The 57,671-nt window shown below is 48.9% G+C and carries 42 protein-coding genes and 1 tRNA gene (1 of these 43 running past the window's edge); 33 read left to right on the forward strand and 10 right to left on the reverse strand.

Annotated features, from left to right (window positions below):
* Nucleotides 1–99 precede the first annotated feature (99 nt).
* Nucleotides 100–1,068 (forward strand): IS30 family transposase, encoded by a 969-nt coding sequence (locus tag H2508_RS01240; protein WP_182168589.1) that lies wholly within the window; start codon nucleotides 100–102, stop codon nucleotides 1,066–1,068.
* Here the strand turns inward: H2508_RS01240 and H2508_RS01245 are convergent.
* From H2508_RS01245 to H2508_RS01265, 5 genes are read right to left on the reverse strand one after another with little or no spacing between them, the layout of a single operon-like run.
* The gene (locus tag H2508_RS01245; protein WP_182168599.1) at nucleotides 1,040–3,262 is read right to left on the reverse strand and encodes a TonB-dependent receptor; all 2,223 of its coding nucleotides are present in this window, start codon (nucleotides 3,260–3,262) and stop codon (nucleotides 1,040–1,042) included. The genes H2508_RS01240 and H2508_RS01245 overlap by 29 nt on opposite strands.
* 18 nt (nucleotides 3,263–3,280) lie before the next feature.
* Nucleotides 3,281–4,111 (reverse strand): energy transducer TonB, encoded by an 831-nt coding sequence (locus H2508_RS01250; RefSeq protein WP_182168600.1) that lies wholly within the window; start codon nucleotides 4,109–4,111, stop codon nucleotides 3,281–3,283.
* A complete protein-coding gene (locus H2508_RS01255; RefSeq protein WP_182168601.1) occupies nucleotides 4,111–4,530 on the reverse strand; it encodes an ExbD/TolR family protein in 420 nt (139 codons plus the stop codon). The genes H2508_RS01250 and H2508_RS01255 overlap by 1 nt, the downstream gene beginning before the upstream one ends.
* A gap of 2 nt (nucleotides 4,531–4,532) precedes the next feature.
* Nucleotides 4,533–4,952 (reverse strand): ExbD/TolR family protein, encoded by a 420-nt coding sequence (locus H2508_RS01260; RefSeq protein ID WP_182168602.1) that lies wholly within the window; start codon nucleotides 4,950–4,952, stop codon nucleotides 4,533–4,535.
* On the reverse strand, nucleotides 4,952–5,620 hold the full coding sequence (locus H2508_RS01265) for a MotA/TolQ/ExbB proton channel family protein (protein WP_182168603.1): 669 nt from the start codon (nucleotides 5,618–5,620) through the stop codon (nucleotides 4,952–4,954). Before H2508_RS01265 ends, H2508_RS01260 begins: the two co-directional genes overlap by 1 nt.
* 462 nt (nucleotides 5,621–6,082) lie before the next feature.
* Here H2508_RS01265 and H2508_RS01270 point away from each other — a divergent pair, with 462 nt between their 5' ends.
* Nucleotides 6,083–6,349, forward strand: a complete 267-nt coding sequence (locus H2508_RS01270) for a hypothetical protein (RefSeq protein ID WP_182168604.1) — start codon at nucleotides 6,083–6,085, stop codon at nucleotides 6,347–6,349.
* 70 nt (nucleotides 6,350–6,419) lie between these two features.
* Here the strand turns inward: H2508_RS01270 and gcvP are convergent, their stop codons facing one another.
* On the reverse strand, nucleotides 6,420–9,320 hold the full coding sequence (gene gcvP / locus H2508_RS01275) for an aminomethyl-transferring glycine dehydrogenase (RefSeq protein ID WP_182168605.1): 2,901 nt from the start codon (nucleotides 9,318–9,320) through the stop codon (nucleotides 6,420–6,422).
* Between the two features lie 148 nt (nucleotides 9,321–9,468).
* Here gcvP and H2508_RS01280 point away from each other — a divergent pair, with 148 nt between their 5' ends.
* From H2508_RS01280 to H2508_RS01290, 3 genes are all read left to right on the forward strand, one after another.
* Nucleotides 9,469–10,053, forward strand: a complete 585-nt coding sequence (locus H2508_RS01280; RefSeq protein WP_182168606.1) for a uracil-DNA glycosylase family protein — start codon at nucleotides 9,469–9,471, stop codon at nucleotides 10,051–10,053.
* A gap of 99 nt (nucleotides 10,054–10,152) precedes the next feature.
* A complete protein-coding gene (locus H2508_RS01285; protein WP_235964671.1) occupies nucleotides 10,153–11,370 on the forward strand; it encodes a serine hydrolase domain-containing protein in 1,218 nt (405 codons plus the stop codon).
* A gap of 129 nt (nucleotides 11,371–11,499) precedes the next feature.
* Complete coding sequence (locus tag H2508_RS01290) at nucleotides 11,500–13,617, forward strand: TonB-dependent receptor family protein (protein ID WP_182168608.1); 2,118 nt, start codon at nucleotides 11,500–11,502, stop codon at nucleotides 13,615–13,617.
* Nucleotides 13,618–13,685: 68 nt separating this feature from the next.
* Here H2508_RS01290 and greB read toward each other — a convergent pair whose 3' ends face one another.
* Nucleotides 13,686–14,186 (reverse strand): transcription elongation factor GreB, encoded by a 501-nt coding sequence (gene greB / locus H2508_RS01295; RefSeq protein ID WP_182168609.1) that lies wholly within the window; start codon nucleotides 14,184–14,186, stop codon nucleotides 13,686–13,688.
* A gap of 254 nt (nucleotides 14,187–14,440) precedes the next feature.
* Between greB and H2508_RS01300 the strand changes: the two genes are divergently transcribed.
* The 7 genes from H2508_RS01300 to H2508_RS01330 all read left to right on the forward strand — a co-directional run bounded on the left by H2508_RS01300 (nucleotide 14,441) and on the right by H2508_RS01330 (nucleotide 20,475).
* Nucleotides 14,441–15,298, forward strand: a complete 858-nt coding sequence (locus tag H2508_RS01300) for a M23 family metallopeptidase (protein ID WP_182168610.1) — start codon at nucleotides 14,441–14,443, stop codon at nucleotides 15,296–15,298.
* 76 nt (nucleotides 15,299–15,374) lie between these two features.
* On the forward strand, nucleotides 15,375–15,560 hold the full coding sequence (locus H2508_RS01305; RefSeq protein WP_182170614.1) for a Trm112 family protein: 186 nt from the start codon (nucleotides 15,375–15,377) through the stop codon (nucleotides 15,558–15,560).
* 91 nt (nucleotides 15,561–15,651) lie between these two features.
* Nucleotides 15,652–15,999, forward strand: coding sequence for a histidine triad nucleotide-binding protein (locus tag H2508_RS01310; RefSeq protein WP_182168611.1), 348 nt, complete (start codon nucleotides 15,652–15,654; stop codon nucleotides 15,997–15,999).
* Between the two features lie 32 nt (nucleotides 16,000–16,031).
* The gene (gene alaS / locus H2508_RS01315; RefSeq protein ID WP_182168612.1) at nucleotides 16,032–18,632 is read left to right on the forward strand and encodes an alanine--tRNA ligase; all 2,601 of its coding nucleotides are present in this window, start codon (nucleotides 16,032–16,034) and stop codon (nucleotides 18,630–18,632) included.
* 85 nt (nucleotides 18,633–18,717) lie between these two features.
* On the forward strand, nucleotides 18,718–19,959 hold the full coding sequence (locus H2508_RS01320; RefSeq protein ID WP_182168613.1) for an aspartate kinase: 1,242 nt from the start codon (nucleotides 18,718–18,720) through the stop codon (nucleotides 19,957–19,959).
* Between the two features lie 142 nt (nucleotides 19,960–20,101).
* The gene (csrA, locus tag H2508_RS01325; protein ID WP_182168614.1) at nucleotides 20,102–20,302 is read left to right on the forward strand and encodes a carbon storage regulator CsrA; all 201 of its coding nucleotides are present in this window, start codon (nucleotides 20,102–20,104) and stop codon (nucleotides 20,300–20,302) included.
* Between the two features lie 83 nt (nucleotides 20,303–20,385).
* A tRNA-Ser gene (locus H2508_RS01330) sits at nucleotides 20,386–20,475 on the forward strand.
* Nucleotides 20,476–20,926: 451 nt separating this feature from the next.
* On the opposite strand, the gene H2508_RS01335 is transcribed toward H2508_RS01330, so the two are convergent.
* Nucleotides 20,927–21,088, reverse strand: a complete 162-nt coding sequence (locus H2508_RS01335; RefSeq protein WP_182168615.1) for a hypothetical protein — start codon at nucleotides 21,086–21,088, stop codon at nucleotides 20,927–20,929.
* 926 nt (nucleotides 21,089–22,014) lie between these two features.
* On the opposite strand from H2508_RS01335, the gene H2508_RS14850 reads away from it, so the two are divergent.
* From H2508_RS14850 to H2508_RS01425, 20 genes are all read left to right on the forward strand, one after another.
* Nucleotides 22,015–22,248, forward strand: a complete 234-nt coding sequence (locus tag H2508_RS14850; protein WP_220463547.1) for a type I restriction-modification system subunit M N-terminal domain-containing protein — start codon at nucleotides 22,015–22,017, stop codon at nucleotides 22,246–22,248.
* A 4-nt stretch (nucleotides 22,249–22,252) separates the two neighbouring features.
* Entirely contained in the window at nucleotides 22,253–24,451 is a 2,199-nt protein-coding gene (locus tag H2508_RS01340) for a type I restriction-modification system subunit M (protein WP_328799331.1), read from the forward strand.
* Entirely contained in the window at nucleotides 24,448–24,585 is a 138-nt protein-coding gene (locus H2508_RS14945; protein ID WP_235964672.1) for a hypothetical protein, read from the forward strand. Before H2508_RS01340 ends, H2508_RS14945 begins: the two co-directional genes overlap by 4 nt.
* Nucleotides 24,582–25,508: a PDDEXK nuclease domain-containing protein gene (locus H2508_RS01345; RefSeq protein WP_235964675.1), complete on the forward strand. Its 927-nt coding sequence runs from the start codon at nucleotides 24,582–24,584 to the stop codon at nucleotides 25,506–25,508. Before H2508_RS14945 ends, H2508_RS01345 begins: the two co-directional genes overlap by 4 nt.
* On the forward strand, nucleotides 25,501–26,886 hold the full coding sequence (locus H2508_RS01350) for a restriction endonuclease subunit S (protein ID WP_182168616.1): 1,386 nt from the start codon (nucleotides 25,501–25,503) through the stop codon (nucleotides 26,884–26,886). The genes H2508_RS01345 and H2508_RS01350 overlap by 8 nt, the downstream gene beginning before the upstream one ends.
* The gene (locus H2508_RS01355) at nucleotides 26,883–28,325 is read left to right on the forward strand and encodes a DUF262 domain-containing protein (protein ID WP_182168617.1); all 1,443 of its coding nucleotides are present in this window, start codon (nucleotides 26,883–26,885) and stop codon (nucleotides 28,323–28,325) included. Before H2508_RS01350 ends, H2508_RS01355 begins: the two co-directional genes overlap by 4 nt.
* Nucleotides 28,318–30,330 (forward strand): GmrSD restriction endonuclease domain-containing protein, encoded by a 2,013-nt coding sequence (locus H2508_RS01360; RefSeq protein ID WP_182168618.1) that lies wholly within the window; start codon nucleotides 28,318–28,320, stop codon nucleotides 30,328–30,330. The genes H2508_RS01355 and H2508_RS01360 overlap by 8 nt, the downstream gene beginning before the upstream one ends.
* Before the next feature lie 161 nt (nucleotides 30,331–30,491).
* Nucleotides 30,492–32,222, forward strand: a complete 1,731-nt coding sequence (locus tag H2508_RS01365) for a nuclease-related domain-containing protein (protein ID WP_182168619.1) — start codon at nucleotides 30,492–30,494, stop codon at nucleotides 32,220–32,222.
* Between the two features lie 69 nt (nucleotides 32,223–32,291).
* Nucleotides 32,292–35,390 (forward strand): type I restriction endonuclease subunit R, encoded by a 3,099-nt coding sequence (locus H2508_RS01370; RefSeq protein WP_182168620.1) that lies wholly within the window; start codon nucleotides 32,292–32,294, stop codon nucleotides 35,388–35,390.
* A gap of 1 nt (nucleotide 35,391) precedes the next feature.
* Nucleotides 35,392–36,090, forward strand: a complete 699-nt coding sequence (locus H2508_RS01375; RefSeq protein ID WP_182168621.1) for a M48 family metallopeptidase — start codon at nucleotides 35,392–35,394, stop codon at nucleotides 36,088–36,090.
* A 549-nt stretch (nucleotides 36,091–36,639) separates the two neighbouring features.
* Nucleotides 36,640–36,777, forward strand: a complete 138-nt coding sequence (locus H2508_RS01380; protein ID WP_182168622.1) for a hypothetical protein — start codon at nucleotides 36,640–36,642, stop codon at nucleotides 36,775–36,777.
* On the forward strand, nucleotides 36,774–36,941 hold the full coding sequence (locus H2508_RS01385; protein WP_182168623.1) for a hypothetical protein: 168 nt from the start codon (nucleotides 36,774–36,776) through the stop codon (nucleotides 36,939–36,941). The genes H2508_RS01380 and H2508_RS01385 overlap by 4 nt, the downstream gene beginning before the upstream one ends.
* 135 nt (nucleotides 36,942–37,076) lie before the next feature.
* Nucleotides 37,077–37,805: a hypothetical protein gene (locus H2508_RS01390; protein WP_182168624.1), complete on the forward strand. Its 729-nt coding sequence runs from the start codon at nucleotides 37,077–37,079 to the stop codon at nucleotides 37,803–37,805.
* Between the two features lie 1,153 nt (nucleotides 37,806–38,958).
* Nucleotides 38,959–39,714 (forward strand): HEPN domain-containing protein, encoded by a 756-nt coding sequence (locus H2508_RS01395; RefSeq protein WP_235964676.1) that lies wholly within the window; start codon nucleotides 38,959–38,961, stop codon nucleotides 39,712–39,714.
* Nucleotides 39,711–40,145 (forward strand): hypothetical protein, encoded by a 435-nt coding sequence (locus H2508_RS01400; RefSeq protein WP_235964679.1) that lies wholly within the window; start codon nucleotides 39,711–39,713, stop codon nucleotides 40,143–40,145. The genes H2508_RS01395 and H2508_RS01400 overlap by 4 nt, the downstream gene beginning before the upstream one ends.
* A gap of 29 nt (nucleotides 40,146–40,174) precedes the next feature.
* The gene (locus H2508_RS01405; RefSeq protein WP_182168625.1) at nucleotides 40,175–43,600 is read left to right on the forward strand and encodes a TM0106 family RecB-like putative nuclease; all 3,426 of its coding nucleotides are present in this window, start codon (nucleotides 40,175–40,177) and stop codon (nucleotides 43,598–43,600) included.
* Between the two features lie 210 nt (nucleotides 43,601–43,810).
* Nucleotides 43,811–46,483, forward strand: a complete 2,673-nt coding sequence (locus tag H2508_RS01410) for an ATP-binding domain-containing protein (RefSeq protein WP_182168626.1) — start codon at nucleotides 43,811–43,813, stop codon at nucleotides 46,481–46,483.
* A 142-nt stretch (nucleotides 46,484–46,625) separates the two neighbouring features.
* A complete protein-coding gene (locus H2508_RS01415; RefSeq protein WP_182168627.1) occupies nucleotides 46,626–47,495 on the forward strand; it encodes an HNH endonuclease in 870 nt (289 codons plus the stop codon).
* A 1-nt stretch (nucleotide 47,496) separates the two neighbouring features.
* Nucleotides 47,497–48,570, forward strand: coding sequence for a hypothetical protein (locus tag H2508_RS01420; protein WP_182168628.1), 1,074 nt, complete (start codon nucleotides 47,497–47,499; stop codon nucleotides 48,568–48,570).
* Nucleotides 48,571–48,639: 69 nt separating this feature from the next.
* Nucleotides 48,640–50,421, forward strand: a complete 1,782-nt coding sequence (locus H2508_RS01425; RefSeq protein WP_182168629.1) for a hypothetical protein — start codon at nucleotides 48,640–48,642, stop codon at nucleotides 50,419–50,421.
* A gap of 617 nt (nucleotides 50,422–51,038) precedes the next feature.
* Here H2508_RS01425 and H2508_RS01430 read toward each other — a convergent pair.
* Nucleotides 51,039–51,422: a hypothetical protein gene (locus H2508_RS01430; protein ID WP_182168630.1), complete on the reverse strand. Its 384-nt coding sequence runs from the start codon at nucleotides 51,420–51,422 to the stop codon at nucleotides 51,039–51,041.
* A 1,237-nt stretch (nucleotides 51,423–52,659) separates the two neighbouring features.
* On the opposite strand from H2508_RS01430, the gene H2508_RS01435 reads away from it, so the two are divergent.
* The gene (locus H2508_RS01435) at nucleotides 52,660–55,674 is read left to right on the forward strand and encodes an Ig-like domain-containing protein (protein ID WP_182168631.1); all 3,015 of its coding nucleotides are present in this window, start codon (nucleotides 52,660–52,662) and stop codon (nucleotides 55,672–55,674) included.
* A 283-nt stretch (nucleotides 55,675–55,957) separates the two neighbouring features.
* Here the strand turns inward: H2508_RS01435 and H2508_RS01440 are convergent, their stop codons facing one another.
* On the reverse strand, nucleotides 55,958–57,671 hold the 3' portion of the coding sequence (locus H2508_RS01440) for a TonB-dependent receptor (protein ID WP_182168632.1). It continues 485 nt past the right edge of the window; only the last 1,714 of its 2,199 coding nucleotides appear in the window; its start codon lies beyond the right edge, outside the window; its stop codon occupies nucleotides 55,958–55,960.

Raw genomic sequence — 57,671 nt, forward strand, 5'->3', positions numbered from 1 at the left:
TCCCGGATTCAACTCGTAAGTGCAACTCAATAAGTCGGAATGGAGGGCGAGCTGCGGTAGCATCTCGGCTCATCGTTCCGGCAAGAATGAGAAGCACAGATGAGACACTACGCACAGCTAACCCAAGAGCAACGATATCAAATTTACGCCCTGATGAAAGCAGGCCATAGCCAGACAGAGATCGCCAGCATCGTCGGCGTTCACAAGTCCACCGTGAGTCGGGAGATGCGGCGCAATCGCGGCCTGAAGGGCTATCGGCCCAAACAGGCTCAACAGTTAGCTCTACAGCGCCGTCAGTGCAAGGTACAGCCTCGTATTGCCCCAGGCCATTGGAGCCGGGTTGAGGAGCTGCTGTGCGAGGATTGGAGCCCTGAGCAGGTCAGTCTCTGGTTGGCACAGGAAGAGCAGATATCCATCAGCCACGAGTGGATCTACCAGTACATTCTGGAGGACAAGCGCCGGGGCGGTCAGCTACACCTCCGTCTGCGCTGCCAGAAGCCGCGGAGAAAGCGCTACGGTAGTTATGATCGCCGCGGTCAAATTCCCAATCGAGTCTCTATCGAGAAGCGACCTAGCATTGTGAGCGAACGAGCCCGCCTGGGTGATTGGGAGCTCGACACTATCATAGGCAAACATCACAAGCAGGCGATCGTTTCACTGACTGAGCGAAAATCACGGCTGGCACTTATTTCCAAGGTTTCCAGCAAAGAGGCCGAGGGTGTCAAGGACGCGGTAATTGAGCTGCTCGGGCCGCTGTCAGCTCACGTCCATACCATTACCTCGGACAATGGCAAAGAGTTCGCCTGCCATCAGATCATAGCCGAAGCGCTCGCCGCAGACTTCTACTTTGCTCATCCCTACGCTTCGTGGGAGCGCGGACTGAACGAAAACACCAACGGCTTAATCCGCCAATACTTCCCAAAGGGCAGCGACTTCACTGACATTACTGAACAGGATATTGAGCACGTCATGGAAAAACTAAACAATCGTCCGAGGAAGTGCCTTGGCATGAAAACACCGAATCAGGTATTTTTCGGCATTAACCCGCCCGTTGCACTAGCCAGTTGAATCCGGGGTTTAAGCGCAGCGCTAGTTGCTTATTAAACTGATAATTTGCAAAGGCATCGAACACCGTATAAGAGGGCACATGACGATCCCCAGCGGCAGCATCAGGTTGGCCCGAATATACCTCACTGCGATAAGTCCCTGCACCACCAATGGCGAGCTCAGGCGTCAGCTGATAACGCATCTGTAAATAAAGACTTTTATCAGCAAATTGGGCGAGTGTGCCGCCCTCAGCGCTTTTGTTGACGCTATCCAGAATTTCAGCATTCATCACCGTTGCGCCAAATACCGTGCTTAAGTTATCACTAATGTTACCTGCGGCGCTTAGCTCAATACCGTGAACACGATTCCTTCCTGTGTTAAGTGTGCCGGTGGTTTCATAATCGGCGCCTTCCATTACATCATCTTTAGTGATGTGGAATGCAGCAGCAGTCAGCAATAATTTCTCATCCATTAAGTTCCACTTGCTGCCAATTTCGTAGTTGACAGACTGTTCTGGTTTGCTCTTGCCAATCAGTTCAGCGCTACCACATAGACCGCCGTAGCCACAGTTTCCACCAACATCTGACTCACCGCCGTTAATTTCAGCTGAAGTACTGTAGGTGACATAAATATTGCCGTACTGATTGATCTTGTAAGTAGATCCAATATGACCATTCCACAGTGTGTCAGAGTAATCGTACGCCGTGGCGACGCCGTCTCGACCAGTAACTAGATTATTGTAATCAAAGCGGTCTGCTCGGATACCGGCCGCTAGTGACCAGCGCTCTGATAGATCAATAGTATTCATCAATGACACAGAAATCGTCTCAATGGAGTAGTCACTTTTTTCGCTGCCCTTATGGTAGCTTCGCTGCAAGAGCTTGCGGATATTTGGTACTTGTTTGCCGTTTGGATCTATTATGCAGTAACCTGGTGAGGAGCCGTATCTTCCAGCTAGTACGCAGTTGCTGGCACCGTTATTGTCAATATCATAGCTGCCATTCAGTACATCTTGCTTGCTGAATTCAGTGCTAAAAACGAACTGATTGCGCTTGCCGGCTAAATCAGTATCAAGATAGAAATTAGTGATATTGGCGAAGTAGTCTACTTCCTGCCAGCCATTGTGTGTGCTTAAGCCGATCGTCGGGGTGGCGGTTATTTGATCGGTATTGCCACGGGCCCCGGTGACAATGTATCCGTTTTCGGTTGTGCCATAACGCATAGCATTTTCAACTCGAAGATTATCGTTGAACGCATAAGCGATACGGAAAGTGAGAGTCTCTACATCCGACTCAAGGAAATCATTATTTTGGGTATAAACCGGTATGTGTTTATTAGGCTTGTTGGCCGCATCTAGATACGAACCTAAATCAGGCTTATCTTTTGCTTCCAGATAATAGTAATCGCCCTTGAATTCCAACTTTTCTGTTGCTTCCCAGGCGCCTGCTATAGCAATCCCGTTGCGTTCTCTATCAGCAGGACTACGGTCTGGAACTTCTTCGTAGGCGTGTAAAAGATTAACTCGCACTGCGCTATCCTTGTTAATTGTTAGATTGCTATCGAGCGTGATCCGGCGGTAGTTGTCAGTACCGATGCCTCCATTTATCTGGTGAAAGTCATATTCGTTGCTGGCCTGCTTGGTTACACCGTTGATGGCACCGCCAGTCGAGCCTCTGCCAGCAAAAGTGGAACTTGGCCCCTTGGTAATCTCTACTTGCTCCAAAGCAAAACTTTCGCGAGTTGTCATACCTGGGTCGCGCAGTCCATCGACAAACACATCACTGCGCGCTTCATGACCTCGAATGACGTAGCGATCACCAAAGGCATTGCCATTCTCGCCGGTGCCCAGTGTGATACCAGGCTGGGCTGCAAGAATATCCTTGAGGTCATCTTTGCCCGAGTCTTGTATTTGGCTTTGGGTGAGTACTGTGATGGTTTGAGCTGTCTCAGCTAATGGCTTAACTTTACGTTTATCGCCAGAAAACTTGGCCTTATAGGGAGCCCCGGGTTCAGCGTAGGGATTAGTATCGAGAGTTCGCTCTTCAATCTGCAGCGTGTCCAGCTCGAAAGTGTCGCTGTCTTGGGCCATCACCAGTGGGCTGCAAGCCGCAGCGGCAATGTTAATGGCCAATACACTGTGCAAGCTAAAGTTAGCTTTTGTTTGACGCAGGTTGATCGGACGTAGAGTAGTAGGTTGATCTGTCGGTGCTTTCATATCGGTCCTTGTCAAAGGTTATTGGGTGATCAGTGTGTATTCAATGGGAATAGCAATTGAGATTTGCTCACGCTTCATTGATCTCGGTATGGGTGGCAAAGGGTTTGCCTTGGCCAGCATCTCCAGCGCTGCATGGTCTAATTCAGCGTGGCCAGAGCTTTTTTTAATCGATTCGCTGAGTACCCGTCCGTCGCGATCGATTGAAAACTGTAGAACCACCGTGCCCTGAATTTTTTTCTTCTTAAGTTGTGCTGGGTATTCCTTGTGAAGGTTCAACCAAGACATCAGCTTGCTGAAATAACTTGTGCTGTCACCACGTTTGCCGCCAGCTCGATTATTCGATGCTCGACCAGTCGCTCGACTTAAGCTAGTACTTGTCTTCTCAGCATCAGGCGACTTTTGTTGGGCATGCTCTTGGGAAGTGTTTTGTTGTGTATTATTTGTTTTAGCTGTGGGTTCATTCGCTAGATTCGGATCAATATCGACCTCAGGTTCAGCGCTTTTTATCTGTGGTAGAGCTTTTGTTTCCGGGCGTGTTTGTAGTGCTTGTTGAGGCCTGCTTAGCTGCTCTGGTTTAGGGGGTGGTATTAGCTTTGGCTGTGACTCTGTTTGAGTCGGCTCTTGCTGGGCTTCCTGCTGAGCTACGGGTGTCAACTGTGACTTAAGGGCTTCCTGCTTTGCTTGCTCAGCATAGGAGCCAGCCATGCCTAAGCCTACTTCAACACCAAACTCACCGGGACCTTCCGCCAAATCACTTTGAACTGGGCTCTGGTCGAGCAGGGCAAATAGCAGGCCAATGTGCACAACTACAGCAGTGAAAAGTGCGATGCCCCAAGCTGAAATCGGCATTACAAGCTACCTATATACTGTGTGTGGAGGCTTACAGCACTGACGCCTAACTCTTGCAATGCCTTTAGTACTCGGTCTAGGTCTGCAGCACTGCTGGCACTGTCAGCACGCAGCGAAACCCGTAAATCTTCTGCCGTAGTTGATAATGTGGGTAGCTGTTGCTTCAGATCTTCAGGTTTTATAGTTTGCCCTTCTAGTCTTAACTCTCCTTTGCTCGTTAAGCTCAAATTAATAAGTGCAGACTTTAGTTCTAAGCTGCTAGATGACTTAGGTGGAGTGATTGCAGCCTCTTGTTGCTGCGTTATTTGGCCAGCGACCATGAAAAAAATCAGTAATAGAAAAACGATGTTGATTAAAGGAATCAGGCTTTCATCCTGTGTACGGGAGCTTCGCTTAGGGTCGATTAATCGATCTTGCATACTTATAACTCCAGGGCTTTTACACTAGAGCTTGCTGTACTGATCCCGCCCATTGTTACCCGCAGGCCGTGTTTTTTGAGTTCTTCCAGACGAGTAACAATGACCTGCACTTGTGCTTCGGGAGCGGCAAGTAATATCAGTAAACGGTCTCTTGCGAAGGCATTGGCTGGCACAGCTTGGCTGGCAGGGAGTTCGACAGAGCCATCGCTGCTCTGTATAGCGCCTTCACTACTGAGGAGTAAGATCTGTGGTTTTAACTCGACATTGTTAGTGTTAGTAGCTGTTGCCTGGAGTTCAATGGCATTCCATTGATTGAAGCTAGAGGTCAGCATAAAAAACATTAATAAGATAAATACCACGTCGATCAAGGCAGTCAGACTAATTTTGCGTGCTTTGTGTTGGTATAAGCCGGCGATTTCCATTATGCGAGCTTTAACCTAGTTTTGGCTGACGGTTGGCCCGCGTTTTTAGCAGTATGTAAACTCAGCAAGTGCTCGAGATCGTTTTGAATCAATCCAGCTTGGAACTCGACACGGCGTTCAAACCAGCTATGAATCATTGACACCGGGATTGCGACAGCTAGTCCCACTGCGGTGGTCAGTAAGGCCACCCAGATACCCCCAGATAAAACCGCAGGGTTGACCTCTGATCCCGCCGCCTCCATTGCCTGAAACGCTTCTATCATCCCAAGAACGGTACCTAGCAAGCCTAGGAGAGGGGCCAAAGTGGCTATAACTTCTAATACACGAAGATAACTTGCTAGGCCTGATACAACTTGGCGTGCCCGCCGCATAAGTTCTTTATATAAAGCTTCAGCATCAAGGTTATCTGTAGCAATAAGCTGCAAGGCTTGCTCGATTAACTGTAAGCGTGGAGCTGAGCTTCCTTTAACCAAGGCAAGGGCATTTACGGGTTCAGCATCGGCAAAATAATTCACCGCTTGCTCTGCTATAGCTTTTTGTTTTTCTCGAAGCGACCAGAACTGAAAGGCTTTTAGCAGTGAGACAGTTAGCGCAATAATTGAAAAAAGTAATAGCACCCAGATAACAGGCCCGCCAAACGAGAGTGTTTTTAGTAAGGCTTCTAGCATATAAAGTAACTCTAATCTTAATGATAATGATTCTCATTCTAATGATAGATTGAGATTATGCAATGGTTTTTTGCAGGTAGTGGTCAGTAATTATTTGGTCAACTAATTAGTACATGCTTAGTCTTGCAGTGAATTGAAGCATTAAGGGGGTGTGGGCATTCAAGTACCGAAAGGCCGAGGCTAAGCAATGCGAAAAGGCCTAAACTTGGAATGGCAGTTGATGCACCACACTTGAGCGCCGAGTGAAAATTAGAGTTAATCGCTCAGTCCTTGCTAAGGCCGCGAGGGCGGAGGCCTTGTGGCTATTATAGAAAGGGTGGGAGCTTTGGCGTATTGATCCGCTCTGCAATGCAGAGCGTAAGTCAAGTACAGTGCGTGAATTTTGTAAAGACTATCGATACGCTACTAAAAGTGATCTAACAAAGCATGGCCTCAAGCGGCCTTTGTAGATGGAGTTAGAACGTGAAAAAAAGTGTAGTAATTTCTATCACCGGAGGCTTGGTGATGTTGTTCTTATTGTGTGTGTTGTTTTCTGGGACAGCCAACAATACGGGATTGTTTGACGCCCTAAATCCTGTAGGTGCAGTACAAGGCCTCGCTTTCACTCTATCATTTGCCGCTGGCATGCCCAGCAGCATTGCGCTTGTTATGGCCATCGCGGTATTCGTATTACTTCCTGGCGCAGTGTTTTTAGTCACACTGCGCGCGCTTCGGCGTTATGAGCGATAGCCCCTCTAGGCCTCTAGGCCCCTAGGCAGGGCTTGGTGCTTGTCTGTAGGGCCAACAATGTCGCTCAACTCTATGTCAGCTCAGGCTCCCGATAGGAATCAATCGCCGGGCAGGCACAGTACAGGTTTCTGTCGCCGTAGACATTGTCTACACGGTTGACCGGTGGCCAGTACTTGCTTTGCTTTAGCTGACTGACCGGGTAGGCAGCTTGCTCGCGGCTGTAGCTGTGTGGCCATTCGTCAGCGGTGACATCGGCCAGAGTGTGCGGCGCATTAGTTAGAGGGTTGTCTTTAGCATCGAGCTTGCCATCTTGGACCGCCTGGATTTCTTGGCGGATAGTGATCAGGGCATCACAGAAGCGGTCTAGCTCTGCTAGGGATTCTGATTCCGTGGGTTCGACCATTAAGGTACCGGGGACAGGGAAAGACATGGTGGGCGCGTGGAAGCCAAAATCGACCAGGCGCTTGGCAATGTCTTCTTCACTGATGCCGCTGGCTTCTTTGAGTGGGCGAATGTCGACGATGCACTCGTGAGCAACGTTGCCGGTGGTGCCAGTGTAGAGGATCGGGTAGTGCTCTTGCAGGCGCTGAGCAATGTAGTTGGCGTTGAGGATGGCCACTTTGCTGGCATGGCTCAGACCTTCCTGCCCCATTAAAGCGATATAGGCCCAAGAAATAGGCAAAATGGAAGTGCTGCCATAGGGCGCCGATGAAACCACATCATTATTGGCATCCAAGCCTGGCACTGGGCTAACTGGATTAGTTGGCAAAAAGGGTTGCAGGTGAGACTTAACACCTATTGGGCCCATTCCGGGGCCGCCACCACCATGGGGGATGCAGAAGGTTTTGTGCAGATTGAGGTGGGATACATCAGCACCAAATTTGCCAGGAGCAGCCAGGCCCACCATGGCGTTTAAGTTGGCGCCATCGACGTAAACCTGTCCGCCGTGTTCATGCACCACTTCACACAATTCAATAATCGATTCTTCAAAAACCCCGTGGGTAGATGGGTAGGTCACCATGATGCAGGACAAGTCTTGCGTGTGTCGCTCGGCCTTGGCGCGCAGGTCAGCCATGTCGATGTTGCCTTTGCTATCACACTCGACAATAACCACTTTCATGCCAGCCAAGGCTGCACTGGCGGGGTTGGTGCCGTGCGCCGATGAGGGAATCAGGCATATATTGCGCTGCAGGTCACCGCGGCTTTCGTGGTAGCGACGGATGGCCAATAGGCCAGCGTACTCGCCCTGTGAGCCGGCATTGGGCTGCATTGAAATGGCATCGTAGCCGGTACACTCGCGCAGCATATGCTCAAGCTCTTGCAGCAACTGCTGGTAGCCTTTGGTCTGCTCTGGTGGTGCGAAGGGGTGCAGGGCGCTGAATTCAGGCCAAGTGATGGCGAGCATTTCAGTGGTGGCGTTGAGCTTCATGGTGCAAGAGCCCAGCGGGATCATCGCGCGGTTGAGCGCGATGTCTTTGTCTTCCAGGCGGCGCATATAGCGCAACATTTCGGTTTCTGAATGATAGTCGTTAAACAGCGGGTGCTGCAGATAATCTATCTCGCGCAGCAGGCCATTAGGGATGCCGTCAAACTCAGTAATGCTCTCGTCAATGCTGCTGGCGGGGCTGGTAACTTGTTGCCCGGTAAAGATTTCAACCAGTGTCTCAATGTCTTCTGCGCTGGTGGTTTCATCCAGTGAAATACCTACGCCGGTAGCACCAATTAATCGCAGATTACAGCCTTTATCGAGCGCGCGCTGTACTACGGCTTCGCGTGCTTCACCCAGATCGTAAGTCAGGGTGTCGAACCAGTGTGTGTTCTCTGGGCTAATGTTGGCCTTAGCCAGCATACGCTGCAGTAGCGAGGTCAGGCGTTGAATACGCTCGGCGATGCGGCGCAAGCCTTCAGGGCCGTGATACATGGCATAGAAAGCCGCCATGATCGCCAGGAGCGCCTGGGCAGTACAAATGTTACTGGTAGCCTTTTCTCGGCGAATATGCTGCTCGCGGGTTTGCATGGCCATGCGTAGGGATTGGTTGCCGCGGCGATCGATGGACACGCCAATGATGCGACCGGGGGTGGAGCGCTTGTAGGCATCGCGGGTGGCGAAGTAGGCAGCATGGGGGCCACCAAAGCCCATGGGTACACCAAAACGTTGTGTATTGCCCACCACTACATCAGCACCCAGCTCGCCTGGGGACTTAAGTAGCAGCAGTGCCATAATGTCAGCTGCAACACCGACCAACGTTTGGGCGTTGTGCGCCTTGTCGATCAGCGGGCTGATATCGTCTACCTGACCGTAAGTGTTGGGGTACTGCAGCAGTGCGCCAAAGGCATCAGTGTTGCCAATTAACTCATTTGGGTCGCCTACCACAACATCAATATCTAAGGCCTCAGCTCTTGTTTTGACCACGGCAATGGTTTGCGGGTGGCAGTCGGCGGCAACCAAGAAGGTCTGGCTGCGATTTTTCTTGTTGACGCGCTGCATTAAGGTCATGGCCTCTGCTGCAGCGGTGCCCTCGTCGAGCATGGAGGCGTTGGCCAGCTCCATGCCACTTAGGTCGAGAATCATTTGCTGAAAAGTTAGCAAAGCCTCCAAACGACCCTGTGAGATCTCCGGTTGGTAGGGGGTGTAAGCGGTGTACCAACCGGGGTTTTCCAGTACGTTGCGCTGGATTACAGAGGGCGTGTAGGTGGCGTGATAGCCGGTGCCGATGTAGCTTTTAAACACTTGGTTCTGATCGGCAATTTTGCGCAGTCGCGCGATCACTGCTTGTTCAGTTTGAGCCTGAGGTAGCTTCATCGCCTGCTGAGAGCGTATCGCCGCGGGCACCGTGTCATCGATCAGCGCATCTAGGCTGCTGTATCCTAGGGCCTCAGCCATTAACTGCTGTTGTTTGACAGTGGGTCCGATATGACGTTGGATGAAGTCTTGGTGATTTTCAAGATCATGCAGGGACGGACGGCTCATAAAGGCTCCGGAGTGATGTTTGAGGGCGTTAAAGGGGGCTAGCTCTGAGTGCGCGATATTACCAGTCGAGCTGGAAAGCGGCAATCGAGCGGTGGTTTTTTGAGCACTTTGCTTAGCCAGTACTCTATAGAGGGTGACAGCAGAAAAGATGAGCGAGTATCAGTCCCTAGAAGACCTGTTGGTCGACATTCGGCGCTGTCAGCTTTGTGCTGAGCGCTTAGCCCTCGGTCCGCGTCCCGTACTGCAGGCTAGCTCTTCGGCGCGCTTGCTCATAGTGGGGCAGGCTCCTGGCTCTCGGGTCCACGCTAGCGGTATACCTTGGGATGACCCCAGTGGTGAGCGCTTGCGGGATTGGCTGGGCATGGACAAAACCACTTTTTATGACGCTTCCCGTGTGGCTATTGTGCCAATGGGCTTTTGCTATCCGGGCCGCGGGAAGTCGGGTGATTTGCCGCCAGATCCAGCCTGTGCACCCCAGTGGCACAGTGAGCTGATGGGCTGGCTAAGGCAAATAGAGCTGACACTGCTGATTGGCAATTACGCTCAGCGCTATTATCTCAACTCAACGCGCAACCTGACTGAAACGGTGCGTCACTGGCGCGACTATGCTCCGCAGTATTTACCCTTACCCCACCCATCACCACGTAACAATATCTGGTTGCGTCGCAATCCCTGGTTTGAAGTCGAAGTGTTGCCGGAGCTGCGCCGGCGGGTGCTAGAGGCTTTCTCTTAAGCTAAGTAATGGCTCCAGCATTGACTAGAAGGCTTGCCTTGGCCTTAAGCAGGGTCGACACTGCTTATTTATAAAATAATGCGAACAAGGGATATGACAATGAAACTGGTCACGCCAGCCTCGGTAGGTATCTGCGAACAACAGTTGGCACGAGTGGGAGAGCAGCTGCGCCGGGCTTATGTGGGGCCAGGGAAACTTCCCGGCAGTATCACCCTGGTGAGCAGGGGGACACAGACCTGTTATATGGACATCGCTGGCTATCGAGATCTCGAGCGGGCACAGCCTATGACAGAGGATACGGTCTTTCGCCTTTATTCTATGTCTAAGCCGATTACCTCTGTGGCGTTTATGACGCTATATGAGAGGGGCTTAGTGGCTTTAGAGGATCCGGTGGAGCGCTATATTCCAGCATTTCGCAATTTGGCTGTTCGCAAGGCCGGGGCCTTTCCGGCTTTTGAAACACAGCCCTGTCAGCGGCCTATGATTATCCGCGACTTGCTGAGGCATACCAGCGGCCTGACTTACGATTTTTTGCGTGAAAGTAATATCGATTACGCCTATCGCAAGTTACAGGTAGGCAACCCCAGGCCAGATTACAGCCTCGCCGATATGATTGAGCAGCTAGCGCAACTACCCCTTGAGTTTTCGCCCGGCCAGCACTGGAACTATTCGTTGGCGACTGATGTGCTGGGTTATCTAATTGAAATCATCAGCGGTCAAAGCTTAGCGGACTTTCTAGAGCAGACGATATTTCAGCCACTAGGGATGGTCGATACCGGGTTTAATATTCGCCCAGAGCAGCAGTTGCGCTTTGCCAGCTGTTATCAGCACGATAAAAATAAGCGCTTAGTGATCAATGATGATGGGCAAGATAGCCAGTTTAGGGATCGAGTGTTTTATTCTGGCGGGGGAGGCTTGTTATCTACCGCGGGTGATTATCAGCGCTTCTGTCATATGCTAATTAGTGGCGGTACACTGGATGAACAGCGCATCATCGGTTCGCGCACTTTAGATTTTATGACTGAAAATCACCTGCCTGGGGGTGTCGATTTAGCCCAAATTGCGATGGGTAATTTCAGTGAAACCACTTATGAGGGGGTTGGCTTTGGGCTTGGCTTTGCCACTAAAGTTGACCCGGTTGCCAATGGCTACCCAACGTCCCGGGGCAGCTATTTCTGGAGTGGCTTGGCTAGCACGCTGTTCTGGGTCGACCCAGTGGAAGAGCTCACGGTGATTTTTATGTCGCAATTTATGCCTGCCAGTGTATTTAATATCCGCGCTCAGCTTGAGGCTATGATCTACGCTGCCTTGGAGTAATATTTCGTACTAATGTCGCAGTAATTGCAACTTACCGGTTGTAAATGAGAATATTTATCATTAGCATTTCCGCCCATTAAAACATGCAGGGTGGCACACCGCGGTCCTGCCTCACATTGGGAGAAATGGATGAAGCAGCGATTGATGGTTCTTGCCGTGGCGAGCGCTCTGACGAGCTCGGTACTGGCGGATAACGCACTGGAGGAGATGACAATCGTGGGTAGCGCAGAGGCAGCGCGCAACCTGCCAGGCTCTGGTTCAGTGGTAGATAATGAGCAAATTCGCATTGAGGCGGCCAGTGACATCAATCAACTGCTGAAAACGGTGCCGGGGATCTATATTCAGGAAGAGGATGGCTACGGCTTGCGGCCCAATATTGGGATTCGCGGTGCCACCTCTGAGCGCGCTTCCAAGGTAACCCTAATGGAAGATGGTGTGCTGACAGCGCCGGCACCTTATTCCAATCCAGCTGCTTATTATTTTCCCACCATGCTGCGCATGAACTCAGTAGAAGTCATCAAAGGGGCACCCTTGTTGCGTTATGGTCCGCAGACCACCGGTGGCGTGATCAATATGGTGTCGACGCCGATTCCCAATGAGAGTGAAGGGCGAGTGAATTTTCGCTACGGCCAAAACGGCGAGACTGACTTGCTAGCTAGTTGGGGTGGCCGTGCTGGTGACTTTGGTATTTTGTTAGAAACTGCACAGCGTCGCAGCGATGGCTTTAAAGACATCGATCGGAGCTCTCAAAACAGCGGTTACGATATTCGCGACTACCTGCTTAAGCTGGGCTGGGAAGGGGAGCGACAAAGCCTACTATTTAAAGCGCAGAGCTCAGAGGAAGTCTCAGACGAGACTTACCTTGGCCTAAGCGATGCGGATTTTAAGCGTGATTCCAACCGCCGTTACGGCCTGTCTAGCATTGATCAAATGGACAATGACCACCAAGGCTACAGCTTAACTTACCAGTTGGCGCTAAATCAGCGAGTCAAAATGACTGCCATTGGCTATCACAATGAGTTTGCCCGAGACTGGTTCAAGCTCGGTGGTGGCGGCGACCTGATCAGCGCGGCAAACCGAGGTGATGCCTATGCCCAAGGCGTATTAAATGGCACTGAAGATATTTATGGGCTGCAGTTTAAACACAATAATCGCGAGTACGAATCACGCGGTATTGATTTGAATTTTGATATCGACCTTGGTGCTCACCAGCTAGCTGTGGGTGGCCGGGCCCATGAAGATGAAATGGACCGCTACCAGCCAACGGAAATCTACAACCAGATTAATGGTGAGCTGGAGTTTGTTAACAACACAGCACCCACAGGGAGCAATAACCGTTTCGAACAAGCGAAAGCTACCAGTTTGTGGTTGGTTGATAACTGGCAAGTGAATGAGGTGATGGAGCTCAACCTGGCGCTGCGCTATGAAGATGTCGAGAGCTCGCGCCGTCAATACAAAACTCCTGAGCGCAGTGATCAGCCTAGCCGCCGCAGTAATCACTCTGAAGAATGGCTGCCTGGTCTGTCCTTTACTTACAAATTGGGCCCAGATTGGCAGTTGTTAGCTGGGGTGCACCGCGGTTTTTCTCCCTTAGGTGGTGGTGCTCAAGCCAATGAAGAGCCTGAAACCAGCGTCAACTGGGAAGCGGGCTTTCGCTACCAAGGGGACTGGTTCTTTGAGGCAATTGGCTTCTACAGCGACTTTGATAACAAGACTGAGAATTGCTCCAACGCTAGCCCTTGCAGTAATGGTGCGACCAGCGGCGCCTTTAATACCGGCAAAGCGACCATTGCTGGCTTGGAGTTGCAGCTAGGGACTGCTTTTGAGCTCAATGGATTCATTATTCCAGTAGATCTGATGTACACCTACACCGATGCAACTATTGATAAAGATCTGCCTAGTGAAGGCTTGGAGCGAGGCGATCACTTGGCTTCTGTGCCCGAAAACGTCTTTAGCCTGCGCGCGGGGCTTGAGTCTGCGATGGGCTGGGATAATTACCTAGTGGCCAAGTACCTCGATTCAATGTGTATGACGGTGGGCTGCAACAATGGCGGTGACCGCTACCAGCGCAGCGAAGATCTCTTTGTGGTGGACTTTATTAGTCGCTATCAGCTCAACGATGCCGCGGCTGTCTATGTCAAAATGGAAAACCTCTTTGACGAGCAGAGCATCGTATCCCGTCACCCTGACGGTGCCCGGCCCAATAAGCCCCGTACAGCATCGCTGGGCGTGGAGTGGGTGTTCTAATTACCGGCAGAGCCTAGGCAGTGCTTGCTAGCACTAGCACCAAGCCATAGTAAGTAGAACTACAGCCCTTAGGGGCTGTAGTGTATATCGACAATATGATACAGCTGCTCGCCACTGGGGCTGTTGACGGTCACCTCATCATCGCAACGTTTGCCCAGTAGAGCCCGCGCCATCGGTGAGTCCATGCTCAACTTGTCCAGCGCTAAGTCAAATTCATCCGGCCCAACGATGCGCCAGGTTTTTTCGCTGCCATCTTCGGCCTCAAGTGTCACCCATGCGCCAAAGTAAACCTTGCTAGTATCTTGTGGCGCACGGTCAACGACATTCAGCTCGTCGAGCCTTTTGTTCAGAAAGCGAACGCGGGAATCGATCTCGCGCAGGCGCCGTTTGCCGTAGATATAGTCGCCGTTCTCTGAGCGGTCGCCATTCTTAGCTGCTTCATGAACGGTCTGTGTGACCACGGGGCGCTCCACCTTCCACAGCTGGTGTAATTCCTCTCGTAAGGCTTGCTCGCCTTCCGGTGTAATGTAGGGTGAGCCGCGCTTACGCGGCGGTCGGTATCTGCTCATGCGGGCTATTCTAGCCCATTTGGCTAACTTTGAGATGCCGGTACTGCTTGCTGCGAGTGATATTGCTTAGCTAAGCCATAGATTTGATCGGCAGGGCCCAGTAGAGGGAAGAGCAGCAGCCTTTTGATCAGCTGCTGGCTGCTATTGGCTGCAATCCTTGTAAAATTCCTTTCCAAGTCAATGTCGCCTCGAGTTCTCTCAAGCCTTTTGCGACACTACAAATTAATCCAGTTAAGCAACAAAGCAGAGGTCTTATGTCCAAAATAAGTGTAGTACAGAAGATGCTGGCGGCGTCCCTAGTGAGCTTGTTCAGTATCAGTACTCTGGCAAGTGACTGTGTTGAGCTGCAAGGGACTGCGCAGCAGGGTGGTCTGATCTGGGGCAGTGTGGCGCCAGGAACGACGGTGCGCTTAGGGAATGAACAGCTTGATGTACTGGATGACGGGACTTTCTTTGCCGGGCTTGGGCGCGATGCACCGGCAGTACTTGAGCTGCTGCTGGAAGGCGCCGCAGGTAGTTGTGAGCAAAGTCTGTCTGTTGCGGCTCGTGATTATGATATTCAACGGATCGAAGGCGTGCCCCAGCGCACGGTGACGCCTCCTAAAGCTCAGCAAGCGCGGATAAAGCGTGAAGCTGAAATAGTGGCTGCAGCCAAAGCGCAACGCCTCTTCCGCTCCGATCTCTTGTTAGCGGCCCTTGATGGCTTCGATTGGCCGGTGATCGGGCGGATATCGGGTGTTTATGGCAGTCAGCGGGTTTATAACGGTGTGCCGCGCAGCCCTCATTACGGTGTGGATGTGGCCGTGCCGACCGGAACTATCGTCCGAGCACCTGCTGCGGGGGTGGTCACTTTGGCAGAGCCCGATCTGTTTTACTCCGGTGGCACGATTATTTTGGATCATGGCTATCAATTGTCCTCGTCATTTTTGCATCTCAGCAAGCTGCACGTAGCCCTTGGTGATGAGGTCCAGCCCGGTGAGGTGATTGCCGAAGTGGGTGCCACTGGTCGCGCCACAGGGCCTCACTTAGACTGGCGTATGAGCTGGCGTAAACAGCGGATCGACCCCCAATTATTGGTGTCTCCGATGCCGGCAACAGCGAAAGGACAGTAAGAGTCGGGCGGGTTGGTGCATGCAGCGGGCAAATGTCCGTATAATGGCGACCCATTTTGAATATCCAGAGGCCGTCATGATCGACGACAAGCTATTGAGTATTCTCGTGTGTCCGGTAAGCAAGGCGCCGCTGAGCTACGACAAGGACAAGCAGGAGTTGGTGTGCAAAGCCAGTGGCTTGGCTTACCCAGTGCGTGACGGCATTCCAGTGATGCTGGAAAACGAAGCGCGCCAACTCACAACTGATGAGAAGCTGGGTTAACAGTCACCCAGTTGTTTAGCCCCTTGGGATAGGGGCAAGGTTAAGCAGCTTTTATCACTCCACCTATTATCGATGAGAGGCCCCGGCGACTATGACAGATACAATATTTGGCAAGATTGTCAGTGGTGAAATCCCCACAGAGTTCGTCTACGAAGATGAACACTGCGTGGCTATTAACGACATAAACCCTCAAGCACCAGTGCACGTGTTAGTGATTCCTAAGCGGGCAATCGCCAAGTTGGCTGATGCCAAGCAGGATGACCGCGAGCTGCTCGGCCACTTGATGTGGGCAGCGGGTGAGGTGGCGCGCAAGCTTGGCGTAGAGGATGCCTTCCGTCTGATCGTGAATAACGGTGCCGGTGTCGGGCAGACCGTCTTTCACCTGCATTTGCATATTTTGGCCGGCTCTAGTCTGGCTGAAAGTCGTATGGTCGGGTAAACCCGCGCTCCCATTAGTTACTGAGAATTTGTATGAAGACCGTAGAGATACGCGAAGCTTTTCTGGCTTTTTTTGAGCGACAGCAGCACACCCGAGTTCCTAGCAGCTCATTGGTGCCGGTCAATGATCCCACGCTGTTGTTCACCAATGCGGGTATGAACCAGTTCAAGGATACTTTCCTGGGAACGGATCCGAGACCCTATACCCGCGCGGCTAGTAGTCAGCGCTGTGTGCGTGCCGGTGGTAAGCACAATGACCTAGAGAATGTGGGTTATACCGCTCGCCACCACACCTTTTTTGAAATGCTCGGCAACTTCAGCTTTGGCGATTACTTCAAGCGCGATGCGATTCGCTTTGCTTGGCAGTTTCTGACCGAGGAATTGAAGCTACCCAAAGAGCGTTTGTGGGTAACGGTACACATTTCTGACGACGAAGCAGAAAAACTGTGGGTGGAAGACATCGGTTTTCCAATTGAGCGTATCTCGCGCCTCGATGAAGATAACTTCTGGCAGATGGGCGATACCGGCCCCTGTGGTCCCTGTTCAGAGATTTTCTTTGATCATGGTCCCGATGTACCCGGTGGCCCACCTGGTAGTAAAGATGACGATCTAGATCGCTACATTGAGATCTGGAACTTAGTCTTCATGCAATACAACCGCGACAGCAGTGGCGAGATGCACCCGTTGCCAGCGCCCTCTGTTGATACCGGCATGGGCTTGGAGCGCATTGCAGCGGTGATGCAGGGCGTGCATAGCAATTATCAGATTGATTTGTTCCAGGCCTTAATTCGCTCTGCCGCGAGCGTGTTAGAAGTTAAGGATCTCGAGCATAACTCGCTCAAAGTAATTGCCGATCATATTCGCTCCTGCGCCTTTTTAATTGCCGATGGTGTATTGCCGGGAAACGAAGGCCGTGGATATGTCTTGCGCCGAATCATTCGCAGGGCGGTTCGCCATGGCAACAAACTTGGTGCCACAGCACCCTTTTTCCATAAGTTGGTTGATACCCTCGCCAAGCAAATGGGGGAGGCCTATCCCGAGCTGCGACAGTTACAGGGGCAGATTGAAAAAGCGCTGCTCAATGAAGAAGAGCAGTTTGCTAAAACTTTGGATAAGGGGCTACAGATACTCAATGAAGCCCTTGAAGGGCTCAGTACTACTGAGATTCCTGGCGATGTGGTCTTTAAGCTCTACGATACCTACGGTTTTCCGATCGATTTGACCAATGATATCGCTCGCGAGCGCGGACTTAGCTTAGACATCGAGGGCTACGAAGCCGCCATGGCTGAGCAGCGCAGCCGCTCTCAGGAAAGTGGCAGCTTTAAAGTGGATTACAACGATGTGCTCAAGCTCGAAGGCAGCACAGAGTTTGTTGGCTATGATTCACTTGAAGCTGAAGGGCAAGTAATAGCGCTGCTGAGCGAGGGGGCCGAGGTAGAAAGCTTGGCTCAAGATGCCAGCGGCGTAATCGTGTTAGATTGCACGCCCTTTTACGCCGAGTCTGGCGGTCAAGCCGGTGACAGCGGGTATCTGAGCGCGCCGGGATTGCGTCTGGAGGTAACTGATACCACCAAGGCGCAAGGGCATCATTTGCACCATGTACGAGTGCTCGAAGGCAGTGTCAAAGCCGGCGATGCGCTGCAGGCCAAGGTCGACAGTCGCGTGCGACAGCGTACCCGCTTGAATCACTCCGCAACCCACTTGTTACATGCGGCCCTGCGCAAAGTGCTTGGCGAGCACGTGACACAGAAAGGCTCTCTGGTGGATTTCGAGCGTTTGCGCTTTGACTTCTCGCACTTTGAGGCTCTGACCGCCGAGCAATGTAAAACCATTGAAACAATGGTTAACGATCAAATCCGCGCTAATACGCCTGTGAATACTCGGCTGATGAATATGGATGAGGCTGTGGCTGCAGGTGCTATGGCGCTCTTTGGTGAGAAGTATGGTGAGCAAGTGCGCGTCCTTAGCATGGGTGAAGAAGATTTCTCCGTAGAGCTTTGTGGCGGTACCCACGTTGAACGCACGGGTGATATCGGCTTGATGCGTATTATTTCAGAGTCCGGTGTGGCCTCTGGGGTGCGGCGTATCGAAGCGGTGACTGGTGTCGCTGCACTGGCATCCATTGAGGCACTGGAAGCACAGCTGGCACAGGTGTGCGAGGCGGTTAAAGGCAAGCCCGATAATGTGGCGGCGAAAGTCAGTGCCTTGCGCAGTGAAACTCGCGAACTAGAAAAAGAAGTGGCGCGCCTCAAGCAAAAGCTGGCCAGTTCCGCTGGCGGTGAGCTAACTAGCAGCGCCGTGGATATGGATGGCTTCAAAGTGTTGGCCGCAACGGTGGAGGGTGGTGATGCCAAGTCACTCCGCGACACCCTTGATCAGTGTAAGAACAAGCTCGGTAGTGCAGTGATTCTGCTGGCTGCAGTAGATGGCGATAAAGTCGCCTTAGCAGCTGGGGTCACCAAAGATCTGACTGACCGCATTAAAGCCGGCGACTTGATGCGTGAATTCGCCACGCGTTTAGGCGGTAAAGGCGGTGGTAGGCCAGATATGGCCCAGGGCGGTGGCAGCGATGTGGCCGGCTTGCTAGCAGCACTCAAAGCCGTGCCAGGGTGGGTTGCGAGCACTATAAAATAATGCGCAAAAGTGTTTGTTTAGTTTTCAGTGGGGCGGGATTGTTGTTTAATAGCGCCCCCTTAATTTACGGGCGCAGAGAAACAGCATGAGCTTGATTGTTCAAAAGTTCGGCGGCACTTCAGTGGGTAGTATCGAGCGGATCGAACAGGTCGCCGATAAGGTTGCTCGCTTCAAGGCCGAAGGCCATTCCATAGTGGTCGTGGTTTCCGCTATGAGTGGAGAAACTAACCGCTTAATAGCACTGGCCAAGGAAGTTCAGCCACGTCCGGTTCCGCGTGAGATGGATGCCTTGGTCTCCACTGGCGAGCAGGTCACTTCAGCGTTGCTAAGTATGGCGCTCTCGGCTCGCGGTGTGAAAGCCAAAAGCTACAATGGTAGTCAGGTGCGCATCTTAACTGATGCCACCCACACCAAAGCGCGCATCCGAGAGATCGATAACGAACGCCTGCAGGCTGACCTAGACCAAGGTTTTGTTTTAGTCGTGGCCGGTTTTCAGGGCGTCGATGAGAACGGCAACATCACCACCTTGGGACGCGGCGGCTCAGATACCACAGCAGTCGCTCTAGCAGCAGCCCTTAAGGCTGATGAGTGTCAAATCTACACAGATGTGGATGGCGTCTATACTACTGATCCACGGGTTGTCGATGGAGCACGTCGACTAGATCGGATCACCTTCGAAGAAATGTTGGAAATGGCCAGCATGGGCTCCAAAGTACTGCAGATTCGCGCAGTGGAGTTCGCCGGAAAATACAATGTACCGCTACGGGTCTTGCACAGTTTTGAAGAAGGCCCTGGCACCTTGATTACCAAAGAGGACAAGTCGCAGATGGAAACGCCAACCATTGCAGGCATCGCCTTCAACCGCGATGAAGCTAAATTGACCGTATTAGGCGTGCCCGATATGCCTGGCGTAGCGCACCGGATTTTGGGACCCATCGGCGAAGCCAATATCGAAGTCGATGTGATTGTGCAGAACATTGCCGAAGACAACACCACTGACTTCACCTTTACCGTTGGCCGTCTGGACCTAGACCGTGCAGAAGAAATCCTCCAGGAGGTTGCACGTGAGCTCAACGCAGAAGAGGTCCGTGCCGATAGCAAGATCGCCAAAATCTCAGTAGTGGGCGTGGGTATGCGTTCGCATGTGGGAGTGGCCAGCCAGATGTTTGCGGCGCTGGCGGAAGTGGGTATCAACATACAGATGATCACCACTTCGGAAATCAAAATCTCAGTGATTATCGAAGAGAAGTTCCTAGAGTTGGCAGTGCGCTGCCTGCACTCATCTTTTGGCTTGGAAAAGGAACCCTACGACGAATCCACTGCCTAACGTCACCTAATGGCCGAAGTCTCTTCAAGCGAAGGACTTCGGAATCTTTGAGTTTGCTTTGTTTCGTCAGGACCGGCGAGATGAAGTCTATTGCTCGTTACCTTCACGACCTAATGGGCACGAGACTGGAGAGCTGTATATTATGCTGATCTTGACACGCAGGGTAGGAGAGTCGCTGATGGTAGGTGATGACATTACCGTCACCGTACTCGGTGTTAAGGGCAACCAAGTCCGTATCGGTGTCAATGCCCCCCGTGATGTGGCTGTCCACCGAGAAGAAATTTACCAGCGCATCGCTGATGGCGAAGAACTTGGGCCAGAAGAGGAAGAAAATTCCAACTAGTGGTCTCATAACCCTTTGAATTCATCGTCATTGTGGTATTATGCCGCGCCTAAGTTGATGGTCATGCACCACACAACTTTTCCGGAGAGCTGGCCGAGTGGCTGAAGGCGCACCCCTGCTAAGGGTGTATAGGTTAATCCCTATCGAGGGTTCGAATCCCTCGCTCTCCGCCATCTAATCAAAAAGGGCACCCCTAGGGGTGCCCTTTTTGATTAGCGGGTGAAAAGCGGGATTTGGATGAGAGCCCCGTTCGACAAAACGCGACCCAAGGAGCGTTTTGAACGAGGAGCGCAGCGACGAAGCCCCGCAAGGGGGCTGAACAGGCCTTAGCCTGTTCAGATTAATCCCTCGCCTCGGAGTACGAAGACTTGCTTCAACCCCCGGAGCGTCGAACCCTCTGGTTCGACAAAATGCGCCTAGCATTTTGAGACGAGGCGCGCAGCGCCGAAGCCCGCAGGGTCAGAACAGCCCATAGGCTGCACTGATCCATCCCTAGCGGTTCCCAAAACTGCGTACGTTGGCGGCGTTAAAGTGCTTGGCGCATGTCTGGCGGCTAGTGGTTGCACACTCCGCGCTCGCTTTAAACCGCTCTTGTGCTGTCCAGTGCGAATAAGAGGCCACTCACTACTTAATCGAGCGTTTGAGTACGATAAAGCCTGCAAAGGCTGTCATTGTGCCTGCCACCAAGGTCAATTTGATGGTGCCAGTTTGCGAATAGTTGTCTGCCAACATCACAAGGAAGGCGATCGCCAAAATACCAGGGGTGAAGAGTTGCCAGTATTTCAAGAAAGCCTCAAACATTAATTTGTTTGGGGCTTTTTTGTTTGTGTATCTTTTAAAATAATTATTTACCGGTTTTAGTCAGCAAGGTCAGTCCTGTTCTGTGTCTGGGATGTACTCAAAGAGCTCATCAATAGAACAGTCGAAGAGCTAACAAAGCCTAGCAATCGCATTCAAATCGATACGCTTGGCGCGGTCTTCGCAGTGTGAACAAGTCCGCCAAGTACAAGAAGCCTACCTGGGTATGAATTTAGGTGATATCGCTGACCCACTACTGGTTAGGTGCAGACACATTAAAAGCACGTTCGAGCGTGTTGGGCGCTGTGATATCAGGCTTGCCGCTATAGTAACCTTTTAATCTTTACTGCAGCATAACCATGGACGGTCACTTGGTTGACAGCTTCTAGCTTAAACTCATCTGAAAAACGGTAGCCTTTGCTCATGTTTAACCCCTTATGGTTGTTCATCTTTTTACCGTAAAAAGTGTCGGGGTTAGTCAGGTCCTATAATTGCATGATTTGGCTTCTAGTCAAGCTACACCTGATAGTGCTTTGCAATACTTGTTCAGTGAGCACTTTGCTATGTTAGCGAAAGGTATCTGCTTAGAGCTCACTTCAAGTTAAGGACAAAAGAGCAGTCTTGCTTGATAAGTTATAGTTAGTCTTTGTTTTATCTCTTTATGTATCATTAGAGGATTAAGTACCACAGCGAGAAGTAGGTATGGTGGTGTTGCGCAGGCAGCAAATAGTAAAGAGCTGCAGTGCTTTATAGGTGTTGCATAGATTACTGGCAAGCTTGGGATGTTACGAACGATCAGTGGCTAAGGCTTGCCCAGCTGGCATTTATTAAATTAATCTAAAATTACTCAACAGGCTTATTCGACGCTAACAGCCAATAGGTCAGCGTCAATTAGGTTTTTAGGGAAACATGTTATGGCGATCAAAAAAACAGAACTTTACTCATCACTTTGGGCCAGCTGTAATGCGTTGCGCGGTGGCATGGATGCCAGCCAATATAAAGATTATGTATTAACCTTATTGTTTTTAAAGTACGTATCCGATAAAGCCAAAGCCAACCCCTACGCCATGATTGAAGTGCCCGAGGGCGCAAGCTTTGACGACATGATCAAGCTCAAAGGCAATAAAGACCAAGCTCAAAGGCAATAAAGACATTGGCGAAGGCATTAATAAGGTCATTAACTTAATTGCCGAGGCCAACGACCTGCAAGGCGTGATCAACGTCGCAGACTTCAACGACGAAGACAAGCTGGGCAAAGGCAAAGACATGATCGATCGCTTGTCTAATCTGGTCGGTATTTTTGAAGGCCTAGAAATGGGCGGCAACCGTGCCGGTGACGATGATCTATTAGGCGATGCTTATGAATACCTGATGCGCCACTTCGCTACCGAGTCCGGCAAGTCCAAAGGCCAGTTTTATACGCCCTCTGAAGTGTCACGTATTCTTGCCAAAGTGATTGATATTGGTGATTCAACGCCGCAAGATGCCACCGTGTATGACCCCACTTGTGGGTCGGGTTCGCTGTTGTTAAAAGCCAGTGATGAAGCACCGCGCGGCTTATCCATTTACGGCCAAGAAATAGACAACGCCACCAGCGCCTTAGCCCGCATGAATATGATTCTGCACGATAACGCTACCGCAAAAATAGTGCAAGGTAACACCCCTAGTAGCCCCGAATGGAAAAATGACGACGGCCAGCTAAAAACCTTTGATTTTGCTGTGGCTAACCCGCCGTTTTCCACCAAAAACTGGACCAGTGGCCTGAACCGTAGCGGAGATGAGTTTGGCCGTTTTGTGTGGGGCGTGCCGCCAGAAAAAAATGGCGACTATGCCTTCTTGCTACATATTATTAAAAGCTTAAAAAGCAAGGGTAAAGGCGCCATTATTTTGCCCCACGGTGTGCTATTTCGCGGCAATGCCGAAGCGCGTATTCGTGAAAACCTTATTAAACAAGGCTATATCAAAGCCATTATTGGCTTACCGGCCAACCTGTTCTACGGCACCGGTATTCCTGCCTGTATTATTGTGGTGGACAAAGAAGGCGCCGCCCAGCGCGACAGCATCTTTATGATCGATGCCAGCAAAGGTTTTATGAAAGACGGTAATAAAAACCGTTTGCGTAGCCAAGATGTGCATAAAATTGTAGATGTATTCACTCACGCTTTAACACTGCCTGGCTATAGCCGTAGCGTGGCTTTTGATGAAATTGCCAGCAACGACTACAACCTTAATATTCCGCGCTACATCGATAGCAGCACCCCAGAAGATATGCATGATTTAGCAGGGCACTTACAGGGCGGTATTCCGAATCAGGACATTGACCAGCTGCAGCAGTTTTGGCAGGTGTTCCCCAACTTGCGCGACAGCATCCTCACGCCACAGCGTGAAGGCTACAGCCAGATAAAAGTGCCTGCTAGCGAGATAAAAGCCCATATTCTGCAGCATCCAGAGTTCACCGCCTTTGCCGAATTGACGTTACAGCCTTTTAACGCTTGGGCAGAGCAGGCAGATTTACCGGCCATTGGTCTCGATGATAAGCCAAAAGAAATTATCCACCGTATTAGCGAAGACCTCTTAGCGCGTTACGCTAATATTCCTTTGCTGAATAAATACGACATGTACCAAATCCTGATGAACTACTGGGCCGACACCCTGCAGGATGATGTCTATGTGTTAGTGCAAGAAGGTTGGGAGGCGGGCAAAAAAGTACGCGAACTGGTGGCTAAGAAAGGGGAAAGACTCACTGAAACCCCCGATTTAGTGATTAAGCGCGTGAGATACAAAATGGAACTGAATCCGCCAACCTTAATTGTGCAGCGCTACTTTGCTGAGCAGCAAGCCCAGCTGGATCAGTTGCAAGCTACTTTAGATGACATTACTCAGCAGCAAGAAAGTTTGATTGAAGAGCACACCGGCGATGAAGGCTTATTGGTAGAAGCGCTAAACGATAGAGACAGAGTCACCAAAACCACAGTCAACGCGCGACTAAGAGTGAGCACCGACGAAGAAGAGCGCGAGGTACTTGAGCAGGCCAAACAGCTGTTTGATTTAGAAACCAGTGCCAAATCTCAGATTCGCAGCGCACAAGAGGAGTTGGACAGCGACGTTTTAGCTCAATACGGCAAACTGGATGAGGCCGAGATTAAGCAGTTACTGGTTGAAGACAAATGGCTTGCCACTCTGCAAAGCCAGATTGAAGCGGAAATCGAGCGCATCACCCAGCAGTTGGCCAGTCGTTTACAAGAGCTAAAAGAACGCTACAGCGAGCCATTACCTGAGATTATTGAGAACGTTGAAGTGCTGAGCAACAAAGTGGACGAGCACCTTAAAGCCATGGGTTTGACGCTATGAGTCAGCCCAGCGAACAGAACTTAGCAAGCTTAGTCGAGCCCATTGCGCACATCATTGAGCAGGCTAAAGGGCAAGTACGCCAGGCCGTTAACAGCGCCATGGTGCACAGCTATTGGGGCATATTGGCCAAATGATTGTTGAGCATGAACAGCAGGGCGCAAGCCGCGCTGAATATGGCACGCAACAGCTCAAGCTAATGTCTGCGCAGCTTACTGAGCGCTTAGGCAAAGGCTTTAATGTCACTAAACTGCGTAATATGCGCCGCTTTTATCAAGCTTTTCCAATTTGGGAGACAGTGGCTCTCGAATTGAGCAGGTCTCATTGCAACGCCTTATCGCGTATAGATAACCAGCAAGCACGGCACTGGTACATGCAAGAAGCGCAAGCCCAAGGTTGGAGTGTGCGCGCCTTGGACCGGCAAATCAGCAAGTTTTATTACGAACGGTTACTGGCCAGCCAAGATAAAGCCCTAGTAGAAGCCGAAGCCGAAGCCAAAGCCAAAGCCCACACCGAACCCTTAGCGGAAAGCGTGAAAGACTATCTGCGCGACCCCTACATTCTAGATTTTTTAAACCTACAAGATAAAACCTACCAAGAAAGCCAGCTGGAAGAAACCATTATCAGCAATATCCAGCAGTTTTTACTGGAGTTGGGTAAAGGCTTTGCCTTTGTAGAGCGGCAGCAGCGCATTCGCTTTGCCGATGAGGACTTTTATATCGATTTGGTGTTTTACAACTTTAAGCTCAAGTGCTTTTTACTGGTGGATTTAAAACTGGTTAAGCTAAAGCACCAAGACATTGGCCAGATGGACACCTACGTGCGCCTTTACGATGAACAACACAAAGGCAGCGACGATAACCCCGCCATTGGCCTTGTGCTGTGCAGCGAGAAAAGCGAAACCGTGGTGAAGTACTCGGTGTTATCGGAACAAAAACAACTGTTTTTCGCTAAATACCTGCCGTACTTACCCACCGAAGAACAACTCAAGCACGAACTCGAACGCGAACGCGCCAACGCCATGGCCCAGCTGGCTGCTAAGGAGCAAGACAATGAATAAGGATGCAGTGGCAGAAATGAGCCGGCAGTATCAGGTTGAGGCTGCCGAAAAGGTAGTGCCAGAGGGATATAAACAGACTGAATTGGGGGTTATACCTGAGGATTGGGCGGTTTGGCAGCTTAATGAGCTTTGCACTTTTGAGAATGGTGACCGTAGTAGTAACTATCCAACTTCTGGTTCGTTTGTTAGTAGCGGCTTTCCTTTTATAAATGCAGGCCATATTGATGAAGGCCTCATCTATATAGATGGTATGGATTACATCACTTCTGAAGCTTTTGAGAAGCTCGGGGGAGGCAAAGTAAGACCAAGAGATATTTTGTTTTGTCTTCGTGGCTCTCTAGGTAAATTTGGTGTTGTGTCTGAAAGTCTAGGGGAAGGGGCCATTGCCAGCTCACTAGTGATAATTCGACCAAATAAAAGAAAAGTTGTTTTAGAGGTTTTAACTTCAGGCTATTTGAAATCTAAAATCTGTAAAGAAATGATTGAACTTTGGTCAGGTGGTGCAGCGCAGCCCAATTTGGGAGCTAAAGAACTAGGAAGGTTTTTAGTCCCATTACCACCTACAATAAATGAGCAAAAAGCGATAGCCAGTGCTCTATCCGATACCGATGCACTACTCAGCGAACTAGAAAAACTCATCGCTAAAAAACAAGCCATCAAAACCGCCACCATGCAGCAACTGCTCACCGGCCGCACCCGCTTACCGCAATTCGCCCATCACCCAGACGGCAGCAAAAAAGGCTACAAAAAAAGCGAGCTAGGCGAAATACCGGATGATTGGGAAGCTATTCAGCTTGGTGAGATCGCAACATTTATAAAGGGTGCTGGCTTACCTAAAAGCGATCTAATTGATAGCGGAAAAAACCGTTGCATTCATTATGGTCAGCTCTTTACAACCTATGGCCCTAAAATTGAAAAGATACTTTCATCTACCGATATAGATGGTTCTATTAAGTCTGAAATCAATGATATTTTGATGCCAACCTCCGACGTAACACCAAATGGATTAGCAACCGCGAGCTGCATCCTTGAGTCGGGTATTGTTCTTGGTGGGGATATTTTGATAATACGCACTAAAAAAGAGCTATTGAATGGCGTTTTCTTTGCATATTTAATTACCGTGATGCGCGATCAAGTTATGCAACTGGTCACAGGCTCCACTGTTTACCATTTATATGGCAGTGATATGGCAAAATTCTTGTTCGCAAAACCTGTGCTTGAAGAACAAACCGCCATCGCCACCATCCTTTCCGATATGGACTCAGAAATCCAAGCACTGGAACAACGCCTCAACAAAACCCGCCAAATCAAACAGGGCATGATGCAAGAGCTGCTAACTGGTAAAACTCGTCTTGTTACACCACAGGTACAGCCATGACAGCATCTTTGAATAAAAAAGTGCTGTCGGTGAAACAGCTGCTTAGCCTTGATAATCTTGTAATTCCTGATTATCAACGGCCGTATAAGTGGACGTTGAAAAACGTGACCGAGCTATTTCAAGATGTGGTCACTCAACAAGATAAATCAGCCTACCGTTTAGGCACTATTGTTTTTCATCAACATGCACCTAAAGACAAGATACAACTTGATATTGTTGATGGGCAGCAGCGTACCTTAACGCTCTTGTTAGCAGTTTGGGCCATCATCAATGCACGTTTAAAAGGCTTAGAACGGCAAAACCTTAAAGACAAGCTCAATGAGATAAAACCTGTTTTGCAGCAGTTTATGCAGCGTCAAAATTTTGCGAGTGAAGAGTCGCAGTATAATTTAAAGCAAAACTATCAAGAGCTTACCCGTTTGGTGGCAAGGCCTGAGTTCACCGAGGCGCATATCGACTTTTTGCTCGATAAGTGCCAAGTTGTTGTATTTGTACTGGACGATATCTCCGAAGCTTTTCAGTTTTTCGACTCGCAAAATGCCCGAGGGCGCGATTTACAACCTCATGATTTACTCAAAGCTTTTCATTTGCGTGAGTTTTCAGATTATGAAAACGAATTAAAAGCCGAAACAGTTAAGCATTGGGAAAGCCTAGACAGTGATGATTTAGCAGAGCTTTTTGCTATCTATTTGTACCGCATACGCCAGTGGGCTAAGGGTAGGTCTGCCCGTTATTTTGGTAAAAACCAGGTTGGCTTATTCAAAGGCGTTAATTTAGACAAGGTGGGTTACTACCCTTATGTAGAAACTTTGCGCATCACCCACCACTTTGTAGATGAATACAACAGCCAATATCAGCGCAAAATCGATGGCCAAAAGCAGGTGTTTCCGTTTCATTTAGATCAAATGATCATTAACGGCCGCCGCTTCTTTGAGTTGGCAGAACATTACCAACAGCAAGTTGCAGAAATAAAGGCGAAAGAGTACGAGGATAAAGCAGAGCAGTTGCAAATAATGATCAAAGGTCATCCACTGAATGAGCAAGCCAGTAACATTATTTGCACGCTAAACAGTAATGAAAAATACCCAAACCGCACGCGTACGGGCGATAGATATATACGGTCAATATTTGATTGTGCACTGATTTTCTATATTGATAAGTTTGGAGTAGACCGTTTATCACTGGCCATCGAGAAAATATTTATTTGGGCATATAGCTGCCGTATTAAGCAGCAAGTAGTGCAATTGGCCACTATGGATAATTATGTGCTAGAAAATAATTTGTTTACCTTAATTAAGGAAGCAACACACCCCAATGATGTTTTTACTTTCGAGCTAGAAAATATTAAAGCCTCAGAAAATAAGAATAACCGTAGAAGCGGCAACGCTGATAACGATCCGCTCGTGAAGCTGTTCAGGGATATGAAATATTATGAATAATGATGTACAGGCTTTCACAATAGAGGAGTTGTTGACTGATGAATCTGATTATCTTATTCCTATGTATCAGCGAAATTATGCATGGGGTGAGGGCGAGATTAACCAGCTGATACAAGATGTTTTAGATTACCAAGAAAGGTCTCATGGTGCGGGTAAGCCACAAACCTATTACATAGGTACTTTAGTGGTTTACATCCGTAACGATGGGTTGCTTGAAGTGATTGATGGGCAACAGCGTTTTACCACTTTAACGTTGCTGGCTATTTGGCTGAAGAATAATAAAAGAGCCAATGCAACAGCCCCTGAGCTAGAAAATTACCATATATTAAATTTAGGCTTTGAGAGCCGATTAATCTCCACCAATACACTCACTGAGCTTTTCCAAGGTGTTGATACCAATAAGCTGTTGAGTGAAAAATTCAATAACGACTTGATTAAAGGCTATACGCTTATTGGCAATTTTCTTGGGGAGTTTGATGAAACTAAGCTAAACAACTTTTGTGATTATTTGTTTAAGCATGTGCAAATTACTCGAATTAAGGTGCCAGATGATACGGATTTGAACCACTATTTTGAGGTGATGAACAACCGTGGTGAACAGTTAGAAAAACACGAGATTATTAAAGCGCAGTTGATGTCGGTTTTAAATAAAATCGAAGACACCCAAGAAAAGTCAAGAAGTTTAAAAGCGCTGAACCTAGTTTGGAATGCTTGTTCTAATATGGAGCGCTATGTTCAATACGGTTTTAACACCGTACAGAGAGATAGTTTGTTTGGCCAGGGAGACTGGGGGCAGTTCAGTGTTGGAACTTTTGAAGAACTTGCCAAGCTGCTCGATAAAAAGCAAGAAAATACAAGCAGTGGCGCTGTTGACTCTGAGGGCACGGCGTTAAGCCTTGCGGCTATTCTTGATGGTGCTATTAAGAAAAGGCCCGAAGAAGGTGATGAGGGAACTTCGGAGCGATTTAACAGCGTAATTAATTTTTCCAACTTCTTGCTGCATGTTCTACGCGTTTTTAAAAAAGACGACGTGCCCTTAGATGACAAACAAATAATTGATGAGTTTCACAAAGCTTTTATAGCGACAGATGAAGCTATTCCCAAAGTTAAAAGCTTCGTTTTTGCTTTATTGAAGTGCAAATATCTTTTTGATCAATATGTGATTAAACGTGAGTTTACCCAGGCTGGTGACGGTTGGAGCTTGAAACGCTTACGTTGGTACTCCAAAGAGAGTGTGAGCTATGTGAATACATTTAGCGATGGTACAGCTGAAAACGAAGATGGTTTTGACGGCGCTAACCGTAGAATTTTAATGCTGTTGTCGGCGTTGCACGTTTCAACACCTACCTTAGCCTATAAGCATTGGCTGAATGGTGCATTGAAGTATTTATTTACAGCACAAAAACCCGAATCACCAATTAGTGCTAATGAATATTTGAAAAACCTAGAACAGTTGGCGCGTAAATTTGTCTTTAATCGCTTCCTTGCAGAAGGTGAAGGGCAAAATTATTTCCAGATGATTTATGGTGATAACAGCTCCCCTGAAAACCAAATTATTGTTCGTAACCAGTTGCCACATGAAAAATTACGCTTCGGCGCTATTGAAAATAACTTTGTTTTTAACTACTTGGATTACTTACTTTGGTTGCGCGATAAGCAGGAAGACCCAGTGGTTAGAGAGTTTGAATTTACGTTTAGAAGCTCGGTTGAGCACTTTTATCCTCAGCACCCCATGGATGGCCACGCGGTGATGGAGCCTGAAACTCTGCACCGCTTTGGCAACTTATGCCTTATCAGCCATAGTAAAAACTCGCGGCTTAGTAATTTTCAACCTAAAGCTAAGCAAGAGCACTTTGCCGCGAATATAAAACAAAAGCAGATTGATAGTTTGAAACTGTATGCGATGCTAAGGCTGTTACAGCGCAGCCGTGAGTGGAAAGCCGAAGAAGTTCTTGAGCATGAAAATGAAATGTTTGCAGTTCTATTCAACGCAGTAAGTTTTTAAAAACTAATGAATATTTATTAACCGATGTTAGAACACTAGAAAGTGCTATTTGTACTATTTTTTAAACAAAATATTGAGCGATACAGTCAAGCTCTATCGCTTTAAACTTGATACATTTCAGTTTAGTTAAATATTTAATTATTAAGTAAGGCTATCGCCCAATGTCGATTTTACTTTACGGCCAAAAAGCCGACCGAACACATGAAAATAAGATGCTCAGGGCATTTATCCAAGCGCTCAAAGCCGATTGGGGAAGCGCAGGTAAAGACATAACCCTGATCGCCAATAGCATGTGGGGCGGACACGAAATCGATTTGGTTTGTATTCTCCCTGCGGCTATTTTGGTCGTTGACTTTAAGCACTATAGTGGACATTTAATCGGTACTGAAAATGGTCCATGGCAAGTTGATGGCGCTCCGGTAAAGGGCGGTAGTGATCATAGGGCCAATCCTTTCCAGCAGATACGTGACTATAAGTTTGCAATCATTGAGTGGTTAGAAAATCATCAATTACTGGGAAATCGAAACCTTGGTCATATTAATGGTGCCGTTGTATTTAGCGGGCCAATCACTGGTGAAATAGACCTTTCGGTTAGGGCGTCGTACTGGTTTCATACCACAGATTTAGACTGTTGCCCGACCACACTCGCTGACCTTGCATCAACAGAGTTTAGAGTTTATCCGAGAGACATAGAGTCAATTATAAAAGCACTCGGGGCGCAGGAGATCGATTTTGATTTTGGGCAGGATAATTACCAACCTAAAACAGAGCCTATCCCCCCGGTATTTATACCCCGCACTGATGCAGCTAAAAAACCTGTGGAGTCCACAACAACAGAGCCGAACTGGGCTTATAAAGCAGACATTGAACAAGTTAAACAAGAATCAGCTAAGGCAGAACAAAACCTTACAGCAGAACCTGAGCCGGTTGAGCCAGCCTCTGCTGCACCCAAGCAAGACCCACTTACAGCACATCCGATACCGCCACAAAAAAGTCGCATGTCTGGCATGTTTAAGTCCGCCATTATAGTGGGTGGTGTGTTCTTAACCATGGCGTTGGTCAGTCAGATATATCCAACGATTGGGCAAAGCAGTCCTGCAGTTACCATCACTTCACAGCAAGTGCAGTCAGTAGAATCTCTAGCGCAGCCACAAGTTAATACGCTTGCTATGAATAGGCAGGGTTACCAGTCTGCTGCGACACCTGTTGCGACTAGAAACGCATCAGACACGACTTACATTGAGCAAATTGAAGCGCACAATACAGCGCAGTATGTGGGTCAAGAGGTGACTGCGTGCGGTACCGTTGCGCAAACCACGCCTTTCAGAAAGGGTGTGTATTTGAATTTAGACAAGGCGCACCCGCAGCAAAGCTTAACGCTAGTGGTGTGGGATGAATCTTTAGCTGCTGTGGAAAATAAACTCGGACGTTTATCCGGCTTAGTGGGCGTAGACGTCTGCGCCCGTGGCCCAGTGGGTGAATACCGCAATCGACCGCAGATTCAAATTAACGCAGCTTCAGCGGTACATCTAAAGTCACACTACCTGCAAGTTGCTGCTGCAAGTCAGCAGACCAATGAAGTAAGCGTTGAGAGAATTGAAGCCTTTCGCGCACCATTTTATGTGGGTAAGCAAGTCATGGCCTGCGGTGTGTTAGCAGACATCTCAAAGTTCACTAAAGGTGTGTATCTGAGTTTAGACAAAAAGTATCCGAATCAATCCTTAACCTTGATAGTTTGGGATGAAAACATCGCACCGCTTGAGACTAAATTTGGTTCGTTCAATAGCAAGATAGGCCGTACTTTTTGTGCGCTAGGCACCATAGAAAAATATAAGAAGAATCTGCAAATTCAAATTGAAAATCCGAAATTTTTGCGCCTGATGCTTAATTGAACAGCTTGAGTCTTTGCGAGCAAGAAGTTACCTGTGCAGGCAGCAGGCAGTATTTGGGGTAGGGAAACTATGAGCAAAATCAACCAACTTGAACGCATTACCCAAGAGCGCCTCATTCAGCTTTTTCGCCAAGATCTAGGTTATGAATACTTGGGCAATCTGCATGGTCAGAACAATAAAAATATCAACGCTGATCTTCTGACGGCCTGGCTAAAGCAGCAAGGCTACAGCGCAACTTTAATTAATAAGGCGCTGCGCCAACTGGACATGGCCGCCGTTTTAGGTGATGGCAAAGCCCTCTATCAAGCCAACAAGGAAGTATACCGCTTGCTGCGTTACGGCATTAAAGAATCGGAAGGGGTGGGCCAGCAAAATGAAACCATTTGGCTGATTGATTGGAAAAACCCTGACAACAACCACTTTGCCATCGCTGAAGAAGTCAGCATTCAAGGTGAAAACCTTAAACGCCCGGATATGGTGTTGTATGTAAATGGCATTGCTTTAGGGGTATTGGAACTTAAGCGCTCGACGGTATCGGTGAGCGAGGGCATTCGACAGAGCTTAGATAACCAAAAGAAAGCCTTTATCCGCAATTTCTTTACCACTATCCAGCTGGTAATGGCGGGTAATGATAACCAAGGGCTGCGCTACGGCACCATTGAAACCCCAGAGCGCTTCTTTTTGGAGTGGAAAGAAGAGGTTGTTAACCCGTACTCTAATTCGCTCGATTTTCATTTAAGTCTAATCTGCAATAAGCAGCGTTTTTTGCAAATTATCCATGACTTTATGGTGTTTGATGCTGGTGTAAAAAAGACCTGTCGGCATAATCAGTTTTTTGGTACTCAAGCAGCTAAGCAGCGTATCGCTAAGCGTGAAGGCGGGATTATTTGGCACACCCAGGGTTCAGGTAAAAGTTTAACCATGGTGTGGTTGGCCAAGTGGTTGCGGGAGAATCAAACTGGCGCCCGCGTGTTAATTGTTACTGACCGAACTGAGTTAGATGAGCAAATAGAAAAAGTATTTAGCGGGGTAGATGAAGAGATTTACCGCACCAAAAGCGGCGCAGACTTGATCGCCACACTAAACCAACCTAACCCATGGTTAATGTGTACCTTGGTGCATAAGTTTGGCCGCCAAGGTGATGATGATACGGCAGAATCAGAGCAGGCCACTGATGAATTCATTGAGCAGCTAAGTGGCACCATTCCGAACGATTTTAAAGCAAAAGGTAATTTGTTCGTTTTTGTGGATGAGTGCCATCGTACTCAGTCCGGCAAGTTGCACGCGGCCATGAAAGCCATTATTCCAGATGCGATGTTTATTGGCTTTACCGGTACGCCTTTGATGAAAAAAGACAAACAAAAATCCATCGAGGTTTTTGGTAGTTATATTCATACCTATAAATTTGATGAAGCAGTAGAAGATGGTGTGGTGTTGGATTTGCGCTATGAGGCGCGAGATATTGACCAACATCTGACATCGCCTGAAAAAATCGATGAGTGGTTTGATATCAATACCAATGGTTTAACTAAAACTGCTAAAAGCCAGTTAAAACAGCGTTGGGGAACCTTGCGCAAGGTTCTCTCCAGTAAATCCAGACTTGAGAAAATCGTCATGGATATTTGGCTGGATATGAAAAAGAAACCCCGCTTAAAAGATGGCCGTGGTAATGCCATGTTGGTGTGTTCGAGTGTGTATCAAGCCTGTACCACCTATGACATGTTCAGCAAAACAGACTTGGCCGGCAAGGTGGCGATTGTGACCAGCTATCAACCGACAGCAGCCAGTATCAAAGGCGAGGAGTCCGGCGAGGGGCAAACCGAGGCCCTGTTTAAGTACGACACTTACCGTAAAATGCTCGCTGATTTTTTTGAGCAGCCAGAAGAGCAAGCAGCATCCCGTGTGGAAGAGTTTGAGGTTGACGTTAAAAAGCTCTTTGTGGATGAGCCGGGGCAAATGCGCTTGCTGATTGTGGTGGACAAATTGCTGACAGGTTTCGATGCACCGTCAGCAACCTACCTGTATATCGATAAACAAATGGCAGACCACAACCTGTTTCAAGCCATCTGCCGCGTCAACCGTTTGGACGGTGACGATAAAGAATATGGTTACATTGTCGACTATAAAGACTTGTTTAAGTCCCTCGATAAAGCTATTAAAAGCTATACGGAAGGCGCTTTTGATGGCTATGACGACAAAGATGTTCAGGGGCTGCTAAAAGACCGCTTAGAGCAAGCTAAGGAAGATTTAGACAACAGCTTAGAAGCGGTGCGAGCTATGTGCGAGCCAGTCAAAGCACCGCGAGGTATTCTAGAGTATCAGCATTTTTTTTGCGGAGTGTCAGGTGACCACAAAGATGAACTCCTTGAAAAAGAGCCATTACGTTTAGCGTTTTATAAAGCCTTTGCCAAGTTATTGCGTACTTATTCAAATCTCGCTAATGAGATGCAGCAGGCCGGTTACAGTGCTGTTGAACAGGAAAAAATCCGCCAAGAAATCGAACACTATGAGGCTGTGCGCGCGCAAGTTAAGCAGTTTAGTGGTGACGAAGTGGACATGAAGCGCCTAGAACCGGCCATGCGGCAATTAATCGATATGTATATTCGTGCCGATGACAGTGAAGTGTTATTCGACTTTGAAGAGTTGGGTTTATTGGAGCTCGTGATTAGCAGAGGTGAGGGTTTAATCCATGAGGTACCTGAAGGTGAGCGTAATCTTGCTAGCACCATGAACGAAGGTATTGAAAACAACTTGCGACGCACCCTGGTAGAAAACAATCCGCTCAACCCAGAGTACTACGACAGTATGTCGGCTTTGCTTGATGAGTTGATTAAAAAGCGACGTCAGCAGGCCATCGACTATCAAACCTACCTGAAAGAAATCCAAGTACTGGCCAGTAAAGTGGTAAAGCCCAATCAAGGGCAAAGTGATTATCCAAGCTCCTTAGATACAGCGGCCAAACGCGCCATTTATGACAATTTCGGTAAGGATGAAGTCTTAGCCAATAAGATTGATACCACCATCCGTTACACAAAAAAAGCAGATTGGGTGGGCGACCTTTTTAAAGAGCGTGAAGTGGCTTATGCGCTCACCGAGGAGGTGGGCGTCTACGGTGTAGATATTGTGGCGTTAATGGAGCTGGCTAAAGCACAGCCAGACTATAAGTAAGATGCAGCAGATTGGTAGTATCGAGTTTGAGCTGCTCCGTAAGCCGATTAAGCACATGCGTATTAATGTATTGCCACCAGATGGGCAGGTGCAGGTGATTGCGCCCGATAGTTTCACTGATACCGCGATACGTGTGGCCTTTGCGGCGCGCATTTCTTGGATTAAAAAACAGCAGCAGGCTTTTCAGCAGCAAGCGCGTCAAACGGAACGCCAGTGGGTGTCCGGTGAGTGCCATTACCTGTGGGGTAAAGCCTACCGTTTAGAAGTGATTGAGCACAGTGGTGCCCACCAAGTGCGATTCGGTAAGGATAATTACTTACAGCTGTGGGTGCGGCCCAACACTAAAACAGAGAATCGGGCGAAAGTCCTGCACAGTTTCTATCGTCAAGAACTCAGCCACGAAATTCCTAGGCTGCTCGATAAATGGTTGCCTCGCTTAAACACTGAGCTGAATGATTGGCGCATCAAACAGATGAAAACTAAGTGGGGCAGCTGCAACATCGAAGCCCGTAGTCTGTGGCTCAATTTAGAACTTGCCAAAAAAAACCACGCCTGCCTTGAATATGTATTAGTGCACGAATTAGTCCACCTCCTAGAGCGCAACCACAATGCTCGCTTTATGGCCTATATGGACCAGTTTCTACCCGACTGGCGAGAGCGCCGCCAGTTGTTGAATAGACAGCCGTTGGATGCGGTTTGATACTTTAGCGTTATCAAAAGTCCATAGTTTTAATAATGACAATGTATAAGCTGATTAAATGACTATCGAAAAGGCGCTTCGCGCTCTTGAGGCTTTTCAAGAAGAGACACTCACACGAAGTTTCTCAGATATTTAAATTCGCATCATCGGTTTCGGAATATATGACATAGAAGAGCTCTGTGCTGAACGAGTGATCGATGATACTTTCAGTCCGCCTTGGCCACTCGCCCAAATCTGGGATCAGGTCTGTCCAGGGGCGGATGGTGCGGTCCCGACTTCAAGCGCACCTGGCGCGCTACGGGCAACGGCACAGGCAAGGCCCGCGCCAGCCGCAACGTCACCGCCCGCTGGCGCATCGCGGTATTGAGCAGCGGCGAGCGCACCTTGGCTTCTGAGGTGGACCGCTTCGCCTAGTTAGATACCTTCGCCACGCCCCGCCCGCTGCAAGGGTGGGCCGCAAATGCGATGCTGAGAGGTGCGACACCATGAGACGACGCACCCCCCAAGGCCTGCCTGTCAAAGGTTGCTTGTGACGCCTACCAGTGGTTGATGGCTGATGATTCTTCCCGGCTAGAAAAGGGCGGCGTGGACCTAGAGCCTCTGCCTCCTATTGATCTGGACACCCCACCCCAGCTAGACCTGACACTGCCGCTGGACCCTGATACCCAAGAGGAGGCTGAGGCATGAGCAAGAATTCCAGGCGGTTTGCCGAGCCTGTGCGGCTGATAGTGTGCGTCGAGGCCGAGGTGGTGGCAATCGACAAGCTGACGACCCAGGGGAGGCACCATGGCCACCGCAACCGGCCCGAGTTTATCCAGCAGGCTATTGAGCGAGAGCTGGAACGGTGCTGACTCGTACATTAATATTTAATCTACGTGCTTTTTTTACATTCCCCATTTATTCATTGTGAATGATGATGTTCCATGTTTATGGGGCGAGACTGGTTATTTTATCAGAGTATTTTTCTGAGCTTTATAGGAGGTTGTGTGGAAATCAATGGAATAGATATAAGAAAAGAGAGTGGGGGGTTTTATTCAGCAAGGGATATTCATAGGTCTTCTGGAAAAGGTTCTAGCTATAGGCCAGATGTTTTTCTCGCAAGTGGACTTGCAAAAAATGTTGCAGGCTCATTAAACATAATGTGTGATGATGAGTCGCAGCATGTTAAGAGGAGTGATGATCCTCATCTAGGCATTTTCTTTTCCTCTGTGCTGAGTGTTGCGTATGCTGCTTGGCTTGAAGTGGCTTTTAGTGAGTTTTTTAAGGGCGTTTCGAAAGACGTTTATGCCTTAGGTTATGTCGATGGGGAAGAGGCGATAGAAAGGGAAGTTAAAGGTGCTGTTGAACAGGGCTATAAGGTTGGTTATCAAGAATGCAAGAGAGTGATGGACGAGTTTGTAGGGTCTGTGGCAAAGCATCCAGTGCAGAAGAGAAGTATTAGCAGTGTTGATTTTTGGCGATCAGTTTTTCCTGAGTCTAATGATGTGCCTCATGAGTTTCTAAAATATTTGCTTTTGCGTGCAGCCTCTTACCGAAATATGGGGCGAAATGGTTTGCTGTCAGAGTATGATTGGGAGGCTGGTTGTTACTGGATGACGCCGGAATTTGCGTTCTCTGTAGCTTCGTTCTTTGGTGATGGAAGTCAAGAACATTTGTCTGCACTTCGCTTCATTAGTGTGGATTCGGCTGGAGAGGCCTGGGCAAGCGAAGTTTGAAAGATCAGACCTCCGTGCCAGTCTGATGAATACCCGGGTCCCTAAAAGAGCTGGCGACTTGAAGAATAATCAAGGTATATCAAGGGCGCCCCTAGGCTGGGCGCCTTTGCCATGTGGGCGTCTGATGATAGAGCGACCAATACACGCGTTTTATGCATCGTTTTTACGCACTGCTGTCGCGCGCCGGCCGGTTGCATTTGTTGGTGTCCGCAAATGTTAGCTTCTGGGCTGGCGCCTTTCTGACAACTGTAAATCGCCACAATTACCAACCGAAACGCCTGCGAAGTGAAGCCAAGGTACTGGCCGGCCGCCACGCTGCCAACTATGGGGCGCCGAGTTCCTGGCCGTAGGTTTTTTTCAGCATTACTTGGGCGTCAGCAGCAGCCCAGACAAACCCGCATGGTTGAGCGGCTGCGAGGTGCCGACGCTATCGGTTTGATGTTTAGTTTTGTGGAAGTGCTGGAACGCACCTTTGGTGCGCACTGTTGGCATTCACCATGGCACGCATTCGGCGGCGCAGCTGGCAGGAGGCCTAATACCTGGAGCGCCAAGGGCCGGACACCGAAGTATAAGAAAAATAAATAGGCTGTTGTGAGTAGATTTCCTGGCGGATTCCATATGCCAAGTCTGAAGATTTCACAACAAGAATGCTTATCTCCCTGAAATCATGTTTGCGTCGGTGAGCAGGAAGTTCATTTTCGTTCATTCCTAAACGATAGTACGTAGCGGTCCCGGCCGAGATGTTTTTTAGAGGCGTCCCTGCTGGTCGAGTTGTGGCAAATGGGTTGCATTCCCCGTGAAAGCAGTCGATGTCTGAGACGGTCCCCTGGCAGGAGGTGTCAGTGGTGGAGGGGCAGGGTAGGTAGATTCCTTATTTTGAAGAAGATCTAGGATTCTGTCGAATATGTTCTGGAAAACACACTTGAGCACTTAGGCGCAGGTCATTTCGGCATGACGCTCGGCTCATTGGAAATTTCTCTTGCTGTGATTGTGCCCACCTGATTATTCAAACTTGAGCAAAATCTCTCAGTACACCTGGGTTATAGTTTGATCTTTGTTCTTGTATAAGTTGCTGTATTGGCGCATGAAACCTTGTTTTAGTTAGGTTAATTACCAATAATGGTGTCACACATTGCTTCAGGGAAGCCGTTAGATGTCCATCACGCATGCCGATTTAAAGGCTCGTCAACGAGCGGAACGGGAGGGGCATTCCGAAGGTTTGGGGCTGCGTTCACATCGAGCACTCAGTTGGCTAGACAGGGCTGAGCAGTGGGAAGATGAAGACGGAAAGTTCATATTCCTCTGGATCGCTTTCAATGTCGCTTATGCCAACGAGATCGTCGAGGGCGAGCGGGCTCATGAGAAAAAGACGTTTGTGATGTTCCTCGAAAAACTCGTAGAACTCGATACTGACGATAAGCTATACAAGCTGATCTGGACCGAATTCTCCGGCTCCATCCGGGGTCTTCTGAACAACCAATTTGTCTTCGAACCCTTCTGGGAGTACCAGCGCGGGAATATTTCGCAGGAGCAGTGGAAATCCAGCTTTGATAGTGCCAAGGCGGCAAACCGCGCCCTGGCGGAGCACAGAACCGCTGATGCACTGCCTATTGTCCTTGCGCGCATTTATACGCTTCGCAACCAGCTGGTACACGGCGGCGCAACTTGGAACTCCAGGGTCAATCGCGATCAGCTGACCGATTGCGCTAGTTTTCTGGGTAAGCTTGTGCCGCACGTCATTACACTCATGCTGGATAACCCAAACACGCTCTGGGGGGGATGCTGTCTATCCGGTGGTCGAAGCCTGATATGCGCGAAAATGTTACATGTATGTGTATACAATATATACATGTCTATGCTGGCGACTATGATGTGTCCTTCGAGCAATTCCATTAGGTCGCACCCATGAGCATTATTCGCTCAATGGCCCTGGCCTCTCTGATTACGGTCTTGCCAGTAGCTGCCGATGAGTACATCGGGAACTACAGTGCCAATAAATACAATGCGAATTCGACCTCCAACCCACATGGCGCGGGCAGTCCATACAATGCCAATAGCGTTAATAATCCGAATGGTACCTACGGCAACGCCTACAGCTTAAAATCGGCGACTAACCCCTATACGACGGATGCACCGAAGCTATACGACGGTGACGGCAATTATCGGGGCAAGCTGAGCAGCAATCCCTATGATGCGGACTCTGTGTCCAACCCCTACGGACGCTATGGTAGTCCTTATTCATCGGAGTCGATTAATAACCCCTATGGTGCGGGTAGCCCATACCGTAGCGATAGCCCTAACAATCCCTACGGCGAAGGCCTTGAAATAGTTGGAGAGTAAGCCTTGATAATCCTAGGGAGGGGAGCCCATTGAAGAGGTCAGAAAGTGATAGCGGGGCGTTGATATTCAGCCCGTCTGATCTTGTTCGCTATATTGATTCTCCTTTTGCCTCATGGATGACAAGAAACGCACTCGAATGCCCGGATAGCGGTATCGACAAGGACCCCGCAGACGCGTTGCTCTCGTATTTGGCAGAGAAGGGTATTGAGCACGAAAGTCAATTTTTGGAAACGCTGCGCGGCCGACATGGTTCTGTGGTCACAGTTTCTGATGATCTGGATGATACGAGTAAACTGTCCAAGACCCTGGAGGCCATGCAAAACGGCGCCGAAGTCATTTTCCAGGCCTGCCTGGAGAAGCTGCCGTTTCGGGGGTATGCCGATTTTCTGATCAAGGTGGATGTGCCGTCCGATCTTGGCGAGTATTCGTATGTCGCCTGGGATACCAAGCTCGCCCGGGAGGTGAAGCCCTATTTTGTCATTCAGCTGTGCTGCTACAGTGAAATGCTGGAGGCGATGCAGGGGGTGCGCCCGCAAAGCGCCACAGTGGTTTTAGGGTCCAGCGAAGAAGTACCTTTCGTTCTTCGAGACTACTTTGATTACTATTTAGCCAAGAAAGGCGAGTTTCTCGCTCAGCAAGAGAGCTTCGATGCTGAGCAAATGCCTGATCCGTTCTTATATGCGAGTCACGGGGAGTGGACTGGCTATGTAGAAGAGCGCCGCCAGGAGACTGACCACCTGTCGCGTGTTGCGAATATCACTCGACTTCAAATTCAAAGGCTCGGCTCTGCAGGTATAGAGACCTGCGCCGATCTCATGGCAACAAAGCTTGATCACATCCCACGTCTGCACGATGAAATATTCTCAAACCTGAAACAGCAGGCGGCTATCCAGGTCAGGTCTGCAGACATTGGGACAACGGCCTACGAAGTGCGGCCAAGAACGAGCGGCATACCCTCTGGACTGTCGTTAATGCCCCCTGCCAATGCAGCAGACCTCTTTTGGGATCTCGAGGGTTTTCCCCTTGAGGAAGGCGGTCTGGAATATTTATGGGGCTGTACCTATCTGGACGATCATGGCGGTAGGCAGTTTTGGGAGCGCTGGGCTCATGACCATGACCAGGAGCGTCAGGCATTTGTCGAGTTTATTCAATTTAGCTATCAGCGTTGGCGTGCCAATCCAGGCATGCATATTTACCATTATGGGCACTATGAGGTCAGTGTCTGCCAGCGGCTGATGGGACGGTATTCGGTCTGCGAGTTTGAAGTTGACCAATTGCTGAGACACGGGGTATTCGTCGACCTGTACAAGATCGTTCGAGAGGGGTTATTCGTGGGAGAGCCTGCTTACTCCATCAAGAATATAGAGCACCTCTACCGCGGTAAACGTGATACAGACGTCGCCTCGGGCGGTGAATCAGTCGTGGTATACGCAAAATGGCGGGAAGCGCCGGACGGGGAAGAGTGGTCAAGCTCTAAGAGTCTGAGCAGTATTCGGGATTACAATATCGACGACTGCGATTCCACGCTGGAGCTGGCACAGTGGCTCCGAGGTGTACAGGCAGAATCCGGCATTGTGTATGAAGCGATGGGCGAACCGACTGACGACGTGGAGAAACGTGAGCCCGACGAGCTCGATGTCCTTCAGGAAAATCTGCTGGCGTTGGCTGACTCTACGTCAGAGAGTGAAGAGAACCGGTTTCTTGCCAGGCACCTAGCCCACCTCGTTCTATTCTATCGCCGTGAGCATAAACCAACCTGGTGGCGGTTCTTTGAACGTGCAGCCATGTCATTCACCGAGCTCTACGATGACCCGGATTGCTTGGCTGGATGCAAGCGTACTGACCGTGTGCCGTTTAAAAAGACGCCGCGAGCACGCAAACTGGTGTATGAATATACCTACGATACTAACCAGGAGTTCAGGAATCGACGGTTTAGTGACGTCTATGTGCTTGGCTTAGAGCCAGAGAACGCCACGGTAGAGGCTATCGATACTGAATCAGGGACGTTTCTATTATCAAAAATGGCCGAGCCGGCCGAAACGATCGATATCATCGCCAACGAATGGGTCAATCCCAAGCCGATTGTAGAGTCACTTGTCGCGATCGGGCAGAAGTTCCTCGAAACCCGAGAACTCAACAAGCCGCTGCACGACTTTCTGATGCGGAAACCGCCAGATGTGGATAGGGATCTGCTCTTCGCGATTGATCAGGCCGATGGGGATGACAAAATAGGGAAAATATCCGAAGTCGTCACTGCACTGAATAATTCCCTTATTACAATTCAGGGGCCCCCGGGCACAGGGAAGACCTACACAGCATCGCGGGTGATTTTGGGCTTGCTGAGGTTAGGCAAGAGTGTCGGTGTGTGTTCTAACGGCCATAAAGCTATCGACAACCTTCTCATTGGTATCCATGAATTGTGTAAAGAGGAGGGCGAAAGCTTTCCAATTTCCAAGGTTAAACGTGAGGATGATGCGCTTTTTGAGCAATATCCGTTCTATCAGATTCGATCGACGGGTGATATAGGTGAGGGCATTCAAGCCGGTGGTTGTGTGGTCGGTGCCTCGGCGTGGGGATTTTCACGCCCAGAGGCTTGTGTCGACTATCTTTTCATAGACGAGGCGGGGCAAGTGTCAATCGCGAATCTTGCTGCAATGAGCCCTCAGGCTGAAAATATTGTGTGCCTCGGGGATCAAATGCAGCTCCCCCAGCCGGTTCAGGGCTCGCACCCTGAGGATAGCAGTTTATCAATCCTGGATTACTTTTTGCTGGACCAGTCCACCGTGCCACCGGATATGGGTATTTTCCTGAATAGAACGTACCGGATGCATAAAAACGTCAATCGCTTTATTAGTGAGGCCATCTACGGTGGCCGTTTAGGCAATGATCCAGCCTGTAATCACTATGAAATTCATCTGGCGAAAGATGCACAAGAAAAGATTTTAGCCAGCAATGGCATTCGTTACATCGAGGTTTCCCACAGTGGCAATAAGCAAGCGAGCCTGGAAGAGGTAGAGCGTATTGCCAGTCTCATCAAGTCACTAGAAGGGAGCACCTGGACTGACAAGAAAGGGATAGATCATCCCGTTAAGCCTAAAGATATACTCGTCGTCGCGCCCTTCAATTATCAGGTCAATGAACTCAAGAAGAGGGTTGGTGACTCGGCTAGGGTAGGGACTGTTGATCTCTTTCAGGGCCAGGAGGCCGCGATTGTAATAGTGTCGATGACGGCGAGTATAGCTGCTGATTCCCCTAGGGGACTGGAGTTTCTCTTGAGCAAAAATCGTATCAACGTAGCCATTTCAAGGGCACAGGCTCTAGCGGTTGTAGTTGCTAGTGACACTCTTCTACACGGTTCGCCTGGGAAGTTGAAAGATTTGCGTCTTTACAATTTGTTTCACAAACTGAAAATATTTTGTGGCGAAATTTTGCCGGTATATAACCATGCGTTGTGAAAACGGTGCTAAGTCCGTTGTTGTGCCAATGGGAAATTTGGCTGAACTTACTAATATCCCCGCCACGGTATTGGGTAGTATAGATGTTTCATTTTATCAAAATAACCAAATATCCGATCCAACGGGTGCCAGCTCTATCATAGACTATTTTCATGGGGTTATAGGTCAGCTCGAACAATAAGAATAATCAAATACTAAAGGCAGTTACTGATGCAAGAAATAGGCTTTACCTCGTTAGCGAAAGAAACACTATCTACCTTTGATGAGATTGCCAATGTGGCGAGCGATAAGCTCGGTAATAATGAGCGGCCGGGTAACGATAGTTTTGCCAGTGGCAATACCCTCACTGGAGGGGCGGCCTATCAAAATCTTGCCGGTATCCAACAAGAACAGCGCGAGGCTATGCAGAAGTTGTGTGCAGAGCCTGCCATAGTTCGTTTGGTTTTAGAAGGTGACGATGAAAGCCAGCGAGTAATTTATATAGCCCGCGCTAGTAATTTGCTATTGCCATCAAAAACAGAGTTTGCAAGCTACCGATCACCTTTAGGGCGTTTTGCTGAAATTCCCCCGGGAGATGAAGCTAGTATCGTTATAGGTGGTAAGGAATGCCGTTATTGGGTCATCGAAAAGACCAGCTACCAGCCAGAACACAATGCCGATGGCTGGGATTCAAGGCAAACACAATATCGACACTATAACAACGGCAGTTACTCCATTGAGTCCCTGCGCGCGCTTTTACAAGCAGAGCGATTAGACAGTGCAGATGAACTGGATCGTTTGTTGGAACAGGCTGAGGTTCAAGGTGGCGTAGTAGCTGGTATAAGCCATCAGGTTCGCACCGCCATGGGTTTACGCGACCAACCGGTTCTCGATCAGTTCCAGGGGGAGATTTTTCGCCTGCCGCTGAAAAGTCGCCTGATGATTCTGGGGCCCCCCGGTACAGGGAAAACTACTACGCTAATTAAACGCCTTGGGCAAAAATTGGATCTCGAAAGTCTTGATGCTGATGAACGCCGGATTGCAGAATCCGCGAGCCATCAACGCCCCCACCAAAGTAGTTGGCTTATGTTCACGCCATCGGAGTTACTAAAACAGTATTTGAAGGAAGCTTTTAATCGCGAACAAGTGCCAGCATCGGATGCGCATATTCGCACATGGGTTAGCTTACGCAATGATATTGCTCGCAATACTCTCGGTATTTTACGTAGTGCAAATGGTGGCCGATTTACGTTGAAAAATGATCTTTTACCTGTAAAGGCCGAAGTAGTAAGTGATGCCAGTGTTTGGTATGACGCATTCCAAGAGCATCACGAAATGCGCCTACGCCAGCAACTTTTGGATGGTTTGGCGATTGTGCAAGCTGCCGACCCTGAAGGTGAACAAAAGGTATTGCAGCAGCTAGAAACACTTGCTGTTACTCTGAAAAATCGACCGCTGATCGAGATATATCGATCATTGGAGAGCGAAGAAGATTCCTTAAAGCAGGCCCTGAAGAACTCAAGGGCCATCGCCGATGAGATGCTCAAAAAAGAACGCAACCGCCTATACAACAAAGACAATGACGTATTTCATCGCTTAGCTCAATATTTGAAAACTTTGCAGCAGGATAATGAACAGGACGATGAAGATGTTTTTGATGACGATGATCAGGAAGAAACAGCTGCGCCGACACATAATGCTATACAGGTAGCGGTAAAATCTTACCTTTCGGCGCTGAAGGCACTTGCCAGAAACAAATATCTCAAACGCAGCATGCCAAAGGGATCTCGATCTGGTTTGGTTGTCCAGTTTCTAGGTGATGCTATCCCTAGTATCGAAGTACTGGTTGAAATTGGTCGTCACATCAGTTTCCAGAATGGCTTACGGCGTTTCATCAATAGCCACAAACGCTATGTAACCGATATACCTACCAGTTATCCACGCTTTCGCAAAGATAAAGCTGCACGAGCAGATTTCTATACCAGTGATGTAATCAGTGCCAATCAGCTTGCTGGCATTGAGCTTGATGCCATCATCCTCCTAATGCTGAAGAATGCCAGGCAATTGCTGGAACAAAGTTTCATTTCAAGGGCAATCGACGAACCAAGGTTCAGTTATCTGTATAACATCACCGAGATGTTTCGCAACCAGATTATGGTAGATGAAGCGACCGACTTTTCTATGCTGGAATTAGCCTGTATGGAGAGCCTGGCAGCCCCATCCACTCAATCATTTTTCGCCTGTGGTGACTTTAACCAGCGTATTACTACTACCGGCATTCGTACTCTCAAGCAATTAAACTGGTTGTCGCCTTCACTTTCGATCAGGTCGGTGCAGCTGGTTTATCGACAAAGCCGTAAGTTGAATGCATTTGCTGGAGAGCTTCTTCGACTCCAATGCGGTGATCTCAGTGCTCTTGGGCAGGTACCGGAGGAGAGCAACCATGAAGGCGTGAGTCCGGTGTTGTGTGAAGGTGCAACCGGAGATGAAGCTATGTGCTGGATAGCTGACCGTATCAAGGAGGTAGAAAAGGAAGTGCAGCAACTACCGACCATCGCGGTTTTGGTGAACTCCGAACTTGAGGTAAAGACAACTGCTGAACGACTTTCCCACTATTTGGAGGAGGTGAATCTAAGTGCCGTTGCTTGCGAAGAGGGTAAAGCGCTGGGTGAAGGTACCGATGTGCGGGTATTTGATATTCAGCATATTAAGGGCCTTGAATTTGAAGCGGTGTTTTTTGTAGGTATCGACGAGTTGGCAATGCAAAAGCCCGAACTATTTGATCGTTTCCTGTATGTAGGTGCCACGCGGGCCGCTACCTATTTGGGCTTGGTGTGCAATGAAGTGCTACCAGAACGGCTGGAGCCACTACGGTCCACTTTTGCTAAACAATGGGCCGTCTAGCGTATGCCCTACCGAGGGCTAAGGCCCTGACTGTTTGGTAACTCTTTATAGAGGGATCACCCAATAAGCTGAGTGATATACGTTTATACAACCTGTTTTATACATTAAGAGACTATGGGTTTTCTCAAGGAGAGAGTAATCAATGTTGAACTCAGCAGAAATTACACAAAGTCTGGATCGACTGGGATTTTATGTAAAAGCGGCAAGCGAAAAAATCCACTCGGTACATAGAGATGACATTGAATATTTATTCTATATTAAGAGACCAGAAGTTAATTCGAAATCTGGTGTTGTCAAAAAGGCACCGTTGGTCGTGCACCCCGATTATCTGGAACGAATTCATGCCGCCAAAGGGTACCTATACGGAATTGATCCGGTTACAGAGGATTTTTTTCATAGCAGCAATTTGAAGGGCTTTCCTACTCGAATCCGAACTGGGAAAAAGCCGATCCAGTATGGCATAGCTGTCAATATAGAGGACGAAGAGGCACTGTCCCGATTCGTTGAATGGCTGGGCAGTCCTAGTGACCAGGTGATGCCGGTCGCATCTGCCTTGGATGATATTGCCAATGCAGAGGCTGAGTTTGAAACTGCCAGCGACACGGAGAAAGAATCGATTGTTAAGTCGCGATTAGGCCAGGGAAAGTTTCGCGACAACCTTCTAAATTATTGGTCCGAATGTGCGGTTTCAGGGGTTACTTTGCCCGCATTCCTGCGCGCGTCCCACATCAAGCCGTGGCGCGACTGCACTAACGCCGAACGGCTCGACACGTACAATGGCCTTCTTCTCAATACGACTTTAGACGCGGCTTTTGATAGGGGGTTCATCAGCTTTGCAGATGATGGTCGAATTTTGATCAGTGCCACATTGAAAGATCATGCCGCTGAGCTCTCAATTTCAGAGCAGATGTCATTGAAGTCAGTAAATGAGCTCCACCGGAAGTATCTGGACTGGCATAGAAGGCATGTTTTTGACTCGGAAAACTACCAAGCGGCGAGTGAAGCTGAATAGGATGCTGGACACGGGCAGGATTGAAAATAATGAGGTTAGGCGCTCGCAGCGCGTACTCGCGATGGTCCATGAATTGCACAAGCAAGGTTATCAGCGGCTTGCCATTTTCTCTGGAATGGCTCCGAGTGGGGCATATTGGCGTTGCCAAGTTCTTCCATACGATTCTATTTTCAGATCTCCGGACAATGTTTTGAAGGTGTACGCTTCCGATGGAGTAGAAGTTGCCGAATACAGCTCCGGGGAGTCAAACAATTATTTCGGCTGGACGGATGCAAAGTCAGATACTGCTCGGCAGCTTGCAGGCAAGTTCGTAGAAAGATTCCCCAGATTATCCACTGCGGGTTTAGGGGAATGTTTCCCTTACTCCGGTTGGTTTAACCTCATGCTCGGGCGCAGTGAGCGGGGCGATCTGCCAGTTATGTTTTCTGATGACGGCCTAGATGGCACTGATTGTCGGGGTTCCGAGACTGGATTGCCCATTTCGCTTCCACCCCATCATACGTCGAGAATCCAAAATGGCATCTTGCTTTCGAGGCAATCTATCTCGCGACAGTTTGTAGAAGAAAACGACTGGCACACTGCGTACCAGCCCCTAGTAGACAAGATGGGACAGGATTTGCGGAAAGGTACGCCTGTCATTGCGCCACAGTATCCCTTGCCGCACGACGTAAATCGCGACAATAGCTATCACGATTTATTATTCCAAGTGGGGGCGTATTGGGAAGGGGCTATCTACTACCTGATTACCATACTGCGATACGATTCACCCGAACATTTTCTTTCTGATTACCTGACTGAAAACTTGTCGAAAGGCAAAGAATGGGATTTGTTCAAAATAATCTGGGATGATCGTGGGCAGCTCAGCCTGTTGTTGGCCTATTTTTGTCGCATTGTTCTACAGGAGAATTATCTGCCTGGCCAGGATCATATGGGAGTTGCTAGAAAAGAGCAGGTCGCTAGGTGGTTACAGGATTTCGAGACATCACACGAAAGGCCGTTGTTGTACCCAAACCCGTACTACGGTGGAGGAAACCCTCTGCACCTTGGGTGCGTTAATGCCAGGTTTTGTAATTAGTAGCGAATGATGCCGTGCCGATACTTGGAAAATCAAAGATGGTTAAAGCAGCAGTGAGATAGAAGGTCAGTGACTAAGAAAGACAATAAATTTCGTAAATTACAGAGATTTGTGCGTGATAACGCCAGGTCAGCTAAGAAGAGGTTCGATGATAGTGATCTGTCGGGTCAAATATCTGAGAAGGCTACAGCTGCCGGAAAAGTATTTAAGGATAGCTATACGAAAAGCGGCCTCGGTAAAGCCGTAAAACCTGTCGCCGGTGCGAGTTCGAAAGCGATTGATTATACCTTGGGCAAGGCCGTCGATTTAGACGAGAGTTTGAAGGTTAGAGCAAAGGTCAAGTCAGCGAAGGCTGTGGTAGTGAAGACTATTGCCGAGCCAACTAAGCAGTATCTAGATGACAATGGCGTAACTAATGTGATTGTTCGTGTAGGTCGTAGTGCGGGAGATGTCTATGGAACAGCACGGGGGTATGTTAAACCCTATTTCGAGCCTGAAGACGCGCGGGAGCTTCTGGAGAATACTCGCAAAGAACTCACGTACATTACTGCTTGTATTCTCCAGATCAGCTACAAAGAAGCAGAAGGTTGGCTAGGTGAATTTGGTAAGCTGCTGTCGGCTAAAATTGCAGGGGTCGCGGGTACTGTTACTTTATTCGGTTTGGTCAGTACCTTTGGTACCGCAGGGACTGGTACAGCTATCGCCAGCCTATCTGGAGCCGCAGCAACTAACGCGACATTGGCCTCAATAGGTAGCTTAGTGGGTGGAGGTATGGCGGCTGGCGCGTTGGTGATGTCAGGCGTTGGGATCCTTATAGGCATTGGGGCTTATAAGTTGCTTGCTTCCGAGGCCAGGGATTTTGATACCTTGCCTGATGAAGATAAGCAGATAGTCAGCACCGCAGGAACACTTCTGGCTGCCATACAGGAACAACTTGATCAGGATGAGATCGAGTTGACAGCTGAAGAGGCTTCGGTGTTTGTTGAGAAGACATTGGTTCCATTTCATGAGTACTTGGAAGAGCATGCGGAGACCATCTGTTCGCGGCTAGATAACAAGAATGCCTTGGCATATCGTCAGCATGTCTTGAAGGACTTCCAGCCCGTAGTTATTGAAGGCTTTAGGCACTATGTGAGACATGTACCCGTTAGTGTAGAGGCCATTATCGGTGGCGTTTTCTACGCGCTAATTACTCATACTGTATTAGATGGTAGCTCAGAGGAGTTGTTTGTACTCGAAGCCCTCCGGCGATCCACTGCATCGCTTGAAGGTGCTTCCGAAGCAGATCTGGCGGCCTACTTAGACTCGTTGTCACCTGAGCAATTGAGAGGAGTTGCCAATAACGTTAAGGGGATCTACCACGAAATGCGGTGGGTTGAAGAGTACAACGCTACCCACACAGATAGTTACGCTACTATGCATCAATCTACCACCCATCAGGGCTCTGACGTGCAGATATTTTCTAAAGAAACGGGCGACCTGCTGGAAGAATATCAGCTTAAATCGACCGGTAGTACCAGCTACGTACGGGATCATCTAGAGAAGTATTCCGATATCGAGGTGTTGGCGACGACTGAAGCGTCGAGTGTGATTGATGGCGTCAAATCGAGTGGCTTTTCTAATGCAGAAAATACAGCTAACGTCGGTGGCGTCTTTGACAAGGTGGCAGACAATACATTAACTGACCGAATTACAGATTCAGCTGAATTGGCCGGCTTGGTTAGTGCTGGGAGAGAGGCGCTAGCCCTATTGAATGGCGAGACGAAGATGGGGGAAGCAGGTAAGCGCACGCTGGGTACAGTTGTTCAGGCTGCAACGGCGACAGGTATCACGGCTTTTCTGTTTAGCTAGAAGTAGTCCATTTTGACTAGGGTGTCGCGATAGCGGGGGGCGCATATCGGGAGTAGGGATTGTTCGTTGAGACTTTGCTCTTTGTGGCCTGCAAGTCAGGATTATCAAGAACTGGACAACAAAAGCACGCAGCTCGTCGATTAGTGTTCTACAAGGAGTGGATAAAAATGATCAGCATGTCCTACTCATGAGTTTGCGGAAGAGGGGAAGATCACGGGAGCCGTTCTCTATAAACGCGGTATGTGTCAGCGGCTTGCATACAATTGAGCCACAGCCATACTTAGTTTAAAAATTGACCAATGAATCAAGGAGGACTATGACATGTGGACTTCCCGAAAGGGACGCCCATTTTTTTTGGCCGGCTGCGAGCTAGGACTTGGTTCGAACCCTCTGGTTCGACAAAATGCGTTTAGCATTTTGAGACGAGGCGCGCAGCGCCGAAGCCCGCAGGGTCAGAACAGCCCATAGGCTGCTCTGATCCATGCCTAGCGGTTCTCAAAACTGCGTATGTTGGCGGCGTTAAATTGCTTGGCGCATGTCTGGCGACTAGTGGTTGCACACTCCGCGCTCTCTTTAAACCGCTCTTGTGATGTCCAGTGCGAACAAGAGGCCATTCGCTACTTGATCGAGCGTTTGAGTACGATAAAGCCTGCAAAGGCTGTCATTGTGCCTGCAACCAAGGTCAATTTGATGGTGCCAGTTTGCGAATAGTTGTCTGCCAACATCACAAAGAAGGCGACCACCAAAATACCAGGGATGAAGAGTTGCCAGTATTTTGCAAGCTTAGATGTCGATCTCTGAGCGTCATTCTCATTTCCCTTCGAACCTGATTGTGTGATTTCTAAGATGGTGTGCACGAAGTAGTAAACTATGAGGAGAGAAGAAGACGCTATGCCGGCAAAAACCACTCCTTTAGCGCTCGCGTCCGCGATGTAAGCTGCCATCATGCCTAGTGCTACAGCAGCGAATAGGGCTAAAGCGATTCTTTTATCTTTCTCCATATCATGTCTTCCAATTCTGTATTTCGTGACGAATGTTCGCCGTGCAGCCCCGTGGCCGAATCGGCCGCGAGGCGCTGCACGTAAAATGCTGAGTTTTAACTCATCTAAACTTATTGTGAGTCAATCTGATTGTAGTATCTTGTTGACCCGCCGCCACCGTAGGTTCTAGCCAATTCAAATGTAGCGATGCCGAGCGACGCACTAGATAGAGCCCAGCTTATATTCGAACAGTAGACCATAGCCGCTCCTATGATTAGTTATGTGATACATCATAATGGGCCGCCCCGGGCGTCTCGTTGCAGGAATGCACAGGACTGTACAGGCAACATTAAGTAAACTGATCCGCTTCGTTCTGAAGCGGCTTATTGAGTCGCCAAAGGATTGCCGGGGCCAGTCACAGTGAATCCGGTAAAGGCTGCAAGTTGATAAATTGCAGATGCCTTCTTAAACCTAACACCTGCATTGAGAGACTTCGTTCCTGCATCAGGACTGTCTTATGCATGCCCCATTGGCGATAAATGAGCGGACCAAGGTGGCTGTCCACGGGTAATAGACTCTCTCGCAGGCTAGCAACTTTGAAAGAGCATTCTTTTTTGATACGGTCAAAGGACATGTGCTCTCGCTGCTTGTTGGGGCTTTTAAAAGTGTTATACCCAAAAAAAGAGTTAAGCAAAGTGCGCAAACCCTGCAAATAAAAGGGTGTTGCTTCAGGCGTATTGATAAGGCGCCATTATGCAGGTGGTCTTAGGAGCCGCCTAGCTTAGATATAAAAGTGCAATAAAGTTAATTCGCACAAACAATATAACTATTGAATATAGGGGTGACAAAAGCCTCGAAAAAATAGACGATTTTTATAAAGAATATGCGGACTATAACTTTGATGCATATGATAAAGACATTTCAGAAAATAAGTCTTATGTAGAATTTAATGGTTTTAATAATGACAGTGTATAAGGTGATTAAATGATCATCGAAAAGGCGCTTCGCGCTCTTGAGGTCTTTCAAGGAGAGTCGCTGACACGAAGTCTCTCAGATATAGAAAGTCGCATCATCAGTCTCTTAATCACCGATGCAGCGGACAGGCAATGCCTTGATGATTCGCGTGACCGCCTTTGTGTTTGGAACGAGGAGACTTTGTTAATAAGCCACGCAACGATTAGGATCCCTTACCGCGTCAGCACCGAACCAGACCTACGTAGTAATTCGTGTCCGTCCATAGCTGCAGGGTAACGACGGTATGCACGCTGTTATTTTGACGGTCACGTTGTTGCTGTCAAGCTGGGCATCGACAGTGCTGGGGCAGGGAACTAGCGCTTCCTCTGGCAGCTCTGGTGACGCAGCGCTTACGTGCGACGATGTGATGCTAGATCGAACGTCGGGCCGGCCGACTCACACGATCGATTTCAGCAGCATTCCATCTGATTTTGGTCAGATTCCCGCTTTTAAAGTGATCGATCCCGAAAGTGGTGATTCTCGCATCATTCCTGTGGACGGCCGGGCAGGCGAGTACGGAGCCAGCTTTGTCGTACCGGTGCACCCTAACAATTCTGCCGAAGGTGGGGCGGTCACCTTAACCTTGATTGATGGTGATGGCGCAAGCTGCGCACCTATGGCATTTGTTATCGAACCCTTGCCCGAAGCCCCGGGTGCGTTTAACGCATTCGTTGACCTGCTTGACCGAGCTTATGACGACACCAAGCGTCAGATCGTCGAGCCAAATAGTCAGGGCTCTGACTCATCTTTTAACCCCCTGATGGAGATTGCAGAAGATCGATTGCGTGGATCGAATAATGAGAACTCTTTGGAAAAAATTGCAGCAGGAACCGCCGCAATCTCGCCAGATCTTACTCCTTCCGCACAGCGAGTTATGGACGGTCTGATCCGGGAAAGCCGTATCCTGGATGGTTTGGAAGATTACGTCCAAAAGCTTGAGCAGATACCCAGCGTAGCACCATCCGAATTGGATCAATTAAAAGCACCGCCAGCACCAGACGCTTCTGCTGCGGCAACACACGATTTTTGCCAGGGCGCAATGTATAGACCAAGCGGCGCGGGTCTTTCCGCAATGATGATCAGCCAAGCCGAGGGCGCTGCAGTACGGGCGGATCAAGCGCTTTATTTAGCGGCTGGGGGCGGCCTGGCCAAAACCGTCGCTGTGTTGTCGACAATCCCTACAGCAGGTGCCGTAAATCCGGTTACCGTGTCTGCTACCGCGATTTCTCTGGGTATCAGTGTATTAGAAATAGTCAGAGAGGCGAGGGAAAAACTATTACCCAGTGAGTTGACTGAGCTGACCTTTAATCATAACAAACAATTCTATCTGGAAGATGATCAAGATCTGACCGGTTACTGGGACGACGTTATGGTTACGGCGCGTAGCCAGGGAATGAGCTTCGATACCGCTATCCTTAATCTAGTATTCAAAAAGGCCATCGGTGGCGCAGGCACCAGATTTCTTGGGAAATACGCCGGCGATAAGGTAATCAAACGGACTATCACCTATCAAAGCGGCTTGGCCGCAGGGGTTACCACCCAGAAGGTCATGAACAAATACGGAGACAGTCGTGGTTTTTTACACGTGCCGGCGTGCGACTTTGGACCTGCCGATATTACCGACGAACTCTACCACTATGCAGAAGTTGTGCCGGTTGGTCGTGTCCTTAGTGTGGTGTCTGACAAAGCCTTCATCATTGAAGAAACTGGTCAGGGCAACCTGGTCGTCAGCGCCGAGCACGAGGCTTTTGGTGGTCGCTCGACATCAGCACAAGGGCCCATAGAAGTTACCCCAATCGAGTTGAGCATTAGCCCCGCTCGCGTCAACGGCGACCCGGGTTATACCTCTACCTTCACCGTTACAGTTGATAATGCGAATGACACTAGCGTAGCTTTTTCTATCGTTCCTCAGGGTGGACACCAGTTCTTTCATGAAAAAACAGGGCCTAACACCTATGAAGTAACTGTGGTGACGTCAGAAAATGCCAGCGATTTTCCGGCCACTTTGCGTGCGACTAGCACATCAAAGACTGGATTGCGCAAAGCGGTGTCAGCCCCAGCGCGCGAAGCAACTGCTCGGCTATCTAGCGGCGGGGATGTGACGGTTGCGCCGTGGTCAACTTGTGTCGAATGGGGTGAAACAGCCCAGTTCAGCGCAACGGTCACTGGCTACGAAAATAAAGCGGTTACCTGGAGCGCCACGGGTGGCACCGTTAATTCCACAGGTTTGTTCACCGCGCCAAAACAAGATGGAAACATCAGCATCGAAGCTGTCAGTGTGGTAGATTCGCGCGCGAAAGGTAATGCCTTGATTACGGTAGCCGAAAGTTGTCAGTGCTGGGCGGCAGTGAGCCTGCCTTGGCATGACGTTATCGCAACCACGACACAATCAGCGATAGAGTTTGGTTCAAAGATGTTTGACCGTCAGAATGAGCTACAGGCCATTACTCTGGATTTCAAAGATAAAAAGAGTATTCTGAATGACCTGCGATTCGAGTTTTTCCCTGCTCACCATAAGGCCTCAGTAGAGCCTTCTGGCCTTACCTTTCGACTTTCCCCGTCTTCAGGGCACTGGTGGTACGCACCATCCAGGTACGCAACATCGGTAGAGTCCGGGACCTACCCTGGTAAAAATGGAGTTTACTACAACGTCACGGTAAAACCTGACGGAACAGTAGAATATTACTATCTGGATAATGCCGCTAATAAGGGCAAGGTTGCTCGCAAAAGAATCGCCAAGCCCTATGAAGAACCAGGGACTGGTCCAGAGCTGGATGAAAGCGGTCGGTTTCCAGTAGATGTCAGGCATCGTAATCCTAGCGTTGTTAACGGTAAGCAATTTAGCTACAGCTTACCTGGGCCGAATCGATATACGATGAATAATCCCGGAGTCGTGAGACCGGAAAGGGTCGCTGTTGTGGTGAAGTCACGTCTGGTAAATCTCATTTCAGCGTCCATGCATGACGAGCATGAACTCGAGTTCAAGGATATGGAATTTAGTGCGTCACCTGAGCCGCTGGCTCTCCCAGTTGTAGTGAGTGTCGATACGTTCACCACCGATGGCAGTGATAGCTATTGGCTGCAAGGCTCCGCCACAGGTGAAGTCGGTGTTTTTGAGTCTGATGACGCCACGTTCACTACAGGTCCGATACGAGCCAAGTTTCAGGGAAAATTTGGCAGTCCGTCGACGCTATTCGGTGATGATCTGGGCGATTTTTTCGAACGAAAGCGGTATTGCGAAGTTTCGGCCACCGACTAACGCTATTGGTCAGAGCCACGAAAGCATTGCGCCCTGGTGTGAGTCGTGACTCTTTCTGGGGAGGCGTCAGCAGAAACCCTGATCCAGCCGATGTCGCCCAGTTCGCGTGTTGATAATACATTCCGAAGGGCGCCAAAAATGAGCAAAACTTTGTAACTATTGTTACAAGGCCTCACACATGCTGCCCTGTTAACTATAATATAAGTTTCATTTGATTAGCATCAGGCAACCAGCCATCTAACCTAAGATTAGACGGCCAGTAACCTTCATCATTAAAACTTAATCACTCAAAACGATAAGTTACAGTTGCACCAAACTGACGAGGATTCATCACCCACAGGTGTGGTATTAGGCTATCAACTGCCGCTCTATCATCTTGTACTATCGCTTCTTTATCCGTCAGGTTTTTGACCCAAAGTTTTAAATCCCATACATCATCGCGGAGACCCGTAAACAGATCAAAAGTCGAATAACTTGCTGAGCGACGCTGAGTGTTAGGCGCTATACGGAATGAGTCAAATTTCATAAACGCATCCACGTACCAGTCAAAACCACTATTCATAAACGCTTGTGAATAGCTGGTTGAAGCCACTGCTGACCAATTACCCGTATCGCCACCAACACGTTGGCCACTGTAGTTACAGGTAGCATATTGGCCCGTAGCTAATGCCGCGGAATTACCATCGTCACAGGCGGCCCCCGTAAACTCCTCAAACTTGGTATCGTTGTAAGCAACGGCTATATTCACCACCAAATCTTGGGCTAGCAGATAGTTAACTTCAATTTCAGCACCTTGCGCAATAACTTCTTCTGCATTTTGAATACCAGTAAACGTGGTGATACCTTGCAAAGGATCATTAATAGGTGCTTCTAATTCAACTTGGTAATCGGTGTAAATTTGATAATAAAGAGCCGCATTAAAACGCATGCGACCACCAAATAAATCCGACTTATAACCGAGTTCATAACTTGTCGCTGACTCGGGGTCGTAAAGCGAAAGCTCATGTGGCACAGTCCCCTTGACATCAATACCTTGGCCACCAGAACGCCCACCAAAATCAACAGTAGCGTAAATCATTTCGTCGGGAGACAGCACATACGATAATTTAGTTGTGCCTGTCCAATCGATATATTTTGAACTAGCCTTTTCAATGCCACCACCTACCAATGTTTCATTGCCGCCGGCAATAAGAAAGAACTCGCTGTCAGCAGAACCCCTGCGCCTTTCTTTGGTCCAGCGGCCACCAAGGGTAAGTGTTAGATTATCCGTCAAAAAAATACTGTTATGGATAAATGCCCCATAGTCTTCGGTGCCAGACGCTAGTTCAACGTAGGCATTAATATCAAAAAAACCTCTATTTTGCTTGTTGAAGGCTTCCGTAGTGGCCACACTTCTAGAGTGATACACCCCAGCAATCCAATCCCAAGCATCATTGCCCTCGGAGCTTAGACGCAACTCATTATTAAATAGATGGGAAAAGTTAATATCAACAATCTGAAAATTATCATCAAGTGGAGTAGAGTCTTCATCGTTTAGCTGATAATTATTAGACTCAGAATAATAGGCTTGATAAGTTAATACATAGTCACTGAACTCATAATTCATTTCCAAAATAGACTGGTCAAAAGAAACATCCATTTTTTTAGCGCGATTAGATAATGACTCTCTATCATAGGGCGATAGCTCAACACCCCAGCGATCATCTTTAGTCTGAGCCACATATAAATCAACCCCGCTAGTCTTATCAACGTAAGTATAAGAAAAACGCAAATCAAAGCCATTGCCGGGATCCCAATATATGTTTGCTCGGCCGGAGCGCGTGCGATCTTTTGGCTCACTAGGGCCAGAGCCATAATATTGATAATCCTTATTATTATTTTCATCGTATATGCCGGCTAGGCGTACGGCTAATTCATCTTTAATAATTGGGACACTGACACCAAATTCAGTGGTACTTAGGTCATGCTGACCTACAGTCTGCCGCATATAGCCGTCA

Source organism: Sediminihaliea albiluteola (assembly GCF_014077625.1).
In the GTDB taxonomy this organism is placed as follows: Bacteria; Pseudomonadota; Gammaproteobacteria; order Pseudomonadales; family Halieaceae; genus Sediminihaliea; species Sediminihaliea albiluteola.

Coding starts and splice junctions, on each gene's coding strand:
- H2508_RS01240 (WP_182168589.1), top strand. CDS start 100: ATGAGACACTACGCACAGCTAACCCAAGAGCAACGATATCAAATTTAC.
- H2508_RS01245 (WP_182168599.1), bottom strand. CDS start 3,262: ATGAAAGCACCGACAGATCAACCTACTACTCTACGTCCGATCAACCTG.
- H2508_RS01250 (WP_182168600.1), bottom strand. CDS start 4,111: ATGCCGATTTCAGCTTGGGGCATCGCACTTTTCACTGCTGTAGTTGTG.
- H2508_RS01255 (WP_182168601.1), bottom strand. CDS start 4,530: ATGCAAGATCGATTAATCGACCCTAAGCGAAGCTCCCGTACACAGGAT.
- H2508_RS01260 (WP_182168602.1), bottom strand. CDS start 4,952: ATGGAAATCGCCGGCTTATACCAACACAAAGCACGCAAAATTAGTCTG.
- H2508_RS01265 (WP_182168603.1), bottom strand. CDS start 5,620: ATGCTAGAAGCCTTACTAAAAACACTCTCGTTTGGCGGGCCTGTTATC.
- gcvP (WP_182168605.1), bottom strand. CDS start 9,320: ATGAGCCGTCCGTCCCTGCATGATCTTGAAAATCACCAAGACTTCATC.
- H2508_RS01280 (WP_182168606.1), top strand. CDS start 9,469: ATGAGCGAGTATCAGTCCCTAGAAGACCTGTTGGTCGACATTCGGCGC.
- H2508_RS01285 (WP_235964671.1), top strand. CDS start 10,153: ATGAAACTGGTCACGCCAGCCTCGGTAGGTATCTGCGAACAACAGTTG.
- H2508_RS01290 (WP_182168608.1), top strand. CDS start 11,500: ATGAAGCAGCGATTGATGGTTCTTGCCGTGGCGAGCGCTCTGACGAGC.
- greB (WP_182168609.1), bottom strand. CDS start 14,186: ATGAGCAGATACCGACCGCCGCGTAAGCGCGGCTCACCCTACATTACA.
- H2508_RS01300 (WP_182168610.1), top strand. CDS start 14,441: ATGTCCAAAATAAGTGTAGTACAGAAGATGCTGGCGGCGTCCCTAGTG.
- H2508_RS01305 (WP_182170614.1), top strand. CDS start 15,375: ATGATCGACGACAAGCTATTGAGTATTCTCGTGTGTCCGGTAAGCAAG.
- H2508_RS01310 (WP_182168611.1), top strand. CDS start 15,652: ATGACAGATACAATATTTGGCAAGATTGTCAGTGGTGAAATCCCCACA.
- alaS (WP_182168612.1), top strand. CDS start 16,032: ATGAAGACCGTAGAGATACGCGAAGCTTTTCTGGCTTTTTTTGAGCGA.
- H2508_RS01320 (WP_182168613.1), top strand. CDS start 18,718: ATGAGCTTGATTGTTCAAAAGTTCGGCGGCACTTCAGTGGGTAGTATC.
- csrA (WP_182168614.1), top strand. CDS start 20,102: ATGCTGATCTTGACACGCAGGGTAGGAGAGTCGCTGATGGTAGGTGAT.
- H2508_RS14850 (WP_220463547.1), top strand. CDS start 22,015: ATGGCGATCAAAAAAACAGAACTTTACTCATCACTTTGGGCCAGCTGT.
- H2508_RS14945 (WP_235964672.1), top strand. CDS start 24,448: ATGAGTCAGCCCAGCGAACAGAACTTAGCAAGCTTAGTCGAGCCCATT.
- H2508_RS01345 (WP_235964675.1), top strand. CDS start 24,582: ATGATTGTTGAGCATGAACAGCAGGGCGCAAGCCGCGCTGAATATGGC.
- H2508_RS01350 (WP_182168616.1), top strand. CDS start 25,501: ATGAATAAGGATGCAGTGGCAGAAATGAGCCGGCAGTATCAGGTTGAG.
- H2508_RS01355 (WP_182168617.1), top strand. CDS start 26,883: ATGACAGCATCTTTGAATAAAAAAGTGCTGTCGGTGAAACAGCTGCTT.
- H2508_RS01360 (WP_182168618.1), top strand. CDS start 28,318: ATGAATAATGATGTACAGGCTTTCACAATAGAGGAGTTGTTGACTGAT.
- H2508_RS01365 (WP_182168619.1), top strand. CDS start 30,492: ATGTCGATTTTACTTTACGGCCAAAAAGCCGACCGAACACATGAAAAT.
- H2508_RS01370 (WP_182168620.1), top strand. CDS start 32,292: ATGAGCAAAATCAACCAACTTGAACGCATTACCCAAGAGCGCCTCATT.
- H2508_RS01375 (WP_182168621.1), top strand. CDS start 35,392: ATGCAGCAGATTGGTAGTATCGAGTTTGAGCTGCTCCGTAAGCCGATT.
- H2508_RS01380 (WP_182168622.1), top strand. CDS start 36,640: ATGGCTGATGATTCTTCCCGGCTAGAAAAGGGCGGCGTGGACCTAGAG.
- H2508_RS01385 (WP_182168623.1), top strand. CDS start 36,774: ATGAGCAAGAATTCCAGGCGGTTTGCCGAGCCTGTGCGGCTGATAGTG.
- H2508_RS01395 (WP_235964676.1), top strand. CDS start 38,959: ATGTCCATCACGCATGCCGATTTAAAGGCTCGTCAACGAGCGGAACGG.
- H2508_RS01400 (WP_235964679.1), top strand. CDS start 39,711: ATGAGCATTATTCGCTCAATGGCCCTGGCCTCTCTGATTACGGTCTTG.
- H2508_RS01410 (WP_182168626.1), top strand. CDS start 43,811: ATGCAAGAAATAGGCTTTACCTCGTTAGCGAAAGAAACACTATCTACC.
- H2508_RS01415 (WP_182168627.1), top strand. CDS start 46,626: ATGTTGAACTCAGCAGAAATTACACAAAGTCTGGATCGACTGGGATTT.
- H2508_RS01420 (WP_182168628.1), top strand. CDS start 47,497: ATGCTGGACACGGGCAGGATTGAAAATAATGAGGTTAGGCGCTCGCAG.
- H2508_RS01430 (WP_182168630.1), bottom strand. CDS start 51,422: ATGGAGAAAGATAAAAGAATCGCTTTAGCCCTATTCGCTGCTGTAGCA.
- H2508_RS01435 (WP_182168631.1), top strand. CDS start 52,660: ATGCACGCTGTTATTTTGACGGTCACGTTGTTGCTGTCAAGCTGGGCA.